At 67.2% G+C, this 57,441-nt stretch carries 55 protein-coding genes (1 of these 55 only partly in view); 32 read left to right on the top strand and 23 right to left on the bottom strand.

Annotated elements, in window-relative coordinates:
- The 6 genes in view from N415_RS06505 to N415_RS06480 are tightly spaced (at most 6 nt apart) and all read right to left on the bottom strand, a layout consistent with a single transcriptional unit that may run on beyond the window.
- A protein-coding gene (locus N415_RS06505) for a class I adenylate-forming enzyme family protein (protein ID WP_068178500.1) crosses the window boundary here: on the bottom strand, positions 1-9 show its 5' portion. 1,443 nt of this gene lie to the left of the window's left edge; only the first 9 of its 1,452 coding nucleotides appear in the window; the start codon lies at positions 7-9; the stop codon falls past the left edge of the window.
- On the bottom strand, positions 6-806 hold the full coding sequence (locus N415_RS06500; RefSeq protein WP_068178497.1) for an enoyl-CoA hydratase/isomerase family protein: 801 nt from the start codon (positions 804-806) through the stop codon (positions 6-8). Before N415_RS06500 ends, N415_RS06505 begins: the two co-directional genes overlap by 4 nt.
- Entirely contained in the window at positions 803-1,618 is an 816-nt protein-coding gene (locus N415_RS06495; RefSeq protein WP_068178494.1) for an enoyl-CoA hydratase/isomerase family protein, read from the bottom strand. Before N415_RS06495 ends, N415_RS06500 begins: the two co-directional genes overlap by 4 nt.
- Positions 1,615-2,862, bottom strand: a complete 1,248-nt coding sequence (locus N415_RS06490) for an acyl-CoA dehydrogenase family protein (protein ID WP_068178492.1) — start codon at positions 2,860-2,862, stop codon at positions 1,615-1,617. The genes N415_RS06495 and N415_RS06490 overlap by 4 nt, the downstream gene beginning before the upstream one ends.
- 6 nt (positions 2,863-2,868) lie before the next feature.
- Positions 2,869-3,675, bottom strand: a complete 807-nt coding sequence (locus N415_RS06485) for an enoyl-CoA hydratase-related protein (RefSeq protein WP_068178491.1) — start codon at positions 3,673-3,675, stop codon at positions 2,869-2,871.
- Positions 3,676-3,679: 4 nt separating this feature from the next.
- On the bottom strand, positions 3,680-4,930 hold the full coding sequence (locus tag N415_RS06480) for a hypothetical protein (RefSeq protein WP_068178487.1): 1,251 nt from the start codon (positions 4,928-4,930) through the stop codon (positions 3,680-3,682).
- A 44-nt stretch (positions 4,931-4,974) separates the two neighbouring features.
- On the opposite strand from N415_RS06480, the gene N415_RS06475 reads away from it, so the two are divergent.
- Positions 4,975-5,811 (top strand): enoyl-CoA hydratase-related protein, encoded by an 837-nt coding sequence (locus tag N415_RS06475; RefSeq protein WP_068178484.1) that lies wholly within the window; start codon positions 4,975-4,977, stop codon positions 5,809-5,811.
- Positions 5,812-5,814: 3 nt separating this feature from the next.
- Here the strand turns inward: N415_RS06475 and N415_RS06470 are convergent, their stop codons facing one another.
- On the bottom strand, positions 5,815-6,690 hold the full coding sequence (locus N415_RS06470) for an SDR family NAD(P)-dependent oxidoreductase (RefSeq protein ID WP_068178482.1): 876 nt from the start codon (positions 6,688-6,690) through the stop codon (positions 5,815-5,817).
- 109 nt (positions 6,691-6,799) lie between these two features.
- On the opposite strand from N415_RS06470, the gene N415_RS06465 reads away from it, so the two are divergent.
- Positions 6,800-8,317 carry a class I adenylate-forming enzyme family protein gene (locus N415_RS06465; protein WP_081665103.1) on the top strand — a complete coding sequence of 506 codons (1,518 nt, stop codon included), beginning with the start codon at positions 6,800-6,802 and terminating at the stop codon, positions 8,315-8,317.
- Here the strand turns inward: N415_RS06465 and N415_RS06460 are convergent.
- Both N415_RS06460 and N415_RS06455 read right to left on the bottom strand, forming a co-directional pair.
- Entirely contained in the window at positions 8,307-8,711 is a 405-nt protein-coding gene (locus tag N415_RS06460; RefSeq protein WP_068178476.1) for an OB-fold domain-containing protein, read from the bottom strand. The two genes, N415_RS06465 and N415_RS06460, sit on opposite strands and share 11 nt — an antisense overlap.
- Positions 8,711-9,856, bottom strand: a complete 1,146-nt coding sequence (locus N415_RS06455; RefSeq protein WP_068178474.1) for an acetyl-CoA acetyltransferase — start codon at positions 9,854-9,856, stop codon at positions 8,711-8,713. Before N415_RS06455 ends, N415_RS06460 begins: the two co-directional genes overlap by 1 nt.
- Positions 9,857-9,908: 52 nt before the next feature.
- Between N415_RS06455 and N415_RS06450 the strand changes: the two genes are divergently transcribed.
- From N415_RS06450 to N415_RS06435, 4 genes are read left to right on the top strand one after another with little or no spacing between them, the layout of a single operon-like run.
- Positions 9,909-10,739, top strand: coding sequence for an aldolase/citrate lyase family protein (locus tag N415_RS06450; protein ID WP_068178471.1), 831 nt, complete (start codon positions 9,909-9,911; stop codon positions 10,737-10,739).
- A gap of 48 nt (positions 10,740-10,787) precedes the next feature.
- Positions 10,788-11,906, top strand: coding sequence for a TauD/TfdA family dioxygenase (locus N415_RS06445; protein ID WP_068178466.1), 1,119 nt, complete (start codon positions 10,788-10,790; stop codon positions 11,904-11,906).
- On the top strand, positions 11,903-12,988 hold the full coding sequence (locus N415_RS06440) for a hydroxyacid dehydrogenase (RefSeq protein WP_068178462.1): 1,086 nt from the start codon (positions 11,903-11,905) through the stop codon (positions 12,986-12,988). The genes N415_RS06445 and N415_RS06440 overlap by 4 nt, the downstream gene beginning before the upstream one ends.
- On the top strand, positions 12,985-13,809 hold the full coding sequence (locus N415_RS06435) for an enoyl-CoA hydratase/isomerase family protein (protein ID WP_068178460.1): 825 nt from the start codon (positions 12,985-12,987) through the stop codon (positions 13,807-13,809). The genes N415_RS06440 and N415_RS06435 overlap by 4 nt, the downstream gene beginning before the upstream one ends.
- An 18-nt stretch (positions 13,810-13,827) precedes the next feature.
- Here N415_RS06435 and N415_RS06430 read toward each other — a convergent pair whose 3' ends face one another.
- Complete coding sequence (locus N415_RS06430) at positions 13,828-15,015, bottom strand: amidohydrolase family protein (protein WP_068178457.1); 1,188 nt, start codon at positions 15,013-15,015, stop codon at positions 13,828-13,830.
- Between the two features lie 325 nt (positions 15,016-15,340).
- Between N415_RS06430 and N415_RS06425 the strand changes: the two genes are divergently transcribed.
- On the top strand, positions 15,341-16,129 hold the full coding sequence (locus tag N415_RS06425; RefSeq protein WP_068178456.1) for a TetR/AcrR family transcriptional regulator: 789 nt from the start codon (positions 15,341-15,343) through the stop codon (positions 16,127-16,129).
- On the opposite strand, the gene N415_RS06420 is transcribed toward N415_RS06425, so the two are convergent.
- Positions 16,118-17,278, bottom strand: coding sequence for an acyl-CoA dehydrogenase family protein (locus tag N415_RS06420; protein ID WP_068178453.1), 1,161 nt, complete (start codon positions 17,276-17,278; stop codon positions 16,118-16,120). The two genes, N415_RS06425 and N415_RS06420, sit on opposite strands and share 12 nt — an antisense overlap.
- 104 nt (positions 17,279-17,382) lie before the next feature.
- Between N415_RS06420 and N415_RS06415 the strand changes: the two genes are divergently transcribed.
- Positions 17,383-18,402, top strand: coding sequence for an acyl-CoA dehydrogenase (locus tag N415_RS06415; RefSeq protein WP_068178699.1), 1,020 nt, complete (start codon positions 17,383-17,385; stop codon positions 18,400-18,402).
- Here N415_RS06415 and N415_RS06410 read toward each other — a convergent pair.
- Positions 18,381-18,791, bottom strand: a complete 411-nt coding sequence (locus N415_RS06410) for a PaaI family thioesterase (protein ID WP_068178451.1) — start codon at positions 18,789-18,791, stop codon at positions 18,381-18,383. The two genes, N415_RS06415 and N415_RS06410, sit on opposite strands and share 22 nt — an antisense overlap.
- A gap of 38 nt (positions 18,792-18,829) precedes the next feature.
- Positions 18,830-19,738: an enoyl-CoA hydratase gene (locus N415_RS06405; RefSeq protein WP_068178448.1), complete on the bottom strand. Its 909-nt coding sequence runs from the start codon at positions 19,736-19,738 to the stop codon at positions 18,830-18,832.
- A gap of 101 nt (positions 19,739-19,839) precedes the next feature.
- On the opposite strand from N415_RS06405, the gene N415_RS06400 reads away from it, so the two are divergent.
- From N415_RS06400 to N415_RS06380, 5 genes are all read left to right on the top strand, one after another.
- Complete coding sequence (locus N415_RS06400; protein ID WP_068178445.1) at positions 19,840-20,952, top strand: dihydrodipicolinate reductase; 1,113 nt, start codon at positions 19,840-19,842, stop codon at positions 20,950-20,952.
- 44 nt (positions 20,953-20,996) lie between these two features.
- Positions 20,997-21,608, top strand: a complete 612-nt coding sequence (locus tag N415_RS06395) for a nitroreductase family protein (protein ID WP_068178697.1) — start codon at positions 20,997-20,999, stop codon at positions 21,606-21,608.
- Positions 21,605-22,543, top strand: a complete 939-nt coding sequence (locus N415_RS06390) for a TIGR03619 family F420-dependent LLM class oxidoreductase (RefSeq protein WP_068178443.1) — start codon at positions 21,605-21,607, stop codon at positions 22,541-22,543. Before N415_RS06395 ends, N415_RS06390 begins: the two co-directional genes overlap by 4 nt.
- A 45-nt stretch (positions 22,544-22,588) precedes the next feature.
- Positions 22,589-24,118, top strand: a complete 1,530-nt coding sequence (fadD4, locus tag N415_RS06385; RefSeq protein WP_068178440.1) for a fatty-acid--CoA ligase FadD4 — start codon at positions 22,589-22,591, stop codon at positions 24,116-24,118.
- 156 nt (positions 24,119-24,274) lie between these two features.
- Positions 24,275-25,174 carry an SDR family oxidoreductase gene (locus N415_RS06380; protein WP_068178437.1) on the top strand — a complete coding sequence of 300 codons (900 nt, stop codon included), beginning with the start codon at positions 24,275-24,277 and terminating at the stop codon, positions 25,172-25,174.
- A 4-nt stretch (positions 25,175-25,178) separates the two neighbouring features.
- On the opposite strand, the gene N415_RS06375 is transcribed toward N415_RS06380, so the two are convergent.
- Positions 25,179-26,048, bottom strand: coding sequence for a PAC2 family protein (locus N415_RS06375; RefSeq protein ID WP_173817410.1), 870 nt, complete (start codon positions 26,046-26,048; stop codon positions 25,179-25,181).
- Between the two features lie 360 nt (positions 26,049-26,408).
- Here N415_RS06375 and metH point away from each other — a divergent pair, with 360 nt between their 5' ends.
- Positions 26,409-30,158, top strand: a complete 3,750-nt coding sequence (metH, locus tag N415_RS06370) for a methionine synthase (protein WP_068178434.1) — start codon at positions 26,409-26,411, stop codon at positions 30,156-30,158.
- A 10-nt stretch (positions 30,159-30,168) separates the two neighbouring features.
- Here the strand turns inward: metH and N415_RS06365 are convergent, their stop codons facing one another.
- Positions 30,169-30,594, bottom strand: coding sequence for a nuclear transport factor 2 family protein (locus tag N415_RS06365; protein WP_068178432.1), 426 nt, complete (start codon positions 30,592-30,594; stop codon positions 30,169-30,171).
- Between the two features lie 104 nt (positions 30,595-30,698).
- Between N415_RS06365 and N415_RS06360 the strand changes: the two genes are divergently transcribed.
- The 4 genes from N415_RS06360 (at position 30,699) to N415_RS06345 (ending at position 33,839) form a co-directional block, all read left to right on the top strand.
- Complete coding sequence (locus N415_RS06360) at positions 30,699-30,980, top strand: phosphoribosyl-ATP diphosphatase (protein WP_068126071.1); 282 nt, start codon at positions 30,699-30,701, stop codon at positions 30,978-30,980.
- Between the two features lie 2 nt (positions 30,981-30,982).
- Positions 30,983-31,840 carry an ATP phosphoribosyltransferase gene (gene hisG / locus N415_RS06355; RefSeq protein ID WP_068178429.1) on the top strand — a complete coding sequence of 286 codons (858 nt, stop codon included), beginning with the start codon at positions 30,983-30,985 and terminating at the stop codon, positions 31,838-31,840.
- Positions 31,841-31,965: 125 nt separating this feature from the next.
- The gene (locus N415_RS06350; protein WP_068178426.1) at positions 31,966-32,475 is read left to right on the top strand and encodes a hypothetical protein; all 510 of its coding nucleotides are present in this window, start codon (positions 31,966-31,968) and stop codon (positions 32,473-32,475) included.
- Entirely contained in the window at positions 32,472-33,839 is a 1,368-nt protein-coding gene (locus N415_RS06345; RefSeq protein ID WP_068178423.1) for an FAD-containing oxidoreductase, read from the top strand. Before N415_RS06350 ends, N415_RS06345 begins: the two co-directional genes overlap by 4 nt.
- Positions 33,840-33,925: 86 nt before the next feature.
- Here the strand turns inward: N415_RS06345 and N415_RS06340 are convergent, their stop codons facing one another.
- The 3 genes from N415_RS06340 to N415_RS06330 form a co-directional block, all read right to left on the bottom strand.
- Positions 33,926-34,141 (bottom strand): hypothetical protein, encoded by a 216-nt coding sequence (locus tag N415_RS06340; protein ID WP_068126080.1) that lies wholly within the window; start codon positions 34,139-34,141, stop codon positions 33,926-33,928.
- Positions 34,142-34,148: 7 nt separating this feature from the next.
- Complete coding sequence (locus tag N415_RS06335) at positions 34,149-35,408, bottom strand: DEAD/DEAH box helicase (protein ID WP_068178422.1); 1,260 nt, start codon at positions 35,406-35,408, stop codon at positions 34,149-34,151.
- Positions 35,409-35,655: 247 nt separating this feature from the next.
- Complete coding sequence (locus N415_RS06330) at positions 35,656-36,522, bottom strand: RecB family exonuclease (protein ID WP_068178419.1); 867 nt, start codon at positions 36,520-36,522, stop codon at positions 35,656-35,658.
- A 74-nt stretch (positions 36,523-36,596) separates the two neighbouring features.
- Here N415_RS06330 and trmI point away from each other — a divergent pair, with 74 nt between their 5' ends.
- Positions 36,597-37,439, top strand: a complete 843-nt coding sequence (gene trmI / locus N415_RS06325; RefSeq protein WP_068178417.1) for a tRNA (adenine(58)-N(1))-methyltransferase TrmI — start codon at positions 36,597-36,599, stop codon at positions 37,437-37,439.
- Between the two features lie 2 nt (positions 37,440-37,441).
- On the opposite strand, the gene N415_RS06320 is transcribed toward trmI, so the two are convergent.
- Both N415_RS06320 and N415_RS06315 read right to left on the bottom strand, forming a co-directional pair.
- On the bottom strand, positions 37,442-37,744 hold the full coding sequence (locus N415_RS06320) for a DUF503 family protein (protein ID WP_068126087.1): 303 nt from the start codon (positions 37,742-37,744) through the stop codon (positions 37,442-37,444).
- 5 nt (positions 37,745-37,749) lie between these two features.
- Complete coding sequence (locus tag N415_RS06315; protein ID WP_068178412.1) at positions 37,750-38,340, bottom strand: hypothetical protein; 591 nt, start codon at positions 38,338-38,340, stop codon at positions 37,750-37,752.
- A gap of 282 nt (positions 38,341-38,622) precedes the next feature.
- On the opposite strand from N415_RS06315, the gene arc reads away from it, so the two are divergent.
- Both arc and N415_RS06305 read left to right on the top strand, forming a co-directional pair.
- Positions 38,623-40,452, top strand: coding sequence for a proteasome ATPase (arc, locus tag N415_RS06310; protein WP_068178408.1), 1,830 nt, complete (start codon positions 38,623-38,625; stop codon positions 40,450-40,452).
- Positions 40,453-40,771: 319 nt separating this feature from the next.
- Complete coding sequence (locus N415_RS06305) at positions 40,772-42,331, top strand: hypothetical protein (RefSeq protein ID WP_239645462.1); 1,560 nt, start codon at positions 40,772-40,774, stop codon at positions 42,329-42,331.
- 27 nt (positions 42,332-42,358) lie between these two features.
- Here N415_RS06305 and N415_RS06300 read toward each other — a convergent pair whose 3' ends face one another.
- Together N415_RS06300 and N415_RS06295 are read right to left on the bottom strand one after the other, a co-directional pair.
- Positions 42,359-42,973 carry a hypothetical protein gene (locus N415_RS06300; RefSeq protein WP_142282074.1) on the bottom strand — a complete coding sequence of 205 codons (615 nt, stop codon included), beginning with the start codon at positions 42,971-42,973 and terminating at the stop codon, positions 42,359-42,361.
- 36 nt (positions 42,974-43,009) lie between these two features.
- The gene (locus tag N415_RS06295; protein ID WP_081665095.1) at positions 43,010-44,191 is read right to left on the bottom strand and encodes a hypothetical protein; all 1,182 of its coding nucleotides are present in this window, start codon (positions 44,189-44,191) and stop codon (positions 43,010-43,012) included.
- 146 nt (positions 44,192-44,337) lie between these two features.
- Between N415_RS06295 and dop the strand changes: the two genes are divergently transcribed.
- The 11 genes from dop to N415_RS06240 all read left to right on the top strand — a co-directional run bounded on the left by dop (position 44,338) and on the right by N415_RS06240 (position 56,386).
- Positions 44,338-45,846, top strand: coding sequence for a pup deamidase/depupylase (gene dop / locus N415_RS06290; protein ID WP_068105196.1), 1,509 nt, complete (start codon positions 44,338-44,340; stop codon positions 45,844-45,846).
- Positions 45,847-45,949: 103 nt separating this feature from the next.
- A complete protein-coding gene (locus tag N415_RS06285; protein ID WP_066913345.1) occupies positions 45,950-46,144 on the top strand; it encodes a ubiquitin-like protein Pup in 195 nt (64 codons plus the stop codon).
- Positions 46,141-47,031, top strand: coding sequence for a proteasome subunit beta (gene prcB, locus N415_RS06280; protein ID WP_068178399.1), 891 nt, complete (start codon positions 46,141-46,143; stop codon positions 47,029-47,031). Before N415_RS06285 ends, prcB begins: the two co-directional genes overlap by 4 nt.
- Positions 47,028-47,810 carry a proteasome subunit alpha gene (prcA, locus tag N415_RS06275; RefSeq protein WP_068178396.1) on the top strand — a complete coding sequence of 261 codons (783 nt, stop codon included), beginning with the start codon at positions 47,028-47,030 and terminating at the stop codon, positions 47,808-47,810. Before prcB ends, prcA begins: the two co-directional genes overlap by 4 nt.
- A gap of 70 nt (positions 47,811-47,880) precedes the next feature.
- Positions 47,881-49,239 (top strand): Pup--protein ligase, encoded by a 1,359-nt coding sequence (pafA, locus tag N415_RS06270; RefSeq protein ID WP_152531269.1) that lies wholly within the window; start codon positions 47,881-47,883, stop codon positions 49,237-49,239.
- A 210-nt stretch (positions 49,240-49,449) separates the two neighbouring features.
- On the top strand, positions 49,450-50,442 hold the full coding sequence (locus N415_RS06265) for a YafY family protein (RefSeq protein ID WP_068178393.1): 993 nt from the start codon (positions 49,450-49,452) through the stop codon (positions 50,440-50,442).
- Complete coding sequence (locus N415_RS06260) at positions 50,439-51,416, top strand: YafY family protein (protein WP_068178390.1); 978 nt, start codon at positions 50,439-50,441, stop codon at positions 51,414-51,416. Before N415_RS06265 ends, N415_RS06260 begins: the two co-directional genes overlap by 4 nt.
- A 50-nt stretch (positions 51,417-51,466) precedes the next feature.
- On the top strand, positions 51,467-51,733 hold the full coding sequence (tatA, locus tag N415_RS06255) for a Sec-independent protein translocase subunit TatA (RefSeq protein ID WP_068137913.1): 267 nt from the start codon (positions 51,467-51,469) through the stop codon (positions 51,731-51,733).
- A 49-nt stretch (positions 51,734-51,782) separates the two neighbouring features.
- Positions 51,783-52,751 carry a twin-arginine translocase subunit TatC gene (gene tatC, locus N415_RS06250; protein WP_142282067.1) on the top strand — a complete coding sequence of 323 codons (969 nt, stop codon included), beginning with the start codon at positions 51,783-51,785 and terminating at the stop codon, positions 52,749-52,751.
- 24 nt (positions 52,752-52,775) lie between these two features.
- Complete coding sequence (locus N415_RS06245) at positions 52,776-55,541, top strand: RNA helicase (RefSeq protein WP_068178688.1); 2,766 nt, start codon at positions 52,776-52,778, stop codon at positions 55,539-55,541.
- Positions 55,542-55,606: 65 nt separating this feature from the next.
- Entirely contained in the window at positions 55,607-56,386 is a 780-nt protein-coding gene (locus tag N415_RS06240; RefSeq protein WP_068178387.1) for a DUF4333 domain-containing protein, read from the top strand.
- Between the two features lie 6 nt (positions 56,387-56,392).
- Here N415_RS06240 and N415_RS06235 read toward each other — a convergent pair whose 3' ends face one another.
- A complete protein-coding gene (locus tag N415_RS06235) occupies positions 56,393-57,349 on the bottom strand; it encodes a 5'-3' exonuclease (RefSeq protein ID WP_068178384.1) in 957 nt (318 codons plus the stop codon).
- Between the last annotated feature and the right edge of the window lie 92 nt (positions 57,350-57,441).

Here is a 57,441-nt window from a genome sequence, read left to right as displayed (position 1 = left end):
CAGGCTCACGAATCGGCCTCCAACGGCGCCCAATTCGGAGTTCGCTTGTCCGCGAAGGCAAGCGGACCCTCGTTCTGGTCGGGGTGTCCCCACATCGACGTCAGGTGCTTTGCACCTACGCCGCACGCATCCGTCAGTCCGTATTCGAGTGCGCCCCACAGCGCACGCTTGGTGGCGCGCATCGCCGCGGGCGAGTTCCTGGCGATCTTTTCGCCGAGCTCCTGGGCGACCTCGCGCAGCTTTTCGGGCGGGTCGACGATTTGGCTGACCATGCCGAGCTCGTATGCCCGCTGGGCGCTGAGCCGTTCATAACTGCCCACCAGAGCCATGCGCAGCACGGCCTCGGCGGGCATCTTACGCATCAGCGTGATGGTCTCGAGCGCACTGACCTGACCGATCGACACATGCGGGTCGACGAAGCTCGCGTCCGACGATGCGATGACGACGTCGGCGTCGGCCACCCAGTGCAGCCCGCCGCCGGCGCACACCCCGTTGACGGCGGTGATGACCGGCTTGTCGACGTTGCAGTGCCACGCCGTCAGCTTGAGGTCCAGTGTGCGCATGGTCTCCTGGAATTGCAGCACGGCCTCGCCGTCGAGCTCCGCGACGTCGGCGCCCACCTGGAAGGCTCGACCGTTTCCGGTGTGCACTATGACCCGCACGTCGGGGTCAGCGTTCAACTGCGCCCACGCTTTGGGAAATTCCTCTCGCATCACCACGTCGTAGGCGTTGAGGCGGTCCGGCCGGTCGTTGATGATCCAGCCGACCGGCCCGCGCCGCTCAACGATCAGCCTCTGGTAGGTCATGAAACCCCCGCCGCATCCGACAGCGGCTGCCACTGCGGCCGGCGCTTTTCGTGCCACGCCCTGGCGCCCTCGCTGTGGTCGGGGTGATTGCGCAGCCGCCAGATCTCATCGGAGGCTTCCCGGCGGGCTTGCGTCATCCCGACTTCCAGGGAACGCCACAGCGCCTTCTTGGTGGCGCGCATCGCGGTCGGCGAATTCGTGGCAATCGCGCCGGCGAGCCGCCCGGCCGCCGCGCGGAGCTGGTCGGCGGCTACCACCTCGGACAGAATGCCCAACTCGTAGGCGCGTTGCGCCGAGATGCGTTCGCCCTTGCCGCTCAACGCCATTCGGGTGATCGCCTCCATCGGGGACTTGCGAAGCAGCGTGATCGCCTCATAGGCGACGGCCTGGCCGAGCGACACGTGCGGGTCGACGAACGAGGCCTGCTCGGCCGCGATCACGATGTCGGCGTCGGCCACCAGGTGCAGACCGCCGCCCGCGCAAACACCGTTGACCGCCGCGATTACCGGCTTCCACACCCCGCAGTGCCACGACGAAATCTTCAGCTCGGCATCCCGGGTCCGGCGTGAATGCCGGCGCATTGCCGCCTTGTCGCGCGCCACCTGCACCACATCCATTCCGGTGCAGAAGGCCTTGCCGTTGGCGGTGTTGACGATCACGCGGACGGTGGGGTCGGCCTCGAGGTCGGCCCAGGCGGATTCGAGTTCGTCGAGCATCAGCGAATCGAAGGCGTTGCCCGCGTCCGGCCGGTTCAGGATCAGCCAGCCGATACCCTCGGACTTCTCCACGACCAACCGCTGGTAGTTGCTCACGAGCGCGGAATTTCCTTCCAGGGTTTGCCTTTCCATGGGTCCGGTTCCTTGGGTAAGCCCAGCACACGCTCGCCGAGAATGTTTTTGTTGATGTCGGTGGTGCCGCCCTCGGTGCCGTTGGCGAGGCTGCGCATCATTCCGTGGACGTCCCGCGGCAGGGCGTCCGGGTCGTCGGTGGCCGGCCAGGCGACCGCGTCGGTGCCCAGCAGATCCACCATGAGGTCCTGGATTTGTTGGTTCAGGGTGGCCTGGTGCACTTTGCCGATCGAGGATGCGGCTCCCGGCGACTGGCCGGCCGAAAGTGCCGCGCGGACACGGTCGTTGGTCCAGCCGCGGATCTGCTCCTGGGCCCACAACCGCATGACCTTGTTCCGGACGACCGGGTCGTCCCATCGGCCGGTCTCGCGCGCCAGCGCTATCAGGCGGTCGGCGCCGGAGCCGCCGAGGCGGCCCATGCCACCCGACCCGGAACCCGAAACCATCTGCCGCTCACTGGACAACGTCGATGCGCTGACACGCCACCCGTCGTTGACATCGCCCACACGGTGCGCGTCGGGGATCCGCGCATTGTCGATGAAGACCTCGTTGAACTCCGCCTCACCGGTGATCTGGCGCAGAGGACGCACCTCGACGCCGACTTGATGCATATCGAGCAGGAAGTAGGTGATGCCTTTGTGCTTGGGTGCCTCTGGGTCGGTTCTGGCGAGTAGGATCGCGAAGTCGGCCTGGTCGGCCCACGTGGTCCAGACCTTCTGGCCCGAGATCACCCAGTCATCCCCGTCCCGGACGGCTCGCGTCGCCAACGAGGCGAGGTCGGACCCGGCGCCGGGCTCGCTGAAGAGCTGACACCACTTTTCCTCGTTGCGCACGATCGGTGGCAGGAAGCGCAGCCGCTGCTCTTCGGTGCCGTGGCTGAACAACGCTGCGGCAGCGTTGTTGAGCCCCAACGGGTTCAGCCGGGTCAGCCGCAGCGGACGCAGCACCTGATCGATCGCCCGGGCCACCTCGTTGCCGATTCCCAGACCGCCGTATTCGCGAGCCCACGTGGGCACGACGAGGCCGGACGCGGCGAAGGCCGGATACCACTGCCGGTACTCCTCCTGACTCCGCACGGCTCGGAGGGCGGCTGGGCTCTCAGCGGCTGCCGTGCGCCAGGAGATCGGTACCTCGGCGTCGACCCATCGCTCGACGGCCGCGACGGCGTCTGCGGTGGCGGTGGCCTCGGTGATCGGCAGCGGTGTCATGATCGTCTAGCGTCCTTGGAACTTCGCCTCGCGCCTGTCGCGGAACGCCGCCAACCCCTCTTTGAAATCCTCACTGCGACTCGACAACTCGAGCGCCATCGCCTCGTTCTGCAGGTGACGGTCGAGGTCGAGCCCGTTACCGCTGTGCAGCAGCCACTTGGTGAGGCCCAGCGCCACGGTGGGTGCGTCGCCGAGGCCCGTGATCAGTTCGCTCGCGACCGCGTCCAATTCGTCGGCGGGGGCCGCGGCGTGAATGATGCCCCACTCGGCCGCGGTGGTTCCGGAGATCTCGTGGCCGAGCATCAACAGTTGCCGGGTGCGCACCATGCCGATGAGGCGGGGCATCAGCCAGGCGGCGCCGCTGTCCGGCGTGAAACCGCGGGCCATGAAAGGCTCCCAGAACCGCGCGTTTCCGGCGGCGACGCAGAAGTCGGAAGCCATTGCGATGTGGAACCCGAGGCCGGCGGCCCAGCCGCGTACCACACACACGATGGGCACCTGCGTCTCGAGCATCAAGGGGATGAGCCGGTTGGCCTTGTTTGGCAGTCTCCGCTGTGTGCTGCCCACCCTTGGCTTGCGCTCCGAGCGACTGTTGTTGGCGATCAGGTCGGAGCCGGCGCAGAAGTCCGGTCCTTGGGCGTCGATCCGGATGACACGCACCGACTCGTCGGTGCCGGCCGCGGCGAGATGCGTGATCATCGCGTCGAGCATCACGTCGTTGACCGCGTTTCGGCGCTCGGCACGGTCGAAGGTCAGGTGCAGGACCTGACCGTGTTGTTCGGCGCCGAGGCCGGGCACGCTGTCGTAACTCATGGCCTCAGCGCTCGGCGAACCGTGCCGACACCGCGGTGAGCAGGTCGGCGAGGTTGGTCGCGCCGCCCGGCGGATCGGGTAGCCGGACGGGTCCGCGTTCGCGGCTCGGCAACAGGATCGTGGCATGTCCGGGCGCCGTCACCTGGCAACGGTGATTCGTCGCCGCCAATTCGAGGTCGACGGCGGGCCGGTCGTCCTCGGCAAGATACTTGCGCACCACTTTTCCGGTGATGGTGTGCAGGTCGCCGACGTAGTTGAAGAGCCGGAACTCGCAGTCGAGCTTCCACAGCCAGGCGTCGTCCCCCATCCAGTCCGTGCACAGGTGGATCAGCCAGGTCTCGCGCATGCGGCCGTAGTCGAAAGTGGTGGGGTTGCCCGCATTGCGGGCCGCGTCCGGTTCCCAGTGCACGCGCTGCTGCACATCCGGGACACCGTGTTCGTTGGGCGTGTAGAAACGGGGAATGCGTTGCCGGTTGCGCCACGCCAGCCGCAGGGGCCGCACGCCGTACATCCCGGTGCCCATGCCGACGTGCCAGCAGACCATGTCGGTGACCGTCAGCGGGCCTTTGGTCAAGGGTCCCACCTCGTCGCCCTCGTCGACGTCCTCCCACCATCGAGGTTCGGCACCGCGCGGCGACTCGCGCGCGTATCTTTCGTCCAGTTCGGCGATCTCGTCCGGCGTCCACGACTTCAGTTCAACGGTCTCGTACTTCTTGCGTCCGCGGGCCTTGCCGCGCTCGGTGCGGATCATGTTGCGGTACTGCCCACCCAGAATGACGCCCTCGTCGTCGCGGAACACCTGCGCTGACCATTCGTGCACGGCGCGCTCGGCGAATTCGCTGCTCTTGTCCAGTGCAGCAACCAGAGCGTTGCGCCGGAAGACCCGATGATTCGCCCGCAGCGGCGCCCACCACTCCCGCGCGGAGGAGGCGTAGAAGGCGTGGACGCCGCGCAGCGGGTCGCCCTTGGTCAGCGCACGGTCCTCGTCGGAGAGCGTGGTCACCTCGTCCTCACCGATCAGCGTGTCGCCCCCCACGAGGGCCGGCGGCGCGATCGACTCACCCCAGATGGATTTCGCGGCGTACTCAGGATCGGCCCACAGCGGGTTGGCGTCGCCGTAGCTCTCTGCCACGTGGCGGAAGCAGTCCTCGTTCGGGCGGTAGTAGTGCGGGGGCTGGGTGTGTGGAACGGCGATGCCGATGGTGGCGCGCAACCGGGCCAGTCCCTCGTCGGTAATCTGACCGGTCTCCGGCATGGAAATTAAGATACCCGAAAAGCGGAAACGCCGTTAACGCAGGGATGAACCAGATGAGTGAAGAACGATCGGGAATCGTGGTAGGCGTCACCGACGGCGGGGTGCAACGAATCACCATCGACCGCGCCGATGTCGGAAACTCGCTGTCGCCCTTGGCGCGTGACGCGCTCACGGAGGCGTTCACGCGGGCGAACGACGATCCCGCCATCCGCGCCGTGCTGTTGGGCGCCACGGGTGACCGGCACTTCTGCACCGGCGCGGGCTTGGCGCCGCAGACGGGGGACGCAGTTGCACAATCGAAAGCCGTCGCCGAGAAACGACCCGGCGACATCGCTCGCATGCTCCAACAGGGCTGGCAGCGATTAGTGGCGTCGGTATTGGACTGCGACAAACCTGTGGTCGCCGCGGTCAACGGCACCGCTGCGGGCGCCGGGGCCAGCCTGGTCCTGGCATGCGACCTCGTCGTCATGTCAACGGAGGCAAAGCTTGTCGAGGCGTTCGTGCACCGCGGGATCCTGCCGGATTCGGGCGCCATTCACCTGCTGACCAGAATTGTGGGGCTGCGCAAGGCGACCGAACTGCTGATGCTCGGCGAGCCTGTCGACGCTGCCACCTGTGAAAGGCTCGGACTTGTCAACCGGGTGACCGCAGCCGGCGACACCGACGCCACGGCGGAAGAGCTTGCCAGACGGCTCGCTGCGGGGCCGACCGTGATGCTGGCACTCACCAAGCGGTTGTTGTCCGTTTCATCGGAGTCGGGGCGCGATCGCGCATTCGAACAGGAAGCCTGGGCGCAGGAGGTGGTGTCGCGGACCGCTGACCTGCAAGAGGGCCTGCGGTCTTTCGCCGAGCGGCGCCCCCCACGGTTCCAGGGTTTCTGACGCTCAACCCTGCTCAACCCGTTGGGGGCCACCACGAATGGTGAACGCGGAGCTATCGTCGATCTCCTCGATCGACGCTGCCACCGACTCCGCGGTCAGCGACGGGTCCTCGATTCCTTTGGTGACACCGATGAACACCCGCGACACCTTGCCTGCGCCTACCGAGTAGATGTGCGCAGTGCGGTCGCAGCTGCGGTGTGCCAGGTAGATGACCACGGGCGTGACGAGTTCGGGGTCCATCTTCTTGCCGGCCTCACCCATGATGTCCTCGGTCATCCGCGTCCGCGCGATGGGTGCAATGGCGTTGATGGCGATGCCGTTGCGGGCGCCCTCGATCGCAAGAACATGCATCATGCCGACGAGACCCATTTTCGCCGCACCGTAGTTAGCCTGACCGAAGTTGCCGAAAAGCCCGGTGCCCGAGGTCGTCTGAACGATTCGGCCGTAATTCTGCTCCCGCATGACCGGCCAGACCGCCCGCGTCACATTGAAGGCGCCGGAGAGGTGCACGGCGATGACCGCGTCCACCTGCTCGGCGGTCATGTTCTTGAACGCGGCGTCGCGCAGGATCCCGGCATTGTTGACCAGAACGTCGATCCGCCCGAAGGCATCGATCGCCGCCGCCGCGATCGCCGCACCGCCCTCCTCGGTGGCAACCGACTCACCGTTTGCGATCGCGGTGCCCCCCGCGGCCCTGATCTCGTCGACCACCGCTTGAGCCGCCGACGTCGACGCGCCGCTGCCGTCCACCGAACTTCCCAGGTCGTTGACCACGACACGCGCGCCGCGGCGGGCGAGCTCGATGGCGTGGCAGCGGCCGAGCCCGCCGCCGGCGCCGGTGACGATCGCTACCTGGTCATCGAAAGTCATTGACTGCATGCGTGAGAGGTTACATTTACTAAATCGAGAGCAAGCATTTGCATCGGAGGAAACTCTATTGACTGGCGCCACGCAGTTGCTGGGGCACGCGCACCGGCGAGCCGAGGAGCTGCGGCCCCGGTATCGCGCGGCCGGATCCTGGGTCGGCGAGCCGGTTGACGTGGTGCGATCTGCCGCCGCACTACATCCCGGTCGGCCGGCCGTGGCGGATCGCGGCGCCGAACTCACCTACGGTGAGCTGGACCGGCGCATCGATTCGGCCGCACTGGCCATGGTCGATGCCGGCGCAGCCCCGGGCACCGTGATCGTCCTGGTCGTCGGCAACGACGTGGACTCGGTGGTGGCCGTTCACGCGGCGCTGCGAGTCGATGCGGTGGTCCTGCTCGTGCCGCGCAGCGCCGGGCCCAAGCAGCTGGCCGACATCCTGACTCGCACCGGCGCGCGGCTTGGCGTGGCGCCGCACTGGACGGCGAACCAGCCGGAACTATCCGTGGGTTGTCATTGGATCCAACTGGGTGACCGCGAGCGCGTCGACGCAGATCCGCCACACCCGGCGCGGCCGGCGGACGAACCCTCCTTCGTGCTCTACACCTCGGGCACTACGGCTCGACCCAAGGGCGTGATCCATTCGCTGAGCACTTTGGCCAAGGCGTCGGCGAACTACATCACCGCAGCGGGCCTCGGGTCGGACGACAGGATCTTTCTGATCAGTCCGCTGGCGTCGGTCACCGGGGTGCTGCAAGCGCTGTTCATCGCTCCAATGCTCGCGATACCGGTGACTCTCGAGGATCGATGGGATCGGTCGGCGACTTCCGACTTGCTGACCACCTCCGGAGCGACGTGGTACGGGGGCCCCGACCGGCTGCTGGCCCAAATGCTCGACGAGGCCGCGGCGCGCGGCGCTGACGTCGCGTTACGCGCGGCGTATCTGGGCGGCACCATGCTGGACCGGCGGATCGTCGAACGTGTCGAGGACGAATTCGGCATCGTCGTGATGCGCGCCTACGGATCCTCGGAGATCCCGGTCAGCACGTCGGGCCTGCGGACCGAATCCCGAGAAGTGCGTCACGCGGATGACGGGGTGGCGCTCGGCGACGTCGATGTGCGGGTTGGATCGATGGCCGAACCCACCGAGTGCTGCGTCAAGGGCCCGCACGCTTTTCTCGGGTATACCGACGCCGCGGACGATGAGCACGGGTTCGAGGGTGAGTGGTTCCGCACCGGCGACGTGGCGGAGGTCATCGACGGGCGGGTGCGGATCATCGGCCGCATCAAGGACATCGTGATTCGCAACGGGTTGAAGATTCCGGCCGCCGAAGTGGACGAGGCCGTTTCGCGGATAGACGGAGTCCGCGAGTGCGCCGCCTACTCCGTCGCCGACGAGACCACCGGTGAGCGGCTGGCCGTGGCAGTGGTGCTCGAACCCGACGTCGAGATATCGCTGGCAGAGGTCGCCCAGGCGCTCGTCGCTGAAGGTCTGCCGAAATACAAACTGCCGGAGGAGCTGGTGTTCTGGGACGAGCCGCTTCCCGTCAACGCGAACGGCAAGGTCGACCGCACCAAGCTCGGCGCACGATCAGCGGGGCGCCGGCGGATACTGGCCGACCGAGTCGCCACTACCCGGTAGCCGGATGGAAAACCGGGACTAAAAATCCGTCCTCGTCGTCGCGAAAGGCAAGGACCAGTTCCATGTCCGCGCGCAGATCGTCGACGCGGCATTGCTCCAGGACGGTCATCAGGCGCGGTCCCTCCTCGAGATCCACCATTGCCAGCACGTAGGGAGTCCGCGCATCAAAGGGTGCGCCGTTCTGGTGAATGACGCTCCACGTGTAAAGCCGCGCGCGTCCGGTCGCCGGCACCAACCCCACGTCCTCGCTCCAACAGACTGGACAGAACGGCCGCGCGTACAACGACGTCTGACCGCAGGAGCGGCAGGCGTTGACCATCAGCCTGCGGTCCTGCGTGGCTGACCACCACGCTTGGCCGTCGGCGTCGATCGTGGGCCGGTCTGGAGCGGTCACTACAGCCTCCCGAGGATCATCGTGGCGCTGTGGGTGAAGAAACCACCCATCGCGTGGACACACGCCAGGCGGGCCCCGCCGACTTGCCGCGGTCCGCATTCCCCCCGCAACTGCCGCACCGCCTCGACCATGAGGAACATTCCCCGCATACCGGGGTGACACGCGGCCAGCCCGCCTCCGTCCGTGTTGGTCGGAAGCGCTCCACCAGGGCGCAGGGCGCCGGACTCGATGAGCGGCCCGCCTTCGCCCTTGGCGCAGAACCCCAGGTCCTCCAGCGTCAGCAGCACGGTGGACGTGAAGGAGTCATAGAGCTGGCACACATCGATGTCAGCCGGACCGATGCCCGCCTGCGCGAAGGCTCGTGGGCCCGAGCGCGCGGCGGCCGACGTCGTGAAATCGGGCCATTGGCTCATACTGACGTGCGACGTCGCGTCGGCGGCCCCGAGAATCCAAATCGGATCCTTCGCACAATCCTTGGCCACGCGCTCGCTGGCGAGCACGACGGCGCCGCCGCCATCGGTGCGCAGGCACACATGCTTGGAGGTGAACGGGTCGGCCAGCATCGGTGCGGCCGCGACGTCGGCCACGGTGATGCGGTCACGCTCAAATGCGTTCTCGTTCATGGCCGCCCATTCATGGGCGGCGACGGCGACCTCAGCCAGTTGGTCGACGGTGGTGCCGAATTCGATCATGTGACGCCTGGCCACCATGGCGTATTTGGCGATCAATGTCGCGCCGTAGGGCGCCTCGTACTGCAGTGCGCCGCCGGTGCCCATGGCGGCAGCGGACGCTCGTACCCGGCGCTTGACGTCGGAGCGTGCAGTGGACCCGTACGTCAACAGAGCGACCTCGATTTCCCCGGCCGCGATCGCGGCGGCGGCATGAGCGGCCATCACTTCCCACGACGAGCCGCCGACATTGGTCGCATCGACCCAGTCGGGCCGCAGGCCCAGGTATTCGCTGACCTCGACCGGCGGAAGCAACGTCCCGTGCCCCCCGAAACCGTCGATGTCCTCCTTCGTCAGGCCGGCATCGGCGACCGCCCGCCGCGAGGACTGGGCCATCAGCGACATGGCCGTCTTGTCGGGGACCCGGCCGCAGTCGGACAGGGCAGCACCCACGATGGCGACGCGGTTCGACGACATAGCACATGGTTATCACATTGCCGTCCCGCTGATAATGGTCGCTCGCAAAAGCATGGAAACCGTATTCTCGGTCCGCTACGGTGAGCCTATGACGGCGGCGTTGCGCGACGCGTTGCGGGGGCAATCGCTTGTGCTGTGTCTCGCGCTGCTCAATTCACGCACCCCCGACGTGCCCGCGGTTGCTGCGGCATGCGGGTACGACGCCGTTTACGTCGATCTCGAACACACACCGACCTCGCTGGACACGGCGCAGCTGCTTTGCGCGAGCGCACTGGGGGCGGGCATCTCCGGCCTGGTGCGGATGCCGTCGCACGATCCCAGCCTAATCGCGCGGGCGTTGGATTGTGGGGCAGTGGGAGTCATTGTCCCGCATGTTAATTCGAAGTATGAGGCGGAGGCCGTCGTGCGCGCCGCGCGGTTTCCGCCGATCGGCCATCGGTCGATCTCGGGTTTAAACGCGGTCAGCGGGTACCAGCCACTGACCGCGCCGCAACTTGTGGAGCTGTTGGAACAACGCACGGTCGTGGCCGTGATGATCGAGACCCCGGAAGCTGTCGATGCATCAGACGCCATCGCCTCAGTGGAAGGCATCGACATGATCCTCGTCGGACCGAGCGATCTGACCGCCGAAATGGGCATTCACGGGCAGTACGAGAATCCACATTTCCAAAGTGCAGTAGAATCGGTGGCGGCGGCTTGCCGCAGTCACGGCGTGGCGCTCGGGATGGCCGGAATAAAGTCCCTTGAACTGCTGAATCGGTTCGTGGGATTGGGATTGCGGTTCATCTCGGCGGGGACTGACATCGGGATGATGACCGAGGCGGCCACGGCGCGAGCACAAGCGCTCCGGGGGCTGGACAAGTCACCGCGGAAACCGATTTGACGAACGAAACCGAGAGCGGAAGCGACGCCAACACATCAGGAGGACCGGATGCCGACAGCCATCTACACCAAACCCGTCACCGACCCAATGGCGTGGACAGGCGCCGACTTCACGAGCAAGGAAGACTTCGCCTTCGACCTGTCGGCCCGCAATGTGGCTGCGCTGGAATCGATCTTGGCCAAGACCGCACATAAGGACCGGGATGACATCACGCCCGAGGACGCCCGACACCCAGACCTCGACGATGATCTGGCGCGGCTTTATCGGGATCTGATGTTCGGCAAGGGCCTGGCGTGCGTGCGCGGCTTCCCCGTCGAGCAGCACTCGATCGAGGATCTCGAACGCATCTACTGGGCGTTCTGCACCCACCTCGGATATCTCGTGTCGAACAACTCGTTTGGGCACCGGATGGTGCGCGTCCAGGAGGAAATCCTGCCCGGCGGCGTGCAACCCGCCCGCGGAACCAAATCCCGCGCCGAGCTGGCGATGCACAACGACGCCGCAGACATCCTGTCGCTGCTGTGCGTATATCCGGCGGCGGAGGGCGGAGAGAGCCAGTTCGCCAGCGGGCCCGCAGCCCACAACCGGATTCTGGCGGAACGCCCGGACCTGCTCGACGTGCTATACCGGGGTTTTCCGCACCATCGGCGCAGTGAGCAGCCCGACGACCAGCCCGACGTGACGCCCTACGACGTGCCCGTCTTCTCCCAGATCGACGGACGCATCTGCATCAACTTCACCTACAGCAGCATCCTTCCCGCCATGCACGCGCTCGGCCGCGAGTTCACGCCGGAGGAGACGGAGGCAGTGGAATTGCTGCGCACCATTCTGATCGAGCAACAGGTCGAGTTCCGGCTGGAATCCGGTGAGGCCGCGGTGGCGAACAACTTCGCGATGTGCCACTCGCGCTCGGACTTTGTGAGCAGCAACGACCCGAAGAAGGCGCGCTGCTTCCTGCGGGCATGGATGGAGGTGCCGCGGGAAGACCGGCGGCTGCCGATCGGCCGCGAATACTTCCACATGGAGAACAAGGACCTGCGTCTCGGGTACGACGTCGTCGAGGGCCGGGACGGGGCCATCGCCCGGAACGACTACAAGAACGTCAACGCAGAACTGGCCGAGATGTTCAAGGCGGCGCAGGCGAAACCCAAAGTCAAGAACACGTGAGCGTTCGCGCTCGTCTGGTCTACGAACGGTGGACCGATCCCGTTGCCGGCGACATCCTCGAAGTCGGTGACATCGATCTGGTCAAGCTCGACTTGGACGCTGCCGACGAGAAGGGCTGGGCCGCCCTGGAATCCGCGCACGGATACCAAGTGGCCACCCGCACGGATGTGGCCGGATACACCGATGGTGCACAGTGGCTGGCAGGGCCGGCACTGGTGCGGCGTTGTGAGAAGCTGCTCGCCGTGTGCTCGGCCGGCGCAGGGTATGACGTCATCGACGTCGACGCGTGTACGCGGGCCGGAATCGCGGTGTGCAACAACTCCGGCCCCGGCGCGGAGGCGGTCGCCGAGCACGCCCTGGGTTTCATGCTCGACCTGGCCAAGAAGATCACGGCCGCCGACCGGATGCTCCGGGCCGGCCCGCTGAGTGACCGGTTGGTCCTGCGGGGGAGTCAGCTACTGGGCAAGACGCTCGGCGTCATCGGGCTCGGCGCCATCGGGGGCCGCCTCGTCGAGCTGTGCGCGCCTTTCGAGATGGAGGTCCTGGTTTTCGACCCCTACCTCGACGAGGTCAGCGCACACGCGCGCGGGGTGCGAGTCGTCACACTGGCCGAACTCCTGGGGCGTTCGGATTTCGTACAGGTGACGTGCCCGCTGAGCGCGGAGACGAAGGGACTCATCGGCAAGGCGCAGTTCGCGGCGATGAAGCCGACCGCGTTTTTCATCACCACTGCACGCGGGCTCGTCCACGACGAAGCGGCGCTGCTCGAAGCACTCGCTAGCGGAGGCATCGCGGGAGCGGCCCTCGATGTGTTCCACGAAGAACCGCCCCGCCAGGACAACCCCCTGCTGCATCTCGACAACGTGATCGCGACGCCGCATACCGCGGGGATCACCGTCGAGGCCACACGCGACCTCGCCGTCGCCACCGCCAAGCAGTGGCAGACGATATTCGCCGGCGGTCTGCCGCCGCGCTTGCTGAATCCCGATGTCTGGCCTCGCTACTCCGACAGATTCAAGGACATCTTCGGATTCCGTCCAAGCGCCACAACGGCTTTGGAGCAGGGGGGCCGCACCCGGTGACACAATACGACACGATCGAGGTGGAAGTCAGGGATCACACGGCGTGTGTGACCCTCAACCGCCCTGAGGTGCTCAACGCGATCAACGACGAGATGATCGCCGAACTGACGGTGGCCTACGCGGAAATCGAACGATCGCAGGATATCTGGACGGTCATCATCACCGGTGCCGGCCGTGCCCTCTGCGTCGGAGCGGACGTCAACAAGGCCGCCGACCACGACATGGAGAACGCGCCGGGAATCGACAATCAAGGCGAGCCCATCCTCAGCTCGATGCGGCAGTGGGACGCACCGCAGGAGGCGACACCGCCGTGGCTGCAGATGACCAAGCCGATCATCTGTGCGGTCAACGGCATCGCGTGCGGTGCGGGGATGGACCTCGTGACCACCGCGGACATCACCATTGCCTCGGAGCGCGCGACGTTGATGGATCCGCATGTCAGCATCGGCGTGACGTCCGGACGCGAAGGGGTCAGGCTCGCGAGGATCCTGCCACTGCCCGTCGCGATGAGGCTGATCTTGATGGGCAAACACGAGCAACTCGACGCGCGCCGGGCCTACGACCTGGGTGTCTTCACCGAGGTGGTCGCGCACGACGCACTGATGCCGCGAGCCTGGGAAATCGCCGAAATCGTGAACTCCAATGCGCCGCTTGCGGTCCGGGGCTCACGGATGGCTGTGCGCAAGGGCCTGACGCTGCCCATCTACGAGGCCGAACTGCTCGCCGAGAATTACCGCATGAAAGTTGCCCTGACGAAGGACGCCGTCGAGGGACCGCGTGCCTTCCTCGAGAAGCGCAAACCGGATTGGAAAGCGCAGTAGCGCTACACGAGGCCGACGCTACGTGAGGCCGAAGAACCGTTTCGCATTGGTGGACAACACCTTACGTTTGGTCTCCTCGTCCAAGCCTTCCGTCGCCTTATTGGCCACTTCGAGGCTCCTGGGCCAATTGGTGTCGTTGTGAGGGTAGTCGGTCTCGAACATGAGCTGGTCGGGCCCGACGAGATCGAGGATGCGGAAGGCGACCGGGTCGCCGAAGGTGGAGAAGTAAACACGCCCGGGCACCTGGCTGCTCGGCGGTTCGGTCAGCAGGGGATGGATGCCACCCCAGGCCCGACGGTCCTCCCAGACCTCGTCGACGCGCTGCAGGTAGTAGGGGATCCAACCGGCCTGCGCCTCGGCGAATGCGAGCTTGAGGTCGGGAAATTGGACGAGCTTGGCGGAGAACAGCCAGTCGACCAAGGCGATCGTGCAGTTGACGGCCATCAACGCGCTGGTGACCACATGCGGAGAGTCGGGGGAGGACTTGGTGAGCGAGGAACTCGACCCGATGTGCAGCATGATGCCGACGTGGTTTCGCTCGCAGGCGGCGAAGAACGGATCCCAGTAGCCGCTGTGGATGGACGGTAGGTCGAGACGGGTGGGCAGCTCCGAGAAGCACACGGCACGCATCCCTTTGGCGGCGACCCGTTCGACCTCCTTGGCGGCGAGTTCGACGTCCCAGAGCGGGATGATGCCGAGCGGGATCAGCCGACCGTTTGAGCTGGCGCCCCATTCGTCGATCTGGAAGTCGTTGTAGGCCTCGACGCAGAGTTTGGCGAGCTCCTTGTCCTTGCCGTACAGGAAACGTTGGCCACAGAATCGGACGAGGGTGTTGGGGAAGCACGCAGAGGCCTCGATGCCGGCGATATCCATGTCGGCGAGCCGGTCCGCGGGACGAAAGCAGCCGGGGCGCATCTCGTCGTAGGTGATCGGGTCGGTGGTGAGTTCGTCGAGGTCGTAACCGGCGGCCGCGCTGATGAGCGGGATTGGGATGACCGCATCCTCATAGCGCCAAATGTCGGCTTCTCGGCCCTCGTCGTCCTCGACGAACGCGACATCGGACGTGACGCTGGGATCCATGCGTCCGCGGGTGCGAACGATTCGCGGCCCGATGCCCTGATAGCGCTGGGGCAGGCGGCTCGTCCACAGATCGGCGGGCTCCACCAGGTGGTCATCCGGGGAGACGATCAGAATGTCTGCGCTCAACGCTGCACCCCTTCGGCGGCCGCCTGCGGCTTCAGATGGCGGCACACTGAGTCGGAAAAGAGAATCACCGTTTACACGGTACCCCATCAGCTCGCTCAGGCGAACTCGTGCCCAACGGCTCGGCATGCGTTGGCATCGAAATCCAAACGCGCCGTTGGCCGTGCGGTGTGGGCCGAGGTTTCCGCAGGACGGTCACCGCGGTGCCGAGTGGGTCGGTTGACGTGCTTATCCGGTGGAAATTGGGACTTACGGCAGCTGGCAATCGACATACACGTGTAGGTAGATCCCGCGCTTAAAGCTTCGAGGGCGTATTCTGAATGGCACTATGGCTGCGAAGAAGACCGCCGGTCGTGATAGCGAAACCGGCTTGGAACTTGTTGAAAACGATCTCGAGGCGCCCAGCACGTGGCAGCAGCGCACGATCGAGCGGCGCCTGAGCACCGCGAGAGCGCGTGCTCTCGCCCGCAGTTCGCGGTTTCTTGCCACCGCACTGGAGCTGGTCGAGGAGTCAGGGAAGGCTGACTTCACGATCCAGACGCTCATCGACAGATCGAATCTGAGCCTGCGGGCGTTTTACCAACATTTCGCGGGCAAAGAAGAACTCATGTTGGCGCTTTATGAGAACGTCACGAGTCAGTTCACCGAGGACATCCGACAAGAGGTCGCCGCGGCCGACGGTCCGATGGAGCAGCTCGAGGCCTTCTGTCGCGGCGTGTTGTCCCGCGCGGAGTCGTCGGAGGCCATCGGTGGCCGGGTCGTGACGATTTACAACCTCAGCCTGGAGATCGAGCGGCCGGACGACTTCGCCAAGGTGTGGGAGCCTCACCTGAAGCTGCTGACTAAGATCCTCACGTCATGTGCCCGGGCGGGACTGGTGCGCACGGATCTGACGCCCGCACAGCTGACCACGTTGCTCAACACCACGCTCACGGCACTTGCCCAGATCGGGGTTTTTCATCTGGGTGGCAAGAGCCCAAGGCTCACCGAGGACCAATTGTGGGCGTGGTGCAAGCAGGCCGTCACACCGCCGGTCACCGACGTCGAGGTCAAGCCGGCGCGCAAGGCAGCGCCCCGCGGCGTGTCGGGGCGCAGGACCAAGAAGCTAACGGGGTAGGCCGAGCCCACGCTGGGCGATGATGGTGCGGTGGACTTCGCTCGTCCCCGCATAGATCGTGGTGCCCAACGAGAACCGCAGTGAGTGCTCGAACCGCCCGCGTTCTGGTGCGGTCGGCTCGAGATAGCTGCGCAAGCCGTCCGCGCCGACGAGCTCTACGACGTCCTGGCTGGCGCGTTCGAGCGCCTCGGTGCTGAACACCTTGGACATGGAGCCCTCGGCCACGGGCATGTCGCCCTGTTCGAGCATCCACACGCACCGCCGCTGCAACAGCATCGATACCTCGGCCTCCGTCGCGACCCGGGCGAGCCGGCGCCGGACGTCGACATTGGCGATGGGCGGCGAGCCATCGTCGGAAACGGTGGTGGTGGCCCAATGTTCGGCATGGTGTAACAGCCTGATCAAGTGCGGACCCCAGCCCGAGGCGTGTTCATCGCGCAGGGACAGCCCAAGCACCTCCCAGCCGCCGTCGACTTCACCGATTCGCCACTCATCGCCGACGCGGACGTCGCTGTAGAAGGTGATGTTGGTGCGCTCGCCAGAAAGGGTCCACACGGCTTGTGCCTCAAAGCCGTTGGAATCGCACGGGACCAGGAACATCGTCAGCCCCTTGTGTTTCGGTTTTTCGGGGCTGGTGCGCGCCAGCAAGAACACGAAGTCGGCGATGTGACCGTTGGTGGTGAACATTTTGGAGCCGTTGATCACCCAGTAGTCGCCGTCGCGAACGGCTTTGGTGGCGGCCGCGGCGACGTCGGACCCGCATTCCGGTTCGGTGAAGCCGAAGGCAATGGTGATGTCGCCGTTGATCGCACCGGGAAGGATACGGTCCTTCATCGCTGGGGTGCCGATCTCTCGGATGATCGACGCGACCATTCTGGTCGTCTCGGAGAGGTACACCGGCGCGTCGAAGCGCATCAGCTCCTCTTTGACGACCTGATCGTCCCATGCGTTGCGGTTCTGCCCGCCGAGCTCGACGGGCCAGCCGGGCGCGAAATAGCCTTTGTCGACTAGGCCTTTGGCGAACTCTTCGTCGTGTGAGACCCCGCTGCGGTAGATGCGTTCCTCGAATTCGGAAGTCAGCACGTCTTGGAGGTGGGCGCGGACCTCGTCGCGGTAGGCCGCCGTATCTGCATCGAGGTGAAAGTGCATCTATGCATGCCAATCTGTCGTCGCACACGCCCGGCCGGGCCGATCGGTAATGATACTCTCAATTTCGAGAGCAACCATATCCGCACGTGATGGGACTGGCGATCGTGGACCTGAGCTTGACCGGCGAGCAGCGGCAGTTGGTGGACTCGTTCGGCGCGCTCTTTGCGCGAGAGTCAACCTCGGAGCGCGTCCGGGCAGCCGAGCCGGTGGGGTTCGACCCCAAGCTCTGGAAGGCGCTGCTGGATATCGGTGCGATGCAGATGGCAGTCGACGAGGCGGCCGGAGGTTGGGGCGCCTCGGAACTGGAACTGGCGCTGATCGCAGAAAAGTTCGGCCGCGCGATCGCCTCCGCACCCGTCATCGAAGCGCAGGTCGCCGCGCGGTTGCTGGCCGAGTCGGGCGAGGCTGGAGCGGGGTTGTTGAGCACCGTCCTCGCGGGCGAACGGCTGATCGCATTCGCGCCCCGCGCGGGACATGGCCGGAGAGTGGGGCTGGCGCCCGCCGCGGCGGTGGCAGAGGACGTCATCGTCCTGGCGGAGGGGCAGTTGCTCGCGGTGCCGATCGGCAAGAACCGCACAGTGGTGGCAAACCTCGCGTCAATGCCCTTGGCGGACATCACAATCGGCAACGACGCCGTTGTGCTCGCCGACGGAGTGCGGGCGCTCGAGATGTTCTCCGGCGCGCTTGACTTGTGGCTCGCCCTGACCGCTGTCGCGTTGGCGGGTGCGGCCAAGAGAGCCGTCGAGATCGGCGTTGACTATGCCAAACAACGGCACGCGTTCGGAACCGCGATCGGCTCCTTTCAGGCGGTGTCGCACCCACTGGCCGACAGCGCCACCGCGGCCGACGGGGCTCGCCTGCTCGGGCTGAAGGCGGCGTGCGCATTCGCCGACGAGCCCCATCGCGTTCGCGAACTGGCCGCCATGGCCTTTGGGTTCGCCTACGAAACGGCGCGGGACGCGACGCGGCGCAGCCTGCACATCCACGGCGGATACGGATTCGGCATGGAGGGTGACATTCAGTTGTATTACCGCCGGGTCCGGGGCTGGGCCATGGTCTTCGGTGATCCCGTCGGCGCTTTGGACCGCGTCGCCGATGCGCGCTACGGTCCAGCCGCCGGGTGATCTCGGCGCTCGAGGATCGCGAAGCTCAGCGTCGCCCGTGCCGCGAGCCGGTCTCGTCCCACATCGAAAACGTCGACGGCAACCACGATCATGCGCTTTCCCGCGCGGACCAGCGATGCGCTCGCGCGCGCGGGACCCTGCACGATTGGCGCCAAAAAATGGACGGACATGTCCGCGGTGCCCGCGCCGCTGCCCTCACCGGCGTACTTGACCGCAAGTCGGCCGCCGGCCACATCGATCAGCGTGGCGACCAAACCACCCTGTAGGGCGCCCCGGTAGTTCACCAGGTCCGGTCGGTTATGCAGGTCAACGACGACCGACTCGTCGTTGTCGACGACGTCGTAGAAGGGCAGCTGACCGAAGAGGTGACCGGGGATCGTCACCTGCATGGGTTGTGGCGCCGATTGCCCAGACGACGCGACAGTGGTCACGCTTCGGACCGGACCTGGTCTTTGACCGCCAAGACAACCGGGGGAGCGGTGCGCCAGTTGGGGACGCCCTGCTCCTCGCCGGCGGTGGGAAGTTTGTCTTCGCGGATCTGGGCCCAATGGGAGTGATTGAGTTGGTGCAACGCGAAACACGATTGCAGCGCGTTGTAAAAGCCCATGTTGTCGACGGACTGGTTCACGGATTCCTTGATCAGCAGGGCCGCCATGGTCGGCACTTTGGCAATTCGCCGCGCCAGCTCGAGGGTGCGCTCGGCCAGTTCGTCGCGCTTGAAGATCTTGCTCACCATGCCGAGCCGGTAAGCCTCTTCGATCCCGATCGCGTCGCCGGTCAACATAAGCTCCTTCGTGCGGCGCGGCCCGAATTCCCAAGGATGGCCGAAGTACTCCATTCCGCACATCCCCAACCGCGTACCGACGACGTCGGCGAAGCGCACCTCTTCGCTTCCGACGATGAGATCACACGCCCAGATCAGCATGAGTCCTGCCGAGAACACGTCGTCGTGTACCTGTGCGACGGTGATCTTGCGCAGGTTGCGCCACCGCAGGTTGTTCTGGAAAAAGTAATGCCATTCCTGCAGCATCGTTCTCTCCGCGCCGTCGCGCGTACCGCCGTTGATCGTCACGGTGCGGTGCTGTTCCGGGCCCGGGCTGAACTCGGCGCGCGCCTGTTTGGAACCGATATCGTGGCCGGACGAGAACATCGGGCCCTCGCCGGCGAGGATGACGACGCGGACGGTGTCATCGGCCTCGGCGCGGGCAAACGCTTCATCGAGTTCGACGAGCATGCCGCGGTTTTGGGCGTTGCGCTGGTCCGGCCGGTTCAGCGAGATCCGAATGATCATGCCGTCGTCGAAGGTCTCCCACTTCAAGAATTTGTAATCGCTCACCAGTGCCTCCTGCTTTCTCGCCCGTGTCCGGTAATGGTGTTATCTCTATATGAGAAGATATGTTCTCACGCTGTGGCGGATCACGGCCGGAAGGGGTGCGCATGGCGGTCGGTCAGCGAAAGCCGCAGGTAATTCTTTGGGGTCCAGGTCAGGTCGGTGTCGGGGCGTTGCGCGCGCTCATCGCACACCCGGGCCTGGAGTTGGCCGGGGTGGTGGTGCACTCGGAAGCCAAGGACGGCAGGGACGCGGGAGAGCTGTGCGGAATGCCGGCGACCGGCATCCTCGCCACGCGGGATATCGATGCCGCGTTGTCGGCGGATGCGGACGTGGTGGCCTATTTCGCCTCGGGCGACTATCGCTACCGCGAAGCTGCGCAGGACATAGCGCGCTGCCTCCGCGCGGGCAAGGATGTGGTGTGTACCTCCCTGGTGCCCATGTGCTACCCACCGGCGGCCGACAAGGAAACCGTCGAGCTGCTCGAGGCGGCTTGCGAGGAGGGCGGCGCCAGCTTCTTCAATAGCGGTGTCGACCCCGGGTGGGCGAACGACGTGATCGCGCTGACGATGACTGGGTTCAGCAGTCGTGTCGACAGCATCACCATGCTCGAGATTCTCGACTACGGCCCGATCAACCAACCCGACATCATGTTCGATTTCATGGGGTTTGGACATGCGCCAGACCATCCGGCGCCGCTATTCGACCCGGAGCGATTGGCCGCATTGTGGGCACCCGTCGTCCATCTGGTCGCCGACGGCGTCGGACTTCCGCTCGACCACGTCGAGACATCCATCGAGAAATGGCTGGCCACCGAGCGATACGAGGTGGCGTCGGGCTGGATCGAGCCGGGCACGATGGGCGGTATGCATTTCAAGCTTGCCGGCATCGTAGGCGGCGAGGAGCGTGTCGTGCTGGAACACATCACTCGCATGGGCGAAGCTTCCGCGCCGGATTGGCCGCGGCACCCGTCACCGCACGGTGGGTACCGAGTCGTCGTCGAGGGTCTGCCCACCTACACCGTCGACATCGACATGCATGGCCGTGGGAACAACATGCGCGGCCTGACCTACGCGACTGTCATGCGCGAACTCAACGCCATCCCCGCCGTGATGGCCGCCCCAGCCGGTTTGCTCTCCGCCCTCGATCTACCTCTGGTCACCGGTCCTATGCGCGGCGGAACTTGGCGGGGTGTGCTGCCTGCGAGGGTGAGCCCATGAGTGCGCAGCACGTCGCGCGGACGTCGGCGGACTTCTGGGAGGTCATGCGTACCGCGTCGGCCGTCCGGCGGTATCGCGACGAACCCGTCTCCGACGAGGTGATCGATACCTGTCTGCGCGCGGCGAGTTGGGCTCCGTCCGGCGGTAATCAGCAGCCGTGGAAGTTCGTCGTACTCAGATCAAGTAGCGTGCGCGACGTGATCACGGCGGCGGCCCACCGGACGTGGGACGTGATGACGGACTTCTATCGGTTTTCGATGCCGGAGGACGAAGCTGACGATCCCAAATCGCGGGTGCTGCGAACGATGGCCGAGCACATGCGCGTCGGTGGGGCCGCGCCGGTGCTGTTGCTGTTCTGTGTCCAGCCGCAGCGAGGAACCACCGAGCTACAGCAAGGTGGTTCGATCTTTCCCGCCGTGCAGAACTTTCTGCTGGCCGCTCGCGCGCAAGGCCTCGGGGCGGCGATCACGCTGTGGCACGGGTCCTGCGAGGACCAGCTGCGGTCGATGGTCGGGGTTCCCGACGACTGGAAGATCGCGACGTTGCTTACGGTTGGCTGGCCCAAGGGCCGGCATCACCCGGTGCGGCGCAAGCCGCTCGACCAGGTGGCGGCGACCGATCATTGGGATCAGCCTTGGAGAAAGACACCAGGATGAGGACCCGCAGCCCTGAAATCTCGCTATATCTCCGAACTTTCACCGATGGCCCTCAACATGATTGGCGCGCGATGCTGGCATCGGCACGGGCGATGGACAATGCCGGCATCGACCGCGTCGTGGTTGCCGATCATGTGGTGTTCGGCGAGAACTTGGGGGCCTACGCCGACCCGTCGGTGGGTGGTGCGACCGGCGGTCGCCAGCCCACCGGGCCCGACGGAAGCTGGCTGGAACCGCTTGTGGTCCTGACGGCGATCGCGGCAACCACCAAGCGAATCAGGCTCGGGACGTCGATACTGCTGGCAGCCCTGCGGCGGCCCGCGGTCCTGGCCAAACAGCTCGCGACACTGGATGTGCTTTCCGAGGGCCGCGTCGATCTCGGGGTCGGGGTCGGTTGGCAACGAGAGGAATACGTCGCCGCCGGACTGTCTTTCGCTCATCGGGGGCGACTGCTGGATCACACGCTAGAGGTCTGCAAGACGTTGTGGACCGAGCAACGCGCGTCCTATCAGTCCGCCGAACTGTCCTTCGACGCGATCCACCAGATGCCGAAGCCGGTGCAACCCGGCGGCGTGCCGTGCTGGATCAGCGGAACGGTGAACGACGCAGTCGCGCGGCGAATCGCGCGATTTGGCAGCGGTTGGATTCCTTGGGGCTCGGCGTTCGCCGACCTACCGACCGCAATCGTGGCGATGAAAGACAAGGTTGTCGCCCACGGTGGCGACCCCAGCGATCTCCAAATTCAAGGCGCCGCGCGTGCCGTGAAGGGGGATGGCGGAACACTGGACTATTCCGCATCGGTCGCGTCGGTGCCGGCACTGGTCGCCGCAGGCGTCACCGATGTCCGCTTCACCGTCGCGGTGCCCGAGGACGGCGATCGAGCGGCCGAGGTCCTGTCGCCGCTTGTGAAGGCGTTCCGCGACGTCACCCAGTAATGCGGCTGCAACGTCGCCTGATCGCACGGGGGTCGAGGGTCTCGTATGCATTTGCGTGATCACGCAGGTTCCGCGAAACCTGCTGTGGTTCTTCATCCTTCCGGACCTGCCGTGAGCTTTGTGAGTCTCGAGGCCGGCGCGAACAGACTCGCCCATTTCCTCCGACGATCGGGTCTCGTCGCCGGGGACACCATAGCCATTTTGATGGAGAACAACGAACACATCCACGCCGCGATGTGGGCGGCCAAGCGGAGCGGGCTGTACTACACGCTGGTCAATACGCATCTGAACCACGCCGAGATCGCCTACATCGTGGCAGACAGCGCGGCCAGGGCCATTATCTCCTCGCGGGCGATGCGGGATGCCTGCCGGGAACTGCCCAACCACCTCGCGGGCGGGCTGCCGCCGATCGCGTTAATCGCCGACGACGACCTCGCCGGTTGGCAGCGCTATCCCGAATGCGTCGCCCAGGAGCCGTCGACACCTGTCGCCGATGAGTGCGACGGCCAGCTGCTGCAGTACTCCGCGGGCAGCACCGGCCGTCCGAAGGGGATCCGCCGCCCGCTGAATCCACCAGGCTCCGGGGTATCGAGTTCGTCGACACCCGTCTTTGAGGCGCTCGGGGTGAGAAACGACTCGGTGTACTTGAGTCCCGCACCTACTTACCACACCGCGCCCGCCATGTGGACCATGGCTGCGCAAGCCGCCGGCGCGACAACGGTTCTCATGCAGAAGTTTGATGCCGAACATGCCCTGGACTGCATACAGCGCTACGGCGTGACGCACGCCCAGTTCGTGCCGACGATGTTTGTGCGGATGTTGCGGCTGCCTGAAGAAACCCGGAGCCGCTACGACCTGTCGACGTTGCAACGCGTCGTCCACGCCGCCGCGCCTTGTCCACCGGAGATCAAGCGCCAGATGATCGACTGGTGGGGGCCGATAGTCGACGAGTACTACGGGTCATCAGAAGGGGCGGGTATCTCGTTTATCCGCGCCGAGGAGTGGCTCGCCCACCCGGGATCGGTGGGCAAGCCCATGCTTGGTACGCCCCACATCCTCGACGACGAGGACGTCGAGCTCGGACCCAACCAGATCGGTGAAATCTATTACGAGGGCGGCTATCCGTTCGAGTACCTCAACGACGAAGCGAAGACCGCGGCGGCTAAAAATCCGCGCGGCTGGGTCACCGTTGGCGACGTCGGCTATCTCGACGACGAGGGCTATCTGTATCTCACCGATCGGCGCAACCACATGATCATCTCCGGCGGGGTGAACATCTATCCGCAGGAGACGGAGAACCTCCTGGTCAGTCACCCCCTCGTGGTCGACGCTGCCGTGTTCGGCGTTCCGGATCCGGTGATGGGCCAGGCGGTGACTGCCGTGGTGCAGTTGGCGGATCCTGCCCGTGCGTCCACCGCAACCGCCGACGAGCTAGTAGCGTGGCTTCGCAATCGCCTGGCGCACTACAAGTGTCCGCGGGTTCTGCATTTCGAGGCCCAGTTGCCGCGGACTGACGCCGGCAAGCTCTACAAGCGAGAGCTCATCGCGAAATACGCTGCCGCCGAAAAGGCCTGACGCCGTCCAGGCATGAGTGCAGGGCCTTGTTCGCTGGGCAGAAGACGGCAAGTCATAGGCCCAGGGGTGTTGCCGCGCTTGATGATTGGGCGCGGCCGGCATCGCTGGTGAAAATCGGGAATCGACGTGGACGTGCGAAAGGGGTAGCTTTCGCCCATGACATCGCTACACGGCAAAGTTGTGTTCATCACGGGTGGCGCCAGGGGAATCGGGGCCGAGGTCGCCCGTCGGCTGCGCAACAAGGGCGCAAGGCTGGTGTTGACCGATCTCGACAAGGCCGAACTGGCCGCGGTCGCCGCCGAACTCGGCGAAGAGCGGGTGCTCACCGCCGTCGCCGACGTGCGTGACCTGCCCGCCATGCAGGCCGCGGCCGCCAAGGCCGTCGAACGCTTCGGCGGCATCGACGTCGTGGTGGCCAACGCCGGCATCGCGAGCTACGGCTCGCTGTTGCACGTCGACCCGGAGGCGGTCAAGCGGGTGCTGGACGTCAACCTGCTGGGCGTCTTCAACACCGTCCGTGCGACGCTGCCGGCGGTGATCGACCGGCGCGGCTACGTGTTGGTGGTCTCGTCTTTGGCCGCATACGCGGCGGCCCCGGGGCTGGCGCCCTACAACGCGACGAAGGCCGGCAACGAAATCCTCGCCAACGCGCTGCGGCTCGAGGTCGCCAACCTCGGCGTGAACGTCGGCTCGGCGCACATGTCCTGGATCGACACCGCCCTGGTCCGCGACAGTAAGGCCGACATCCCCGCCTTCGGCGAGATGATCGCGAAGCTGCCGTGGCCCCTCAACAAGACCACCACCGTCGACGAGTGCGCGGACGCGCTCGTCAAGGGCATCGAGGGCCGTCGGCGCCGGATCTTTTGCCCGCCGTGGGTCGGGCTGCTGCGCTGGCTCAAGCCCGTGCTGTCCAGCCCGGCCGGCGAATTCCCCGTCCGCAGCGTCACCGACAAGCTGTTGCCCCGGATGGACGCCGAGGCCGCCGCGCTCGGCCGCTCGCTGTCGGCGTTCAACGTCGAGTCATTGCGCGAAACGCGCGGGCTCGCAGGCGATTAGGCGATTATTTGCGACGCCGGCGCAGGTAGCGCTCGAATTCGGCGGCCAGCGCGTCGCCGTCGATCTTGCCCAGGGCCTCGTTCATGTCGACCTCGGCGTCGCCGCGCTGCTCGAGCGACGACACGTATTCGGCCAGGTCCTCGTCCTCGGCGGCCATCTCGGTGATGGCCTGCTCCCACTCCTCGGCCTGCATCGGCAGGTCACCCAGCGGCACCTCGATGTCGAGGACGTCCTCCACTCGGCGCAGCAGCGCCACGGTCGCCTTCGGGTTCGGTGGGTTCGACACGTAGTGCGGCACCGCGGCCCAGAACGTCACCGCCGGGATCCCGGCGGCGACGCAGGCGTCCTGGAACACCCCGGCGATCCCGGTCGGGCCCTCGTAGCGGGTCTCCTCGAGTCCGAAGCGTTTCGCCGACTCCGGGGAGTACGCCGCGCCCGACACCGGCACCGGGCGAGTGTGTGGGGTGTCGGCCAGCAGGGCCCCGAGGATGACGACGGTGTCGACGTTGAGCTTGTCGGCGATGGCCAGCAACTCGGCGCAGAACGTGCGCCAGCGCATGTTGGGCTCCACGCCGTGCATCAAGACGACGTCGCGGTCGCTGCCCGGTGGCCGGCAGTGGGTGATCCGCATCGCCGGCCACACCAGCTCGCGGGTGACCCCGTCGATCTGCCGGATGACCGGCCGATTCACCTGGTAGTCGTAGTAGGCCTCGTCGTCGATCTCCACGATCGGGTCGGCCTCCCAGATGGCGTCCAGGTGTTCGAGCGCGTCGCTGGCCGCGTCGCCGGCGTCGTTCCAGCCCTCGAACGCCGCCACGACGATGGTGTTGTGCAGTTCGGGCAGCGCACGGGCTTCCGGGCCACGATCCGGCAGGGTCACAGAATCAGCGTACGGCCTGCCGCAAACCGCCCGCGCCGTTCCGCGAGCCTTGCCTGGCAGGGATCTGCCAACCGCCGGGCATATTCCATAGGCCGACTATCCTTGTGGCGTGATTGCCGCCAACGAATACCGCTCGGAAATGCGTTCGGCTGCAAACTGGTTAACCTTGGTAACTATCACGTCGCCGACGAGATCCGCGAGCGGCGACGAGTTGGGCGTCCAGACCTCGATCGGGTGACGACGTAGACTTTTCTGGTCGAGAGGCGTTGCAACGGCTATTTAGGGGCCCCGAGCCCCGGGTATCCGCCACGCTCGGCAGAGTCAAGGACGCCTTCCGCTACGGAAGGAACGCACGTGAACTCCTCTGAGCCGAGAACCTTTGCGCCGAACATCCGCCCCGACTGCACCGACGCACTGACGGCTGCTCTCCGCCAGCGGATCATGGTGATCGACGGCGCGATGGGCACGGCGATCCAGCGGGACCGGCCGGACGAGGCGGGCTATCGCGGCGACCGGTTCACCGAGTGGCCGACCGCCCTGCAGGGCAACAACGACCTGCTCAACCTGACGCAGCCGCAGATCATCGAGGGGATCCACCGCGAATACCTCGACGCGGGCGCCGACATCCTGGAGACCAACACGTTCAACGCGAACGCGATCTCCCTCTCCGACTACGGCATGCAGGAACTGGCCTACGAGCTGAACTACGCCGGCGCTGCCCTGGCCCGCAGGGCCGCCGACGAGTACAGCACGCCGGAGAAGCCCCGCTACGTCGCCGGCGCCATCGGGCCCACCACGCGGACCGCGTCGATCTCGCCGGACGTCAACGACCCCGGCGCCCGCAACGTTTCCTACGACCAGCTGGTCGCCGCCTACCTCGAAGCCGCCAACGGCCTCGTCGACGGCGGTGTCGACCTGCTCATCGTCGAGACGATCTTCGACTCGCTGAACGCCAAGGCGGCGGTGTTCGCCGTCGAGACCCTGTTCGAGGAGCGCGGACGCCGCTGGCCGGTGATCATCTCGGGCACCATCACTGACGCGTCCGGGCGAACGTTGTCCGGGCAGGTCACCGAGGCGTTCTGGAACTCGATCCGGCACGCGAAGCCGCTCGCGGTCGGCCTCAACTGCGCGCTGGGCGCCCCGGAGATGAGGCCCTACATCGCCGAGGTGTCGCGGATCGCGGACACCTTCGTCTCCTGCTACCCGAACGCCGGCCTGCCCAATGCCTTCGGCGAGTACGACGAGACCCCGGAGCGTCAGGCCGGCTATATCGAGGACTTCGCCGAGGCCGGCCTGGTCAACCTGGTCGGGGGCTGCTGCGGGACGGCGCCGCCGCACATCGCCGAGATCGCCAAGGTTGTCGAGGGCAAGGCGCCGCGTGAGGTGCCGCAGATCCCGACGGCGACCCGCCTGTCGGGCTTGGAGCCGCTCAACATCACCGAAGACTCCCTGTTCGTGAACATCGGCGAGCGCACCAACATCACCGGCTCGGCCCGGTTCCGCAACCTGATCAAGGCAGAGGACTACGACAGCGCGCTGTCCGTGGCCCTGCAGCAGGTCGAGGTCGGTGCGCAGGTCATCGACATCAACATGGACGAGGGCATGATCGACGGCGTCGCCGCGATGGACCGGTTCACCAAGCTGATCGCGGCCGAGCCGGACATCAGCCGCGTCCCGGTGATGATCGACTCCTCCAAGTTCGAGGTCATCGAGGCGGCCCTGAAGAACACCCAGGGCAAGCCGATCGTCAACTCGATCTCCCTGAAGGAGGGCGAGGAGAAGTTCGTCCGCGAGGCGCGGCTGTGCCGCAAGTACGGCGCGGCCGTCGTCGTGATGGCCTTCGACGAGCAGGGTCAGGCCGACAACCTCGAGCGCCGCAAGCAGATCTGCGGGCGTGCCTACCGGATCCTGACCGAAGAGGTCGGCTTCCCGCCCGAGGACATCATCTTCGACCCGAACTGCTTCGCGCTGGCGACCGGGATCGAGGAGCACGCGTCCTATGGGCTCGACTTCATCGAGGCCTGCGCCTGGATCAAGGAGAACCTGCCGGGAGTGCACATCTCCGGCGGTATCTCGAACGTGTCGTTCTCGTTCCGCGGCAACAACCCAGTCCGCGAGGCGATCCACTCGGTGTTCCTGTTTCACGCCATCAAGGCCGGCCTGGACATGGGCATCGTCAACGCCGGCGCGCTGGTGCCCTACGACTCGATCGACCCCGAGCTGCGGGACCGCATCGAGGACGTCGTCCTGAACCGGCGCGAGGACGCGGCCGAACGGCTGCTGGAGATCGCCGAGCGGTTCAACAGCACGGACAAGGGTGAGGACCCGAAGGCGGCCGAGTGGCGCAGCCTGCCGGTCCGCGAGCGGATCACGCACGCCCTGGTCAAGGGCATCGACGCCCACGTCGACGAGGACACCGAGGAGTTGCGGGCCGAGATCGCCGCCGCGGGTGGTCGCCCGATCGAGGTGATCGAGGGCCCGCTGATGGACGGCATGAACGTCGTCGGGGATCTCTTCGGCTCGGGAAAGATGTTCCTGCCCCAGGTCGTGAAGTCGGCCCGCGTGATGAAGAAGGCCGTCGCGTACCTGCTGCCGTTCATCGAGGCGGAGAAAGAGCAGAACGGCACTGCGGCAGCGAAGGACACCAACGGCACGATCATCATGGCGACCGTGAAGGGTGACGTCCACGACATCGGCAAGAACATCGTCGGAGTTGTCCTGCAGTGCAACAACTTCGAGGTGATCGACCTCGGCGTGATGGTCCCAGCCGAGAAGATCCTGAACGCGGCCAAGGAGCACGACGCCGACATCATCGGGCTGTCCGGCCTGATCACCCCGTCCCTGGACGAGATGGTCAACTTCGCCGCCGAGATGGAGCGCGAGGGGATGGAAATCCCGCTGCTGATCGGCGGCGCGACGACCTCGCGCGCCCACACGGCCGTGAAGGTGGCGCCGCGTCGCAGCGGTCCGGTGGTCTGGGTCAAGGATGCGTCCCGCTCGGTGCCGGTCGCCGCCGCGTTGCTCGACGACAAGCAGCGTCCGGCGCTGCTGGAGGCCACCGAGAAGGACTACGCGTCGCTGCGCGAACGGCACGCCCAGAAGAACGAGCGGCCGACGCTGACGCTGGAGAAGGCCCGCGCCAACCGGACGCCGATCGACTGGGACGGCTACACGCCGCCGGTCCCGGCCCAGGGCCTCGGAGTACGCGAATTCCCTGACTACGACCTAGCCGAATTGCGCGAATACATCGACTGGCAGCCGTTCTTCAACGCCTGGGAGATGAAGGGCCGGTTCCCCGACATCCTCAACAACCCGACCTCGGGTGAGGCGGCCCGCAAGCTCTACGACGACGCCCAGCAGATGCTCGACACCCTGATCAAGGAGAAGTGGCTGACGGCCAACGGGGTGATCGGCTTCTTCCCGGCGAACGCGGTTGGGGACGACATTGAGGTCTACACCGACGACACCCGCACCGAGGTGCTCACCACGCTGCACAACCTCCGCCAGCAGGGCGAACACCGCGACGGCATCCCGAACCGGTCGCTGGGTGACTACATCGCGCCCAAGGACACCGGCCTGGCCGATTACGTCGGCGCCTTCGCGGTCACCGCGGGGCTGGGCAGCCAAGAGAAGATCGCGGAGTTCAAGGCGGCCCTCGACGACTACAGCGCCATCCTGCTGGAGTCGATCGCAGACCGGCTGGCGGAGGCGTTCGCCGAACGGATGCACGAACGGGTCCGCAAGGAGTTCTGGGGATACCAGCCGGACGAGCACCTGGACAACGAGGCACTCATCGACGAGAAGTACGTGGGAATCCGCCCCGCCCCCGGCTACCCGGCCTGCCCGGAGCACACCGAAAAAGTGACGCTCTGGAACTTGATGGACGTTAAGGAGCGGACCGGCATCGAACTCACCGAGTCGATGGCGATGTGGCCCGGTGCCGCCGTCAGCGGCTGGTACTTCTCGCACCCGCAATCGCAGTACTTCGTGGTCGGTCGGATGGCCCAGGACCAGGTCGCCGACTACGCAAAGCGCAAGGGCTGGACCCTGCAGGAAGCCGAACGCTGGCTCGCCCCCAACCTCGGCTACAACCCGGAGGACTGAGCCACAACTTTCAGGACGGCCGCCCCGGCGGCCGACCGGAAGTCCAGGTGACGTGCATGGCTGTCCGGGCGATGCGCCAGCCCGCGGGGCCACGGACGAATTCCGCCTCACACCAGGTGCCGCTGGTGAACAGATCGCCTTCGGGGTGGACGTGATGGTTGACCTGGTTCCAGCGCGCCGACGCTCCACGGCCGCCAGGGTCCGCGTCGACAAGGTAGTTCAGGCCGAGGTGTTGGGTGCGGACGAACTGCAGCACGCCACGGCGTGTGTTGGCCACGATCGAATCAATCCCCTCGGCGTTCCCGATGGGAAACGTGACGACCGCGTCCTCGGTGAAAAATCCACGCGCCCAGTCGTCGTCGAATTTGCGTTCGTCCAGTGAGCACAGGTATCGGTCCACCAGTTCGGCGATCTCGCTCTTGATGCCAATGTCCATGGGCCCGAGGCTAAAACTTCGACAACGCTTTAGGTCAAGTCGATATTAGGGGCCTAACTTGTCGTCCGGTCCGGCGAAACCGCCGTGACTTCGCTGGCCGGCACGTGGAACAATCGCTGGCCGTGAAGACCTTCGAGGATCTGTTCGCCGAACTCGGTGATCGTGCGCGCACCCGGCCGGCCGGCAGCGCCACGGTCGCGGCGCTGGACGGCGGCATACACGGGCTGGGCAAGAAGATCCTGGAGGAGGCCGGCGAGGTGTGGCTGGCCGCCGAACACGAACCCGACGACGCGCTGGCCGAAGAGATCAGCCAGTTGCTGTACTGGACGCAGGTGCTGATGATCGCGCGCGGACTGTCCCTCGACGACGTCTACCGGAAGCTGTGAGCATGCTGCGCGTGGCGGTTCCCAACAAAGGCACGCTGAGCGAGCCGGCCAGCGAGATCCTCTCGGAGGCCGGCTACCGTCGCCGCACGGATTCCAAGGATCTCACCGTCGTCGACCCCGTCAACCAGGTCGAGTTCTTCTTCCTGCGGCCCAAAGACATCGCGATCTACGTGGGTTCGGGCGAGCTGGATTTCGGCATCACCGGTCGGGACCTGGTGCGCGATTCCGACGCGCCGGTGCGCGAGCGCCTGGCGTTGGGTTTCGGGTCATCGAGCTTCCGCTACGCCGGCCCGGCCGGGCGGGACTGGACGACGGCCGACCTGGCCGGCAAACGGATCGCCACCGCATACCCGAACCTGGTCCGAAAGGACTTGGCGGAAAAGGGGATTGACGCGACGGTTATCCGGCTCGACGGCGCGGTGGAGATCTCGGTGCAGCTCGGGGTGGCCGACGCCATCGCCGACGTCGTCGGGTCCGGGCGCACCCTGAGCCTGCACGACCTGGTGGCGTTCGGTGAGCCGCTGTGCGATTCGGAGGCGGTGCTGATCGAGCGGGCCGACGACCACGGCCACGGCGAGACCAAGGCCGTGCGCGATCAACTCGTCGCGCGGGTCCAGGGCGTGGTGTTCGGCCAGCAATACCTGATGCTCGATTACGACTGCCCCCGTTCGGTGCTGGACAAGGCCACGTCGATCACGCCGGGATTGGAATCGCCCACGATCGCGCCGCTCGCCGATCCGGATTGGGTGGCGATCCGCGCGCTGGTGCCCCGCCGCGGCGTCAACGAGATCATGGACGAGCTCGCCGCCATCGGCGCCAAGGCGATTCTGGCTTCGGACATCAGGTTCTGCCGGTTCTGATCGTCGTGCCGCGACCGCGGCTGTGTTAGCGTCCGCTCTAGGGCTGACGAATTACCAACGCCCGTTTCTCCATGGGCTGTCATCCCTTACCCTTGCCGCGCTGTTCGTCCCCCAGGAGGGTCTCCGTGACACACGCGCTTATTCTGCTGCTGGCTCTACTGATTGGTGTCGTCGCCGGGTTGCGTTCGCTGACGGCTCCCGCCGTCGTCGCCTGGGGCGCCTACCTCGCCTGGATCGACCTGCACGGCACCTGGGCGTCCTGGATGGGCAACATCATCACCGCCATCGTCTTCACGCTTCTCGCCATCGGCGAACTCGTCAACGACAAGCTGCCAAAGACGCCGGCCCGCACGGCGCCACCCATCTTCGCCGCCCGGATCATCACGGGCGGGCTGGCGGGCGCGGTGCTGGGCGCGTGGCCGCACTGGACGTTCTCGGCGCTCGGCGCCGGCATCATCGGGGCGGTGCTCGGCACCTTCGGCGGCTATCAGGCGCGCAAACGTCTGGCCGCGGTGGCCGGCAAAGACCTGCCGATCGCGCTGCTCGAGGACGCCGTCGCGATCTTGGGCGGGTTCGCCATCGTTGCGGTGACGGGTCACGTGCTGACGGAATACATCCTGTCGGCGGTTAAGTGACGGAGCATTTCGACGCGATCATCGTCGGTGCCGGGCAGGCCGGCCCTCCGCTGGCGGGCCGGCTGACCGCGGCCGGGCAGCGCGTCGCGATCATCGAGCGCAAGCTCGTCGGCGGCACCTGCGTCAACACCGGATGCATCCCGACCAAGACCCTGGTGGCCAGCGCGCACGCCGCCCACTTGGCCAGGCGCGGCGCCGAATACGGCGTCGCGACCGGGTCGATCAGCGTCGACATGGCAAAAGTCAAGGCGCGCAAAGACGACATCATGCTCAGCGACCGCAAGGGCGTCGAAAGCTGGCTCGAGGGCATGGACGGCTGCACCCTGATTCGCGGTCACGCCCGCTTCACCGACCCGCACACGATCTCCGTTAACGGCGAACTGCTGCACGGCGAGCGAATCTTCCTCAATGTCGGTGGGCGTGCCGTGGTGCCGGACATCCCGGGACTGTCCGACATCGACTACCTCACCAACGTGTCGATCCTCGAACTCGACACGCTGCCATCGCATCTCGTCATCGTCGGCGGCAGCTACATCGCGCTGGAGTTCGCGCAGATGTACCGGCGCTTTGGGGCCCGGGTGACCGTGGTCGAGCGCGGCCTGCGGCTGGCGTCCCGCGAGGACGAGGACGTTTCCGCCACGGTCAAGGAGATCCTGGAGGTCGAGGGCATCGACATCGTGGTCGGCGCCGACGACGTTCGAATCACCAAGACCGCCAACGGGTTTGAACTGACGCCGCGGGCCGGTGCCGAGCCCATCGCCGGGAGCCATCTGCTGATGGCGGTGGGACGGCGCCCCAACACCGACGACCTCGGTCTCGAGGCCGCCAGGGTGCAGACCGAACGCGGCTACATCGTCGTCGACGACGAGCTCAAGACCAGCGTCGACCACATCTGGGCGATGGGCGACTGCAACGGCAAGGGCGCCTTCACCCACACGTCGTATAACGATTTCGAGATCGTCGCCGCCAACCTGCTGGACAACGACCCCCGCCGGGTAAGCGACCGCATCACCACCTACGCGCTCTACATCGACCCGCCGCTGGGGCGCGCGGGCATGACCGTGAGCCAGGTTCGCGCGTCCGGCCGCAAGGCGTTGGTCGGCAAGCGGCCGATGACGCGCGTCGGCCGGGCGGTGGAAAAGGGTGAGACGCAAGGCTTTATGAAGGTGGTGGTGGACGCCGAAACCGACGAGATCCTGGGGGCCGCCATCCTCGGCGTCGGCGGCGACGAGGCGATCCACGCCATTCTGGACGTCATGTCGGCCAAGGCGCCCTACACGACGCTCTCGCGCACGATGCACATCCACCCGACCGTCAGCGAGCTGATTCCCACGATGCTGCAGGAGATGTCGCCGCTCGAATGACCTAGTGGCGATCGCAAGCGCGGCCTAGCCGGCGCTGGGGGCACCTCCCGCTTGCGGGGGACTGGTCGCCACCATCGATCGAGTGACTACGGCGCTTTGGCGTACCTGCGCACGACGTCGTCCTCGCCGAACGAGCTCGTGTGCTGCTGGCCCTGAGCGTCGCGGCCGAAAAATGTCCACCGCTGCGGGCTCGTCTGCGGTCCGCTGATGATCTTGACCGTATACCGAAGCTCGGTGCGGTTCGCCGTGCCGATGACGTCACCGACACGAACCTTCGAAGGATGAATCTGCTGTTCGGCCATGAGTCCCCTAGTGGTGGGTAGTCGTTGCGGGGCGTCGAGATCGGCGGCGCCTGCTAGGCGCGCCGGAGGGGCGGTGGGAGGGCACCGTGACGGTACTGCGGGGCCTGGCCTCGCCGACGAGGGCGTGGATGGCGGGGGAGGCCGCGCTGACCGTTTGGGGCACCGCGCGAATGGCCGCCTTGCGCATCATCGACTCGGTTTCCCGGCGTTGCTCGGGCAGCACGATGGTGACGACGTCGCCGGAGGCACCGGCGCGGGCCGTGCGGCCGGACCTGTGCAGGTAGGCCTTGTGCTCGGCGGGCGGGTCGACATGCACCACCAGTTCGATGTTGTCCACGTGCACGCCGCGGGCGGCGATGTCGGTTGCCACCAGCACCCGGGCGTGTCCGGCGGCGAAGGCCGCCAGGTTTCGGTCGCGCGCGGGTTGCGACAGGTTGCCGTGCAGCTCCACCGACGCGATACCGGACTGGGTGAGCTGGCGGGCCAGCTTTCGCGCCTGATGCTTGGTCCTCATGAAGAGGATTCGCCGGGAGTCTCCCGCGGCCAACCGGTGCACCAACTCCTTCTTGGCTTGGGCCCCGTCGACGCAGAAGAGGTGATGCGTCATCTCCGGAGCTGACGACGTCGCTTCGACCACCGACCGCGTCACCGGATCGGTGAGGAATCGCTTGACCAAGGTGTCGACGGCGCCGTCCAGGGTGGCCGAAAACAGCATCCGCTGGCCGACGGCAGGGGTGGCCGCCAGGATACGGGTGACGGTCGGCAGAAAACCGAGGTCGGCCATGTGGTCGGCTTCGTCGATGACCGTGACCTGAACGGCGTCCAGGCTGACCACGCGTTGTTTCATCAGGTCGTCGAGGCGGCCCGGGCAGGCCACGACGATGTCGATGCCCGCCCTCAGCGCCGCGGCTTGCCTGTTCTGCGAGACCCCGCCGAAGATCGTGGCAACGCGCAGGCCTCGCACCTTGGCGAGGGGCTGGATGGTCGCGGCGATCTGGGTCGCCAGCTCGCGGGTGGGTGCCAGCACCAGCCCCGTGGGCCGGCCCGGTTGCCGGTTGGCTGGATCAAGCCGGGTGACCAGGGGAATCGAGAATGCGAGCGTCTTGCCGCTACCGGTCTTGCCGCGGCCCAGGACGTCGCGGCCGGCGAGCGTGTCCGGCAGCGTCTGCACTTGTATCGGAAACGGGTGGTGGACGCCCCGCGCGGCGAGCGCGTCGACCAGTGGCGGGCTCACGCCAAGGTGAGCAAAGGTGTTGTCTTCCAGCATGTTTCGATGTCCCTAAAGCTTCGATGGAGACGAGATTGCCGGTGTGGCAATATCGGTCGCCGCGACTCGAGCTTCCGCAGGTGCGCCTGGTCGTCTTGGACTCGGCGCCCCGGAGGGGATCTGAGCAAAGAAAACAAAGAATCGATCACGACTCGCCGGCAACCCACTGGGTCGCCGACGCTTTAGACAGGGTACCGCACTTGCGCGCGAATCCGCGTTTCGGACGGTTTCTCGTCCGCCCGACGCCTCACGCGGCCGGTTCGGTCGGATGCGAGATCGGTTGCGCCGCAGCAACATCCGGCCAACCCGGGTAGGGCGGTGGTGTTCCGCCGAAGGTCGGGCAGTGTTGCTGGTGGGGGCACCACTCGCACAACCGCGACGGGCTGGGGCGGAAGTCGCCCGTCGGCGCCGCGGACTGGATGGCGCGCCAGATCGCCATCAGAATCTTCTCGAAGCGCAGCAGCTCGTCGTGGTCGGGCGCGTAGTCCAGCACCTGGCCGTCGGCCAGGTAGATGATGCGAAGCCGGGCGGGCAGCACGCCGCGGGAACGCAGCAGGGCCACCGCGTAGAACTTCATCTGGAACATCGCCTTGAACTCGGCCAGCGCCCGCGCTTCGGGCGGCGCCTTGCCGGTCTTGTAGTCCACCACCCGCAGCTCGCCGGTGGCCGCGACGTCGATCCGGTCGATGAAGCCGCGCAGCAACGTGCCGTCGGCGAGTTCGACCTCGACGCGCTCTTCGCAGCTTTGGGGGTCGAACCGGGTCGGGTCCTCCAGCCGGTAGTAGCCGGTGAGCAACGCGCGGGCCTCTGCGAGCAGTTCGGTTCGCTGTTCGGGGTCGATGTCGCCGGCCAGATCGGGCTCCGCGCCCACGACCCGGTCCCACGCGGGCTCCACCAGCGACGTGGCGGTGTCGGGGCCGCGCAACTCGGCGGGCAGGCCGTAGAGCTGCTCGAGGGCGGCATGCACCACCGAACCGCGCAGCTGCGCGGTCGACGGCGCCTCGGGCAGCCGGTCGATCGCCCGGAAGCGGTACAGCAACGGGCATTGCTTGAAGTCCGCAGCGCGCGACGGTGATAGCGCCGGCCTGGCGCGTCCCTCCGGCTGGTCCGTCATGTGCGCAGCCTAGGACCGGGCCCCGACAACCCCCAAGCACCCGCCGCGGCGCGTCGGCTGGCACGCTAGACGGCGTGTCCGCGACCGGCCCGTTCACCGTTGGCGAACGGGTCCAACTCACCGACGCCAAGGGCCGGCATTACACGATGTCGCTGACCCCCGGCGCCGAGTTCCACACCCACCGCGGGTCGATCCCGCACGACGCCGTGATCGGGCTCGAGCAGGGCAGCGTGGTCAAATCCAGCAACGGCGCCGATTACCTGGTGTTGCGCCCGCTGCTCATCGACTACCTGATGTCGATGCCCCGCGGTCCACAGGTGATCTACCCCAAGGACGCCGCCCAGATCCTGCACGAGGGCGACATCTTCCCGGGTGCCAGGGTGCTGGAGGCCGGGGCCGGGTCCGGCGCGCTGACCTGCTCGCTGCTGCGCGCCGTCGGGTCCAACGGGCGGGTGGTCTCCTACGAGCAGCGGGCCGACCACGCCGAACACGCCCGCCGCAACGTCTCGGTGTTTTTCGACGGCGAACCGGACAACTGGCAACTGATCGTCAGCGACCTGGTGGACTCCGACCTGCCCGACGGCTCCTTCGACCGCGCAGTGCTCGACATGCTCGCGCCGTGGGAGGTGCTCGACGCGGCGGCGCGCCTGTTGATAGCCGGCGGAGTGTTGATGATCTACGTCGCCACGGTCACCCAGCTGTCGCGAACCGTGGAGGCGCTGCGGGCCCAGCAGTGCTGGACCGAGCCGCGGTCGTGGGAGACGCTGCAACGCGGCTGGAACGTCGTCGGGCTGGCCGTGCGACCGCAGCACTCGATGCGGGGGCACACGGCGTTCCTGATATTCACCCGACGGCTCGCCCCGGGCGTCGTCGCCCCGGCGCCGCTGGGCCGCAAGCGCCCGGGCCGCGACGGTTAGGACTAGTCGTCACTCCTGGTCAGGCCACGCCGCACCGACAGCAGCTCGAACTCGGGACGCGCCGCCACCAGGCGTTCGGCCGCGTCCAGCACGTCGACCGCGTGGCGGCGGTCACCGGACACCAAGGCCACGCCGATGCCCGCCCGTCGGTACAGCTCCTGCGCGCCGGTTTCGGCGGCCGACACGGCGAACTTGCGCTGCAGCTCCGCCACGACGGGCCGAATGACCGACCGCTTTTGTTTGAGTGATCGCACCCCAAGCTCCGGGCCCAGCAACACGTCGAACTCGAGCCAGCCGATCCACATCGCCGCTAGCCCGTGGGAGTCGGCGGGGGCGGGGCCGGAAGGGGCGCCGGGCTGGGGGCAGGCGCGGGCGGCGTCGTCCCGGTAGCCGGGTTGCCCAGTGCCAGCAGCATTTCCGCGGTCCGGCGGGAGAGCTGCCATCCGCCTTGGAACGGGGTGAACTCCATCGGGAAGGTGAAGTTGCCGTTATTCGGCTGGGCGGTTTTGACGGTCACGGTGGCCATCACGTGCGACGGGTTCTTGTCCGACCAGGCGACGTCGTTGGCCGCGAAGCTCATCGGCAGGTAACCGTTGTCCCGCAGCGCGTTGGTGAACTTGTCCAGCGTGCCCGCGCTCTCGGGGGTCGCGCCCTCGACAAGGTTCACCTTGTTAACGCCCGGCACGTTCGGGTCGGCGAGCCGATTCAGGACGTCGATGAGGGCGTCGGGCGGGGGCAGCGGCGCGGTCGGGGGAGCCGCGACGATCAGCGGGGTCGACGTCACCGGGACCGCCGACGAGGACGACGACACCACCTTGGTTCCGGTGTGCGCGCAGCCGGCCAGCCCGAGCGCCGCCACCGCCGCGAAGGCACTCAGCGCAACGGTCAAGCGTCGGTGCATAAGGTTCGTTCTGTGTCTAGGCGATCGGGCCCGCCGTCGGGCCAACGGGTGCAATGGAAGTCACACCGGGCCCGGCCCGCCGGCGAAGACGGTGCCGGCGGAGCCGGTGGCAAGGGCTTTTGGGGCCACGGCTGTCCTTTCGCTCGGCAAGATTCGTGGCAGAGATTACCAGTGGAACCAAAGTCTTAACTTTTCGTGAGCATTTGACTCCGCACATCAACCGGCAATCGCCGGTAGCGTTGAAGTACCACCGCACATTTCGGGGCGGGAAAGGAGCGCAACATGGGTGACTCAGAGCGTTCTGAAGCATTCGGCAATGCCCGTGAAACTGGCATGTCCAGCGGCGATGCAGCCGAATTGGAACAGTTACGCCGTGAGGCAGCGGTGCTGCGCGAGCAACTGGACCACGCGGTCGGGTCGGCAGGCGGCACACGATCCGCACGCGACGTGCATCAACTCGAGGCTCGCATCGACTCCCTCGCGGCGCGAAACTCAAAGTTAATGGAAACCCTCAAAGAGGCCCGTCAGCAACTGTTGGCGCTCCGCGAAGAGGTCGACCGGCTGGGTCAGCCGCCCAGTGGCTACGGCGTTCTGTTGGGGGCGCACGACGACGACACAGTCGACGTGTTCACCTCGGGTCGCAAGATGCGCCTGACGTGCTCGCCCAACATCGAGGTCGGTTCGCTGCGCAAGGGCCAGACGGTCCGGCTCAACGAGGCCCTGACCGTCGTCGAGGCCGGCACGTTCGAATCGGTCGGCGAGATCTCCACGTTGCGCGAGGTGCTGAACGACGGTCACCGCGCGTTGGTCGTCGGCCACGCCGACGAGGAGCGCATCGTGTGGCTGGCCGAGCCGCTGGTCGCCGAGGACCTGCCGGAGGGCCACCCCGACGCGCTCAACGACGACAGCCGCCCGCGCAAGCTGCGGCCGGGTGACTCGCTGCTGGTCGACACCAAAGCCGGTTACGCCTTCGAGCGCATCCCCAAGGCCGAAGTCGAAGACCTGGTGCTGGAAGAGGTGCCCGACGTCAGCTACCAGGACATCGGCGGCCTGACGCGCCAGATCGAGCAGATCCGCGACGCCGTCGAGCTGCCGTTCCTGCACAAGGAGCTCTACCGCGAGTACGCGCTGCGCCCGCCCAAGGGTGTGTTGCTCTACGGCCCGCCCGGTTGCGGTAAGACCCTGATCGCCAAGGCGGTCGCGAACTCGTTGGCCAAGAAGATGGCCGAGGTGCGCGGCGACGATGCCCGCGAGGCGAAGTCGTACTTCCTCAACATCAAGGGCCCCGAGCTGCTCAACAAGTTCGTCGGCGAGACCGAGCGGCACATCCGCCTGATCTTCCAGCGGGCCCGCGAGAAGGCCTCGGAAGGCACGCCGGTGATCGTCTTCTTCGACGAGATGGATTCGATCTTCCGCACCCGCGGCACCGGGGTCTCCTCGGACGTCGAGACGACGGTGGTGCCGCAGCTGCTCAGCGAGATCGACGGCGTGGAAGGCCTCGAGAACGTCATCGTCATCGGCGCCTCCAACCGCGAGGACATGATCGACCCCGCGATCCTGCGGCCCGGCCGCCTCGACGTGAAGATCAAGATCGAGCGCCCGGATGCCGAAGCGGCGCAAGACATCTTCTCGAAGTACCTGACCGAGACGCTGCCGCTGCACGCCGACGACCTCGCCGAGTTCGAGGGCGACCGCACGGCCTGCATCAAGGCGATGATCGAGAAGGTCGTCGAGCGCATGTACGCCGAGATCGACGACAACCGGTTCCTGGAGGTCACCTACGCCAACGGTGACAAAGAAGTCATGTACTTCAAGGACTTCAACTCCGGGGCCATGATCCAGAACGTCGTCGACCGGGCGAAGAAGAACGCGATCAAGTCGGTGCTGGAGACGGGTCAACCCGGCCTGCGCATTCAGCACCTGCTCGACTCGATCGTCGACGAGTTCGCCGAGAACGAGGACCTGCCCAACACCACCAACCCCGATGACTGGGCGCGGATTTCGGGCAAGAAGGGCGAGCGGATCGTCTACATCCGCACCCTGGTCACCGGCAAGTCGTCGAGCGCGTCGCGGGCCATCGACACCGAGTCGAACCTGGGCCAGTACCTGTAGGCGCCTGTCGGTCCTGCCGACTAGCGTCGCTGGGGTGCGGCTCCAGTTCGATGACGACGACGCCTACCGCGTCGCCCGCGATGCGCTGCTCGACGAACTCGACGGATGGCTGGATAGGCCCGCGGCGGAACGGGCGGCGGTGATCACCGACGTCAGGGTTGTCCTCGACTGGCGGTATCACCACTCCAGCGGTGTTCTCGACGAATTCGCCCCGAATGACATCACGGAGTTCCTGCTGGAGTGGTGCCCGCGGCGGTTTCAGGGTCACCCCAAAGGTGCCGCGTATCTCTGCAATGCGGTCGGTGTCTATCTCGACTTCATGGCGGCCACCGGGCGCCTGGTCGGCGGGCCGGACCGGGCCGGTCGATTGAAGCGGCTTGCTGCCGATCTCGAGCCGACCGTGCGCGCAGAAATGCGCAACCCCACTCCTGCCGTGGACTGGTCCGACGAGGACGACCCGAGGCTGCAGGCCGCTCTGGACGAGATCGAGGAGAAGTACGGCCCGGGCTCGGCGCGGGAACCGTACGAGTTGCCGTTCATCTACGTCCCGCCGCCGCCGGCGGAGGTGGAGGCCGTAGCGACTGAGGCGCCGTTGCTGGCCAAAGTCGATGCACTACGCGACTATCTGGGCCCGGATGGCAAGCAGCTGACAGACAAGGGGAATCTGAAACTTGCCGACGGTCGAGCGTTGGTGGGGTTGTTGGATACCGGCGACGAGATGGATCCACAGATCGGCGACAAGACGTGGCGCACCCACACGACCGCGAACTTGCCGCAGTTGAACTTTATTGTGGACGTTGCCAAGCGGGCCGGCGCGGTCCGTGCGCGCCAGCGTCGTTTGGTTCCGGTGAAGGCGTGGGCCGCCCGCCCGGCCGTCGATCGGGCCGCCGCTCTGTTCGCGTCGATCCTCGAACTGGGCCCGTTGGAATTGATGTACTCGGGCCGGATCTGGTTCCTCGACGAATTGCACGAGGTGCTCGACGACGGGATCGTCCATTGGCTTGCCCCGCTGCTTGCGAGCGACAGCGCCGAGATAGCTTTCCAGTCGTTCCTCGAGTGGGCTCAGTCGGTGGTGGCGCGGCAGGTCGCCCCGTACATGCCGGAGCGGGAGGAAAACCTCGATTACTTCACCGAGCGTGACCTGGCCCGGATCTTCGATGTTCTGCAGGGCACTGGTGTGGTGCGCTGGGCGGACCGCGTCGAACTACCGGAAGAGTTTGGCCCCAGTTATTGGACCGGCGGCACCGTGACGATGACCGCGCTTGGCCGCCACCTGCTGCCGGATCATCTCGACAACGCTGGATACGTGCTGCGCCGCGCGGACCGCATCGCCGACAGCGATGGCGCCGAGTTGATCGAAGCCATGTTGGCGGCGGCGGAAACGCAGCAAGACGCGCTCTTGGCAGCCTGGCAGTCCGACCGTCCCGCCGTCGAGCGAGTGCAAATGCTCACCGAGGCCGTCGCGGCGGCTTCGAGCGCCGAATGTCGGATGATGGGTTTCGCTGCGCTGCATAAATTCGACATCGAGGTTGCCGAACCCTTCGTTCGTCAGCTGTTGGACACTCCGGTCGCGGGTCACGCCGCGCTGTGGTTGATGCAGCGTGACCGCGCTGACGCAGAAACCCTCGGCAACTTCGTCGATGTCGCGGTACTCGTCGACGTGCTCTCGAGCACGTTGGAATCGCCCGAAGAGCTGTGCAGCCTGTTCGCCGGCGTGCCCGAGCCGTTGCGGCTGCTGGAGACCATGTGGCGACATCCCGCCCCCGAGACGGCGCCGGTGCTCGATGCGCTGGGCCGTCATCTGCCCGATCACGCGCTCGCCAAAGCGGCGCGGAAAGCCGCTGTGCGACACCGCAGTTGGATGGCGAATCGCAGCTAGTCGCCCGGGAGGCGGCCTAAGCGGCCGTCAGGTCTCCAGCGAGTAGCTGTTAGTCAGGTTGTCCTGCAGCACCTGCGCGGCCTCGGTTCGGGTGTCCACCCGCAGCTCCTCGGTGAGGACGCGCGGCTTGTAGCTCCACCCGTCGGGCAACTCGAGCCGGCTCGCGAGCCCGGGCAGGTCTTCCCGCTTGAGGTTGGGGTCGGTGACCTGGCTCCAGGTCTGCATGACCCAGCGCTTCCCGTGCGGATCGATCAGTTCATAGACCTCTTCGCCGGCGTTGAACACGAAAACCGTGTGGCGGCTCACCTTGTTCACGCTGAACGGCGCGGGGTTCATCGACGACAGCAGGACGGTGGCCTGCAGGATCATCTCGATGCCGCCGAAGGTCTTCGTCACTTGCGGGCCCTGCCGCTCCTTTTCGATGGAGTTCATCAGCCAATAGCGGGGGCCGTTGAGCAGGGCGGCGGCCGCGCCGTTCTCGGCGGCGATCGCGTGGGGGTCCAACGCCGACCACAGCTCGGCGGGACAGTCGTTGAGCGGGAAGCTGTTGTAAACCGACGCCTGCGGGCCGGCCTCGCCGGGAGTCACGAGAAGCACTTCCCCGTAACGCTTCCCGGCCAGGTCACCTACCGGTTCGTCCACTTCCTCTTCGGCCTGGTGGCGAGACACCCTGTGAAATTAATCACTGCCCTGGTTGGCGTCAACTTCACACGCCGGTGCGCCCACCGCGCCGCGGTAGCGGTTGCGCGCGACCAGGGTCGTGTGCAAGTCGTCGATGAGCGGGTCGAGGAACGTCGACCGGTATTCGGCGTCGCCGGCCGCGCGGGCGCTGATGTACATGAACGTCAGCGCGCCGAGGAACAGCGTCATGTGGATCAGCGAATCCGGCACCGGCAGCGTGAATCCCAGCACCGTCGCGGTGCTGGTGTAGGTGTGGGTCCATTCGTTGAGCAGCGACGGGCTGAGCACGATCAGCCCCAGGATCAGGTAGATGGTGGCCGTGACCACCGCGACCACCAGAATCTGCGCCAGCTGCGACGCGGCCAGCACGAAGATGACGTTGAGTCGTTCGGCTCGCTTCAGCGGTGCGCAATCGGGCGTATCCGGCATGGCCGCGAAGGGCGTATCGGCAAGCCCCGCGGTGTCGGTGGGCAGCGTCGCCGTCGACCGCAGCATCGGCCGGGCCCGATCGTGGGTGGCGGAGACGACAAAGGCCGCGGCGATCGAGACGAGGAACGCCATCGCCAGCCCCAGCCGTTCCCCGCTGATCGTCGCCGCCATCAGCCAGACGTAGGTGTTGAAGAACACCAAGGCGGTCAGCAGCACGACGGGCAGGGCCCGCACCGCCAGGGCCCCGACCGTCGTCAGGTGCGACAGCATCATGCGCACCGCCCACCCGACGACCGACCCGACGCCGCAGCCGGTCAGGACCAGCACCGCGGCCACCACGACGGTTTCCTGCGCCAGTTGCGCGGGCCCGCCCACGACGGTTCCGACGCACGCCACGACGGCCACCGCGGCCGTCGACACGGCCGCGCGGGTGCGGCCGCTGTGTGACCGCGAGACCAGCCAGCCAACGACGGCCATCAGCGGAAGGGCGAGCCCGATGATCGTCAGCAGGATCACCTCGGAAGGCGTCGGCTCCCCGTTTATATGGACATCGCGGCCACCGGTGATCAGGTAGATGGGCAGAACGCAGGCCTGCAACGTCGCGTACGCCGCCAGCATCGGGGCCGACCGCGGCCAGAGCCGCCGCCAGCGCGACCGCCTCGTCAGCACCGACGGCAAACCCCGGTTCAGGAACCAGCTTTCGGCCGCGGCACTCGCCGTCCCGCGCGAGGGGCGAAGGGAAAGCTCCATGCGGGCAAACCTAGCGGCACCGCGCCGCCAGCTGGCGCTTATCGCACCCGATTTCGGGCTTCATCGTCCCTGGCCGGGGGTCGGTCGCCCGGCCGGTCACAACCCCGCCTCGGGGTCTACATCCTCACCCGGCCTATCTTGAAGTAATGCAAAGGATTATCGGGACGGAGGTCGAGTACGGCATCTCGTCGCCGTCGGACCCGACCGCCAACCCGATCCTCACCTCGACGCAGGCGGTCCTGGCCTACGCGGCCGCTGCCGGCATCCAGCGCGCCAAGCGCACCCGCTGGGACTACGAGGTGGAATCGCCGCTGCGCGACGCCCGCGGCTTCGACCTGAGCCGCTCGGCCGGGCCCCCGCCGGTGGTCGACGCCGACGAGGTGGGCGCGGCCAACATGATCCTGACCAACGGGGCACGGCTCTACGTCGACCACGCGCACCCGGAATACTCCGCCCCCGAGTGCACCGACCCGCTGGACGCGGTGATCTGGGACAAGGCCGGTGAGCGGGTGATGGAGGCCGCCGCCCGGCACGTCGCCAGCGTGCCCGGCGCCGCGAAACTGCAGCTCTACAAGAACAACGTCGACGGCAAGGGCGCCTCCTACGGGTCCCACGAGAACTACCTGATGTCGCGGCAGACACCGTTCTCGGCGATCATCGCCGGCCTGACCCCCTTTCTGGTGTCGCGGCAGGTGGTCACCGGTTCCGGCCGGGTCGGCATCGGGCCCGCCGGCGACGAGCCGGGCTTCCAGCTGTCGCAGCGCTCCGACTACATCGAGGTCGAGGTCGGGCTGGAGACCACGCTCAAGCGCGGCATCATCAACACCCGCGACGAGCCGCACGCCGACGCCGACCGATATCGCCGCCTGCACGTGATCATCGGCGACGCCAACCTGGCCGAGACGTCGACGTATTTGAAGCTGGGCACCACGGCGCTGGTGCTCGATCTGATCGAGGACGGCCCCGCCCACGGGATCGACCTGAGCGACCTGGCGTTGGCGCGGCCGGTGCACGCGGTCCACGCCATCAGCCGCGATCCGTCGCTGCGGGTGGCGGTGGCCCTGGCCGACGGGCGCGAGCTGACCGCCCTTGCGCTGCAACGGATTTACCTCGACCGGGTGGCAAAGCTGGTCGACAGCCGCGACCCCGACCCGCGCGCGGCCGACGTCGTCGAAACGTGGGCGGACGTGCTGGACAAGCTCGAGCGCGACCCGATGGACTGCGCCGAGCTGCTGGACTGGCCGGCCAAGCTGCGGCTGCTCGAGGGCTTCCGGCAGCGCGAGAACCTGAACTGGTCGGCGCCGCGGCTGCACCTGGTCGACCTGCAGTACTCCGATGTGCGGCTGGACAAGGGGCTGTACAACCGGCTGGTCGCGCGCGGTTCGATGAAGCGCCTTGTGAGCGAACACCAGGTGCTCGATGCCGTCGACAATCCGCCCACGGACACGCGCGCGTACTTCCGCGGCGAATGCCTGCGCAGGTTCGGCGCCGACATCGCCGCGGCCAGCTGGGACTCGGTGATTTTCGATCTCGGCGGCGATTCGCTGGTCCGCATCCCGACGCTGGAGCCGTTGCGCGGCAGCAAGGCCCACGTCGGAGCTTTGCTGGACTCCGTGGACAGCGCGGTCGAACTGGTGGAACAACTGACCAGCTAAGTGGCGTTGGACCGGGCAACGTCGGCGTTGACCGGTACTGTAGAGAGACCGGCGGGCGTGTGACGCCGGTTAACACGAGCCGATTACAAAGCAGGAGGCGGCGATGGCTCAGGAGCAGACCAAGCGTGGTGGTGGCGGCGGCGACGAAGACGATTTCGCCGACGGCACGGCCGCGGGCCAGGAGCGTCGCGAGAAGCTTGCCGAAGACACCGACGACCTGCTTGACGAGATTGACGACGTCCTTGAGGAAAACGCCGAGGATTTTGTCCGCGCGTATGTCCAAAAGGGCGGACAGTGACCTGGCCGTTTGCCGATCGACTGTCCTTTAACTCCCCGCTTCCCGGGAACCCGGCTGTAGACCTGTCCTCGTTTGCTGACCACCTCCGCCGCCACGCGCCGGAGCTGTTGCCGGCGAGTTTTGGCGGCGGCGCGCAAACCGTTGCGGCGGGCGACCAGCTGCCGCACGGGACCACGATCGTCGCGTTGAAGTACCCGGGCGGCGTCGTCATGGCGGGTGACCGGCGCTCGACGCAGGGCAACATGATCGCCGGGCGCGACGTGAAGAAGGTATACATCACCGACGACTACACGGCCACCGGCATCGCCGGGACCGCCGCGATCGCCGTCGAGTTCGCCCGGCTTTACGCCGTGGAACTCGAGCACTACGAAAAGCTCGAGGGTGTGCCGCTGACGTTTGCCGGCAAGGTCAACCGGCTGGCGATCATGGTGCGCGGCAACCTGGCCGCGGCGATGCAGGGGCTGGTCGCCCTGCCGCTGCTGGCCGGGTATGACATCCACGCGGCGGACCCCGAAAGCGCCGGCCGCATCGTGTCTTTCGATGCCGCCGGCGGGTGGAACATCGAGGAAGAGGGCTACCAGGCGGTGGGATCGGGCTCGATCTTCGCCAAGTCCTCGATGAAGAAGCTGTATTCGCAAGTGTCCGACGCTGATTCCGCGCTGCGGGTCATCGTGGAGGCGCTCTACGACGCCGCCGACGACGATTCCGCCACCGGCGGACCGGACCTGGTCCGCGGCATCTACCCCACGGCGGTCACCATCGGTGCCGAGGGCGCGGCGGAGGTGCCGGAGAGCCGCATCGCCGAACTGGCCCGGGAGGTCATCGAAAGCCGCTCGCGGGCGGACACTTTCGGGCCCGACGCCGAGCCGCGGGGTAAGAAGAAGTGAGCTTCCCGTATTTCATCTCGCCCGAACAGGCGATGCGCGAGCGCAGCGAGCTCGCGCGCAAGGGCATCGCGCGGGGCAAGAGCGTGGTGGCGCTGGCCTACGCCGACGGTGTGCTGTTCGTCGCCGAGAACCCGTCGCGGTCCCTGCAGAAGATCAGCGAACTTTACGACCGCGTCGGCTTTGCGGCCGCGGGCAAGTTCAACGAGTTCGACAATCTGCGGCGCGGCGGCATCCAGTTCGCCGACACCCGGGGCTACGCCTACGACCGCCGCGACGTGACCGGGCGGCAGCTGGCCAACGTCTACGCGCAGACCCTCGGCAGCATCTTCACCGAGCAGGCCAAGCCCTACGAGGTCGAGTTGTGCGTCGCCGAGGTCGCCCACTACGGCGAGTCGAAACCGCCTGAGCTATACCGCATTACCTATGACGGCTCGATCGCCGACGAGCCGCATTTCGTGGTGATGGGTGGGACGACCGAGCCGATCGTCACCGCGCTCAAGGACTCCTACGCCGAAAACGCCCACCTGCGTGAGGCTTTGGGCATCGCGGTTGCGGCGCTGCGGGCGGGCAGCGCGGAGGCCTCCAACGGCGATCAGCCCGCCCTCGATGTGGGGAGCCTCGAGGTGGCCATCCTGGATGCCAACCGGCCGCGGCGGGCGTTCAAGCGGATCAATCGCCCCACCCTGGAGAACTTGCTGAAGAAGTCGGACGGCCCGACGTCCAAGGACGCAAAATCCGGCGGGGAAGAGTCGGAAACGAAGGGCGAGTCCCCGGACTAGATCCGCCCGATAACATCCCCGGGCGCGGCTTCTGCACCTTTGCGGCGTGACAACCAGTACCCTCGATTACGTGCAGCGACGAATTATGGGCATCGAGACCGAGTTCGGTGTCACCTGCACGTTCCACGGCCATCGCCGGCTGTCTCCGGACGAGGTTGCCCGGTACCTGTTCCGGCGGGTGGTGTCGTGGGGCCGCAGCTCCAACGTCTTCTTGCGAAACGGCGCGCGCCTCTACCTGGACGTGGGCAGCCATCCCGAGTACGCCACGGCCGAGTGCGACAGCCTGGTGCAGCTGGTCACCCACGACCGGGCCGGCGAATGGGTGCTGGAAGACCTGCTGGTAGACGCCGAGCAGCGGCTCGCCGACGAGGGCATCGGCGGCGACATCTACCTGTTCAAGAACAACACCGACTCCGCGGGCAACTCCTATGGCTGCCACGAGAACTACCTGATCGTGCGGGCCGGCGAGTTCTCCCGTATCTCCGACGTGCTGCTGCCCTTCCTGGTCACCCGCCAGCTGATCTGCGGGGCCGGCAAGGTCCTGCAAACCCCCAAGGCCGCGACGTTCTGCCTTTCCCAACGCGCCGAGCACATCTGGGAGGGCGTCTCCTCGGCCACCACGCGCAGCCGCCCGATCATCAACACCCGCGACGAGCCGCACGCCGACGCCGAGAAGTATCGGCGCCTGCACGTCATCGTCGGCGACTCCAACATGTGCGAAACGACCACCATGCTCAAGGTGGGTACCGCGGCGCTGGTGCTGGAGATGATCGAGGCCGGCGTCCCGTTCCGCGACTTCTCGCTGGACAACCCCATCCGCGCGATTCGCGAGGTGAGCCACGACGTCACGGGCCGGCGGCCGGTGCGACTGGCGGGTGGGCGGCAGGCCAGCGCGCTGGACATCCAGCGCGAGTACTACAGCCGCGCCGTCGAGCACCTGCAGACCCGGGAGCCCAACGCCCAGATCGAGCAGGTAGTCGACCTGTGGGGCCGGCAACTCGATGCTGTCGAGAGCCAGGATTTCGCCAAGGTGGACACCGAGATCGACTGGGTCATCAAGCGCAAGCTGTTCCAGCGCTACCAGGACCGCTACAACATGGAGCTGTCCGACCCGAAGATCGCCCAGCTGGACCTGGCCTACCACGACATCAAGCGCGGCCGCGGCGTCTTCGACCTGCTGCAGCGCAAGGGCCTGGCCACCCGGGTGACCACCGACGAGGACATCGCGGAGGCGGTCGACCACCCGCCGCAGACCACTCGCGCGCGGCTGCGCGGTGAGTTCATCAGCGCCGCCCAGGCGGCGGGCCGCGACTTCACCGTCGACTGGGTGCACCTGAAGCTCAACGACCAGGCGCAGCGCACCGTGCTGTGCAAGGACCCGTTCCGGGCGGTCGACGAGCGGGTCAAGCGACTCATCGCAAGCATGTAGCCGGGTGGTCGGTTCACGGCCAGTCACATCAGTCACATCGGCACCGTTGCGGCGTCCCATGTTTGAACCGCAAACGTGATATCGCCGGCGCCATCAAGTTTCAGAGTCAGTGCCCCCGGCCAGCTCGCGACCGGTGTGGCCGCCGTGAATCGTGCGACGCGGCCAGCCGGCGTAAGCGCCGCGCGGGGACCATCGAATAACCTGGGACAAATGGCGACCTCGAAAGTCGAGCGGCTGGTTAATCTCGTGATCGCCCTGCTCTCCACCCGCGGCTACGTCACCGCCGAAAAGATCAGGTCCAGCGTCGCCGGCTATTCCGACAGCCCTAGCGCCGAGGCGTTTTCGCGGATGTTCGAGCGCGACAAGAACGAACTGCGCGATCTCGGCATCCCGCTGGAGGTCGGCCGGGTGTCGGCCATGGATCCCACCGAGGGCTACCGGATCAACCGCGACGCCTACGCGCTGGCGCCGGTCGACCTCACCCCGGACGAGGCGGCCGCGGTGGCCGTCGCCACGCAGCTGTGGGAGTCGCCCGAACTGATCACCGCCACCCAGGGCGCCCTGCTCAAGCTGCGCGCCGCCGGGGTGGACGTCGACCCGGACGCGCCGGTGGCCATCGCATCCCCGGCGGGCGTGCCGGGCCTGCGCGGGTCGGAGGAGGTGCTCGGAATCCTATTGTCCGCCATCGCTTCCCGCCAGGCGGTGCAGTTTCCGCACCGGCCATCGCGGGCCGAGCCCTACACGACGCGCACCGTCGAGCCCTGGGGCGTGGTCACCGAGAAGGGCCGCTGGTATCTGGTCGGCCACGACCGCGACCGCGACGCCACCCGCACGTTTCGGCTGTCCCGGATCGGGGCCGACGTCGCGCCGATCGGCCCGCCCGGCGCGGTCACCGTGCCCGACGGCGTCGACCTTCGCAAGATCGTGGCCCAGACGGTCAGCGAGTGGCCGGCCGTCGGGCAGGCCCGGGTGTGGGTCGCCGACGGGCGGGCCACGGCGCTGCGCCGGGCCGGCAGGTCGACCGGGCCGCAGCAGCTGGCCGGCCGCGACGGCGAGGTGATCGAGCTCGGCATCGGTTCCGGCGACCAGCTGGCCCGCGACATCGCCGGCTATGGGGCCGACGCCGTCGTGCTCGAGCCGCAATCGCTTCGCGACGAGGTGCTGGCGCGGCTGCGCGCGCATGCGGAGGTGCACAGCTCATGACTCCCGTGTCCACCCGGCTCGTTCGGCTGCTCAACATGGTCCCGTATTTCCAGGCCAACCCGAAGGTCACCCGGGCCAAGGCCGCGGCCGACCTCGGGGTGTCGGAGAAGCAGCTGGAGGAGGACCTCAACCAGCTGTGGATGTGCGGTCTTCCCGGCTACTACCCGGGCGACCTCATCGACTTCGAGTTCTCCGGCGACACCATCGAGGTGACGTTCTCGGCGGGCATTGACCGGCCGCTCAAGCTCACGTCGCCGGAGGCCACCGGCCTGCTGGTGGCGCTGCGGGCGCTGGCCGACATCCCGGGCGTCGTCGACCCGGAGGCCGCGCGCAGCGCGATCGCCAAGATCGAGGCCGCCGCCGGCGCCGTCGGGCACGACGCTTCGGCGGCGGTGGCGGCGGTCGACGAGCCCGCACCCGTCGAAAGCCGCGCCGCGGCGGCCGTCCGCACCGCGGTGCAGTACAAGCGCGCGCTGGCCATCGACTACTACTCCGCCTCACACGACACCCTGACCAGCCGGGTCGTCGACCCCATCCGGGTCCTGCTGATCGGCGGCCAGAGCTACCTGGAGGCGTGGTCGCGCGAAGCCGAAGGCGTCCGGCTGTTCCGCTTCGACCGGATCGTGGACGCCACCGAGCTGGGCGAGCCGGCGGCCCCGCCGGAACCGGCCCTGCACGCGCCGCCGGACACATCGCTGTTCGACGGCGACCCGTCGCTGCCGTCGGCGCGGCTGTGGGTGGCGCCCGCGGCCTCGTGGATGTTCGAGTACTACCCGATGCGCGAGGTGCTCGAGCTGGCCGACGGCTCGTGCGAGGCCGTCATGACCTACGCCTCGGAGGACTGGATGACCCGGCTGGTGCTGGGCTTCGGGTCGGCGGTGCGGGTGCTCGAACCGGAGTCGCTGGCCCGTCGTGTACGGGATGCCGCCGCGGCCGCCCTGGAGTCCTACCAGGTCGCGGCGCGGCCACAATAGCCGCGACCGTTGCTGCGGTAGCATCGGGTGGACGTCTGGAGGTAATCAAAGTGGGCAGTCTTAGTCCGTGGCACTGGGCGATCCTCGCTGTCGTAGTGATCCTGCTGTTCGGTGCCAAGAAGCTCCCCGATGCCGCGCGCTCGCTGGGCAAGTCGATGCGCATTTTCAAGTCCGAGATGCGGGAAATGCAGACCGAAGGCAAGACTGAAGCGCCTTCCTTGCAGGCAACCCCGGAGACCCCCCAGCCCGTGCAGTCGCAGCGAGTCGACCCGCCGGCGACCACCGAGCAGGGGCACACCGAAGCGCGCCCGGCCTAGCCGCGCCGCCGCGGTGCCCGAGCGCCCCTGATCGACCGCAAAGACCACCGTGAAAGGTTTCAAGGTTTCGGCGCGCACCGCGGGCCTGCTGAAACGGCTCAACCCTCGTAACAGGCGCAGCCGCACCAACCCCGACGCGACGATGTCGCTGGTCGACCACCTGACCGAGCTGCGCACCCGGCTGCTGATCTCGCTGGCCGCGATCCTGGTCACGACGATTTTCGGGTTCTTCTGGTACTCGCACGGGATCTTCGGGCTGGAGAGCCTCGGCGAATGGCTGCGCCACCCGTACTGTTCGCTGCCGCAATCGGCGCGGGCGAGCATCAGCGCCGACGGGCAGTGCCGGCTGCTGGCCACCGCGCCGTTCGACCAGTTCATGTTGCGCCTCAAGGTCGGGCTGACGGCCGGGCTCGTGCTGGCCTGCCCGGTCTGGCTCTACGAGCTGTGGGCGTTCATCACGCCCGGGCTCTACCAGAAGGAGCGCCGCTTCGCGGTCGGGTTCGTGGTGCCCGCCGCGGTGCTGTTCGTCGTCGGCGCCGTGCTGGCCTACTTCGTGCTGTCCAAGGCGCTGGGGTTCCTGTTGACCGTCGGCAGCGACGTGCAGGTGACCGCGCTGTCCGGGGACCGGTATTTCGGCTTCCTGATCAACCTGCTGGTGGTCTTCGGGGTCAGCTTCGAGTTCCCGCTGCTGATCGTCATGCTCAACGCGGTGGGCGTGCTGAGCTACGAGCGGCTCAAGTCCTGGCGGCGCGGGCTGATCTTCGGCATGTTCGCCTTCGCGGCCATCTTCACGCCCGGATCGGACCCGTTCTCGATGACGGCGCTGGGGATCGCACTATCGGTGCTGCTCGAATTCGCCATCCAGATCTCCCGACTGCACGACCGGCGCAAGGCCAAGCGCGAAGCCCAGGTCACGATTCCCGACGACGAGGCGTCCGTCATCGAGCCGCCCGAGCCGATACCGGGGCCGATACCGGAGCCGTCGTTCACGGCCGGGCAGCATGACGACGTCACGTAGATGCCGCCGTCGCATGGCAGCGGCGTGACCGAGCTGCCCGAGCTGGCGCGGTTCGCCACGGAACTCAGCTTCACGCTCGACGACTTTCAGCGGCGCGCGTGCGAGGCGCTGGAACGCGGCCACGGCGTGCTGGTGTGCGCGCCGACCGGGGCCGGCAAGACCGTCGTCGGCGAATTCGCCGTCCACCTGGCGCTGGCGTCGGGCGGCAAATGCTTTTACACCACGCCGCTGAAGGCGCTGAGCAACCAGAAGCACACCGACCTGAGCGAGCACTACGGCCGCGACCGGATCGGGCTGCTGACCGGTGACATGTCGGTGAACGGCGACGCGCCCGTCGTGGTGATGACCACCGAAGTGCTGCGCAACATGCTCTACGCCGATTCGCCTGCGCTGCAAGGCCTTTCGTATGTGGTGATGGACGAGGTGCATTTCCTTGCCGACCGGATGCGCGGCCCGGTGTGGGAGGAGGTGATCCTGCACCTGCCCGACGAGGTGCGCGTGGTCAGCCTCTCAGCGACCGTGAGCAACGCCGAGGAATTCGGCGGCTGGATCCAGACCGTGCGCGGCGACACCACCGTCGTCGTCGACGAACACCGGCCCGTTCCGCTGTGGCAACACGTCTTGGTCGGCAAGCGGCTGTTCGACCTGTTCGACTACTCGCACGCCGCGCCGGACGCCGGAGGCAAGCCGCGCGTCGACCCGGACCTGGTGCGCCACATCGCCCATCGCCGCGAGGCGGACCGCATGTCGGACTGGCAGCCTCGGCGCGGGCGGTCGGCGCGACCGTCCCGCCCGCGCTTCTACCGGCCGCCCCCGCGGCCGGACGTGATCGGGATCCTGGATTCGCAGGGCCTGCTGCCGACGATCACGTTCGTGTTCTCCCGGGCCGGCTGCGACGCCGCCGTCCAGCAGTGCCTGCGATCGCCGCTGCGGCTGACCACCGAGGAGGAGCGCGCGCAGATCGCCGAGGTGATCGAGCACCGCTGCGGCGACCTGGCCGACGCCGACCTGGCGGTGCTCGGCTACTACGAGTGGCGCGAGGGGTTGCTGCGCGGGCTGGCGGCCCACCACGCCGGGATGTTGCCCGCGTTCCGCCATACGGTCGAGGAGCTGTTCACCGCGGGCCTGGTCAAGGCGGTGTTCGCCACCGAAACGCTGGCGCTGGGCATCAACATGCCCGCCCGCACGGTGGTGCTCGAGCGGCTGGTCAAGTTCAACGGCGAGCAGCACGTGCCGCTCACGCCGGGGGAGTACACCCAGCTGACCGGGCGCGCCGGCCGGCGGGGTATCGACGTCGAGGGCCACGCGGTGGTGCTGTGGAATCCCAGCGAGGAAACCACCGAACCGTCCGCGGTGGCCGGGCTGGCGTCGACCCGCACCTTTCCGCTGCGCAGCTCGTTCGCGCCGTCGTACAACATGACGATCAACCTGGTGCAGCAGATGGGCCCCGAGCAGGCGCACCAGTTGCTCGAGCAATCGTTCGCCCAGTATCAGGCCGACCATTCCGTCGTCGGCCTGGTCCGCGGCATCGAGCGCGGCCAGCGGATGCTCGACGAGATCGCCGCCGAGCTCGGCGGACACGACGCGCCGGTCTTCGAATACGCGCGGATGCGTGCGCGGATTTCCGAGATGGAGCGTGCGCAGTCGCGCGCGTCGCGGCTGCACCGACGGCAGGCCGCCAGCGATGCACTGGCCGCGCTGCGCCGGGGCGACATCATCACGATCACCCACGGCCGGCGCGGCGGGCTGGCGGTGGTGCTGGAGTCGGCGCGCGACAGCTCCGACCCGCGCCCGCTCGTCCTCACCGAAAACCGTTGGGCGGGAAGGATTTCGTCGGCCGACTATTCGGGCGCGACGGCACCCGTCGGCTCGATGCCGTTGCCGAAGCGCGTCGAACACCGTCAGCCGCGAGTGCGCCGCGACCTGGCCTCGGCCCTGCGGTCGGCGGCCGACGGGCTGGCCGTTCCTACGGCGCGCCGCGGCGGTCGCGGCGACGGGGACGGCGCGTTCCACGACCCGGAGCTGGCGTCGCTGCGCACCGAACTGCGCCGGCATCCCGCGCACAACGCCCCCAACCTCGAGCCCCAGATGCGCCAGGCCGAGCGGTACCTGCGCATCGAACGCGACAACGCACAGCTGGAGAAGAAGGTCGGCGCGGCCACCAACTCCTTGGCGCGCACGTTTGACCGGATCGTCGGGCTGCTCACCGAGCGCGGCTTCATCCAGGGCCCGGCCACCGATCCGCACGTCACCGACGACGGCCGGCTGCTGGCCCGGATCTACAGCGAGAGCGACCTCCTGGTCGCCGAATGCCTGCGCACCGGCGCGTGGGCGGGTTTGAAACCGGCCGAGCTGGCGGCGGTGGTCTCGGCCGTCCTGTACGAGTCCCGGGGCGGTGACGGTGCCGGCGCCGCCTTGGCCGCCGAGGTGCCCACCCAGCGGCTGCGGCAGGCGCTGCAGCAGACCTCGAGGCTGTCGATGGCGCTGCGCGCCGACGAGCAGGCACACCGGATCGCCCCGAGCCGCGAACCCGACGACGGCTTCGTCAACGTCATCTACCGGTGGGCCCGGACGGGAGACCTGGCCGCGGCGCTGGCCGTCGCCGATGTGGCCGGCGGCGGCTCGCTGCAACAGGGAATGTCGGCGGGGGACTTCGTGCGGTGGTGCCGCCAGGTGCTCGATCTGTTGGACCAGGTTCGCAACGCCGCGCCCGATCCGGAGCTCCGCGCGGCCGCCAAGCGGGCCATCAATGACGTCCGGCGCGGCGTCGTCGCAGTTGACGCCGGGTAGGCTGGGCGCGAGCTACCGTTACATGGCGCTAATGGCGCGAGACACAAGGGAACTGAGGAGAAGGAATGAGCGGACCGCAGGGGTCGGACCCGGGTCACCAGTGGCAACCGCCCGGTCAGAGCGGCGATCAGTCCTCGGAGCCCACCCAGGTGGCGCCAACACACTGGCAGCCGCCGCAGCAGCAGCCCGGCCAGGAGCAGACGTGGCAGGCCCCGGCCTACACCCCGCCCGCCGACTACCCGCAATACCAGCAACCGGCCGAGCAGGCGTACCCCCAGCAGTACCCCCCGCAGCCGGGCTACGGCCAACCCCCGCAGTACGGCGAACAGCCCCAGCAATACGCCCAGCCCGGCCAGTACACCCCGTACGGCCAGCCGGGCCAGTACGGCCAGCCGGCGCAGCCGGGCCAGCCCGGCCAGTACGGCCAATACGGTCAGCCGGGCCAGTACGGTCAGCCCGGCCAATACCCGCAGCAGTACGCGCCCTACGACCAGCAGCCCCCGAAGAAGCGCTCGATGGCGCTGATCGGGGGCGTGGTCGGCGTCATCGCGTTCCTGGTGATCGCCGTCGTGCTGGTGCTCGGCTTCTGGCAGCCCGGGTTTTTCGTCACCACCAAGCTGGACGTCAACAAGGCGCAGGCCGGTGTGCAGCAGGTGCTGACCGACGAGACCAACGGCTACGGCGCCAAGAACGTCAAGGACGTCTCCTGCAACCACGGCCAGGACCCCGTGGTCAAGAAGGGCGCGACGTTCGACTGCGACGTCAGCATCGACGGCGCCAAGAAGCACGTGACGGTGACCTTCCAGGACAACAAGGGCACCTACGAGGTCGGCCGGCCCCAGTAGGGGCCGTCAGCCGGGCAGGCCGTCGAGCGCCTTTTGCAACCGGGCCACCGGCGACCCGACCCCCAGCTCGGTCGCCAGCTTGGCGGTGCGTCGCGGATGGGCGGCGGCCAGCGGCAGCGCGTCGGTGGGTGTCGACAGCGTGACCGGCGCGTCGGTGGCCACCCGCACCACCTTGCCGGCTGCCTCGATGTAGTCGGTCGCGCCCAGCAGCTTCGCCCGTAAACCCTTGGCCATCTTGGACTTTGGGTCGTGGGCGGCGGCCAGGATTGCTTCCAGTGAGCCGTGCTGGGCCAGCAGCGTGGCCGCTGTCTTCTCGCCGACACCCGGGACGCCGGGCAGCCCGTCGGACGGATCGCCGCGCAGCAGCGCGAGCTCGGCGTAGGCCGGCCCGGCCCGTTCCCGCGGCACGCCATAGTGCTCGGCCACCTCGGCCGGCCCGAACAACGTGGCCTTGGTCAGCCCGCGGCCCAGGTAGAGCACCCGAACCGGGATGGGATCGTCGGCGACCACCTGCAACAGGTCGCGGTCCCCGCTGACCACAACGACCGGGTCGGTTCGTTCCCGCGCCGCCAGCGTGCCCAGCACGTCGTCGGCCTCGAAACCCTCCGCCCCCGCCGTCGGGATCCCGAACGCGTCGAGCAGCTCCATGATCATGTCGATCTGCGGCGTCAGATCGTCGGGCACTTCCTCGATGTCGGGCTGGCCCTGCGGCTCGGGCTCGGCGACCCGGTGCGCCTTGTACGACGGGATGAGGTCGACCCGGAATTGTGGCCGCCAATCCAGGTCCAGGCACACCACCAGCCGGCCGGGCCGCTGCTGGCTGATCACCACGGCCATCGAGTCGAGGAAGCCGCGCACGGCGTTGACGGGCCGGCCGTCGGGCGCCTTGATCGACGACGGCACCCCGAAGTACGAGCGGAACCACATGCTGGCGCCGTCGAGGAGCACGAGCGGTTCGGGCATGCGGGCTATCCTGCCAGCGCCGTTAATCTGGCTGCCATGGACTCGCATCGATTCGACGCGGGGGTGTATGCGCGCCGGCTCGCCGCGGCGGC

Origin of the sequence: Mycobacterium sp. UM_CSW, from assembly GCF_000455205.1 — a bacterium.
Classification (GTDB): domain Bacteria; phylum Actinomycetota; class Actinomycetes; order Mycobacteriales; family Mycobacteriaceae; genus Mycobacterium.
This window is presented reverse-complemented; position numbering and strand designations above follow the sequence as displayed.

What these genes read in the sequence shown, in the direction of transcription:
- N415_RS06500 (WP_068178497.1), bottom strand. Translation starts at nt 806, where the DNA reads ATGACCTACCAGAGGCTGATCGTTGAGCGGCGCGGGCCGGTCGGCTGG.
- N415_RS06490 (WP_068178492.1), bottom strand. Translation starts at nt 2,862, where the DNA reads ATGACACCGCTGCCGATCACCGAGGCCACCGCCACCGCAGACGCCGTC.
- N415_RS06485 (WP_068178491.1), bottom strand. Translation starts at nt 3,675, where the DNA reads ATGAGTTACGACAGCGTGCCCGGCCTCGGCGCCGAACAACACGGTCAG.
- N415_RS06480 (WP_068178487.1), bottom strand. Translation starts at nt 4,930, where the DNA reads ATGCCGGAGACCGGTCAGATTACCGACGAGGGACTGGCCCGGTTGCGC.
- N415_RS06475 (WP_068178484.1), top strand. Translation starts at nt 4,975, where the DNA reads ATGAACCAGATGAGTGAAGAACGATCGGGAATCGTGGTAGGCGTCACC.
- N415_RS06470 (WP_068178482.1), bottom strand. Translation starts at nt 6,690, where the DNA reads ATGCAGTCAATGACTTTCGATGACCAGGTAGCGATCGTCACCGGCGCC.
- N415_RS06455 (WP_068178474.1), bottom strand. Translation starts at nt 9,856, where the DNA reads ATGTCGTCGAACCGCGTCGCCATCGTGGGTGCTGCCCTGTCCGACTGC.
- N415_RS06450 (WP_068178471.1), top strand. Translation starts at nt 9,909, where the DNA reads ATGGAAACCGTATTCTCGGTCCGCTACGGTGAGCCTATGACGGCGGCG.
- N415_RS06445 (WP_068178466.1), top strand. Translation starts at nt 10,788, where the DNA reads ATGCCGACAGCCATCTACACCAAACCCGTCACCGACCCAATGGCGTGG.
- N415_RS06425 (WP_068178456.1), top strand. Translation starts at nt 15,341, where the DNA reads ATGGCTGCGAAGAAGACCGCCGGTCGTGATAGCGAAACCGGCTTGGAA.
- N415_RS06420 (WP_068178453.1), bottom strand. Translation starts at nt 17,278, where the DNA reads ATGCACTTTCACCTCGATGCAGATACGGCGGCCTACCGCGACGAGGTC.
- N415_RS06410 (WP_068178451.1), bottom strand. Translation starts at nt 18,791, where the DNA reads ATGCAGGTGACGATCCCCGGTCACCTCTTCGGTCAGCTGCCCTTCTAC.
- N415_RS06400 (WP_068178445.1), top strand. Translation starts at nt 19,840, where the DNA reads ATGGCGGTCGGTCAGCGAAAGCCGCAGGTAATTCTTTGGGGTCCAGGT.
- N415_RS06395 (WP_068178697.1), top strand. Translation starts at nt 20,997, where the DNA reads ATGCGTACCGCGTCGGCCGTCCGGCGGTATCGCGACGAACCCGTCTCC.
- N415_RS06390 (WP_068178443.1), top strand. Translation starts at nt 21,605, where the DNA reads ATGAGGACCCGCAGCCCTGAAATCTCGCTATATCTCCGAACTTTCACC.
- fadD4 (WP_068178440.1), top strand. Translation starts at nt 22,589, where the DNA reads ATGCATTTGCGTGATCACGCAGGTTCCGCGAAACCTGCTGTGGTTCTT.
- N415_RS06380 (WP_068178437.1), top strand. Translation starts at nt 24,275, where the DNA reads ATGACATCGCTACACGGCAAAGTTGTGTTCATCACGGGTGGCGCCAGG.
- N415_RS06365 (WP_068178432.1), bottom strand. Translation starts at nt 30,594, where the DNA reads ATGGACATTGGCATCAAGAGCGAGATCGCCGAACTGGTGGACCGATAC.
- hisG (WP_068178429.1), top strand. Translation starts at nt 30,983, where the DNA reads ATGCTGCGCGTGGCGGTTCCCAACAAAGGCACGCTGAGCGAGCCGGCC.
- N415_RS06340 (WP_068126080.1), bottom strand. Translation starts at nt 34,141, where the DNA reads ATGGCCGAACAGCAGATTCATCCTTCGAAGGTTCGTGTCGGTGACGTC.
- N415_RS06335 (WP_068178422.1), bottom strand. Translation starts at nt 35,408, where the DNA reads ATGCTGGAAGACAACACCTTTGCTCACCTTGGCGTGAGCCCGCCACTG.
- N415_RS06330 (WP_068178419.1), bottom strand. Translation starts at nt 36,522, where the DNA reads ATGACGGACCAGCCGGAGGGACGCGCCAGGCCGGCGCTATCACCGTCG.
- N415_RS06320 (WP_068126087.1), bottom strand. Translation starts at nt 37,744, where the DNA reads ATGTGGATCGGCTGGCTCGAGTTCGACGTGTTGCTGGGCCCGGAGCTT.
- N415_RS06315 (WP_068178412.1), bottom strand. Translation starts at nt 38,340, where the DNA reads ATGCACCGACGCTTGACCGTTGCGCTGAGTGCCTTCGCGGCGGTGGCG.
- arc (WP_068178408.1), top strand. Translation starts at nt 38,623, where the DNA reads ATGGGTGACTCAGAGCGTTCTGAAGCATTCGGCAATGCCCGTGAAACT.
- N415_RS06305 (WP_239645462.1), top strand. Translation starts at nt 40,772, where the DNA reads ATGGCGGCCACCGGGCGCCTGGTCGGCGGGCCGGACCGGGCCGGTCGA.
- N415_RS06295 (WP_081665095.1), bottom strand. Translation starts at nt 44,191, where the DNA reads ATGGAGCTTTCCCTTCGCCCCTCGCGCGGGACGGCGAGTGCCGCGGCC.
- dop (WP_068105196.1), top strand. Translation starts at nt 44,338, where the DNA reads ATGCAAAGGATTATCGGGACGGAGGTCGAGTACGGCATCTCGTCGCCG.
- N415_RS06285 (WP_066913345.1), top strand. Translation starts at nt 45,950, where the DNA reads ATGGCTCAGGAGCAGACCAAGCGTGGTGGTGGCGGCGGCGACGAAGAC.
- N415_RS06265 (WP_068178393.1), top strand. Translation starts at nt 49,450, where the DNA reads ATGGCGACCTCGAAAGTCGAGCGGCTGGTTAATCTCGTGATCGCCCTG.
- N415_RS06260 (WP_068178390.1), top strand. Translation starts at nt 50,439, where the DNA reads ATGACTCCCGTGTCCACCCGGCTCGTTCGGCTGCTCAACATGGTCCCG.
- N415_RS06240 (WP_068178387.1), top strand. Translation starts at nt 55,607, where the DNA reads ATGAGCGGACCGCAGGGGTCGGACCCGGGTCACCAGTGGCAACCGCCC.
- N415_RS06235 (WP_068178384.1), bottom strand. Translation starts at nt 57,349, where the DNA reads ATGCCCGAACCGCTCGTGCTCCTCGACGGCGCCAGCATGTGGTTCCGC.